The organism is Nocardia sp. NPDC055029, assembly GCF_053608525.1.
Map to the genome: position 1 here is coordinate 1 of NZ_JBSGVQ010000011.1, position 56,405 is coordinate 56,405.

Genomic DNA, 56,405 nt, shown 5'->3' on the forward strand with positions numbered 1-56,405 from the left:
GTGCCGGTGCGTAGGCGACGAAGGAGCAAGCACCGGTGCCTGATCGGCGGGACAGGAGGGGCCGCGACTCGAGCGCGCCAGCGCTCCAATTACTCCGCGCCGATGATGAAGGCTTCGAGCTGGGTGCGGGCGACGTCGTCGGCGATCTGCTCCGGCGGGGACTTCATCAGGTAGGCCGAGGCCGGGATGACGGGTCCGCCGATGCCGCGGTCCTTGGCGATCTTGGCCGCGCGGACGGCGTCGATGATGATGCCCGCCGAGTTCGGCGAGTCCCACACCTCGAGCTTGTACTCCAGGTTCAGCGGGGCGTCACCGAAGGCACGGCCCTCGAGACGGACGTAGGCCCACTTGCGGTCGTCGAGCCACTCCACGTAGTCCGAGGGACCGATGTGGACGTTGCGGTCGTGGACCTTGCCCGCGAGCGAACCGGTGAGGTTCGACGTCACGGCCTGGGTCTTGGAGACCTTCTTCGACTCCAGCCGATCACGCTCGAGCATGTTCTTGAAGTCCATGTTGCCGCCGACATTGAGCTGGTAGGTGCGGTCGAGCACCACGCCGCGGTCCTCGAACAGCTTGGCCATCACGCGGTGGGTGATGGTCGCGCCGACCTGGGACTTGATGTCGTCACCGACGATCGGAACGCCGGCGTCGACGAACTTCTGCGCCCAGACCGGGTCGGAGGCGATGAACACCGGCAGCGCGTTGACGAAGGCGACATTCGCGTCGATGGCGCACTGCGCGTAGAACTTGTCGGCCTCTTCCGAGCCGACGGGCAGGTAGGAGACCAGGACGTCGACCTGGGCGTCCTTGAGCGCCTTCACGACGTCGACCGCCGGGGCCTCGGACTGCTCGATGGTCAGCGCGTAGTACTTGCCGATGCCGTCGAGGGTCGGGCCCCGCTGGACCGTGACGTCGGTGGGCGGCACGTCGGAGATCTTGATCGTGTTGTTCTCGCTGGCGAAGATCGCCTCGGCCAGGTCGAAGCCGACCTTCTTGGCGTCGACGTCGAACGCGGCGACGAACTTCACGTCCTTGACGTGATAGGGACCGAACTTGACGTGCATGAGGCCGGGAACCGTGGAGTTCTCATCGGCATCCTTGTAGTACTGCACGCCCTGCACCAGCGACGATGCGCAGTTGCCCACACCGACGATCGCGACGCGAACCTCGCCGGACCCAACCTTGTTGACATCACTCATGGCCGCTCTTTCCCTCTTTCTGTGGTGCCGCCTTCGTCGATTGCTCCGCCGCAATCAACTCGTTGAGCCAGCGCACTTCGCGCTCGCTTGATTCCAATCCGAGCTGGTGGAGCTGACGGGTGTAGCGATCCAGCGAGCCGCTGGCCTTCTTGATCGCTTCCCGCAGTCCCTCTCGGCGCTCCTCGACCTGACGCCGCCGGCCCTCCAGGATCCGCATCCTCGCCTCGGCGGGGGTGCGGCTGAAGAAGGCCAGGTGAACGCCGAAGCCGTCATCGGTGTAGTTCTGCGGACCGGTGTCGGCGAGGAGTTCGTTGAACCGTTCCCGCCCGACCGGCGTGAGCCGGTAGACGCGGCGCGCACGGCGCGCGATCGCGCCCTCCGGAAGCTCCTCCGCGATCAGCCCGTCGGCCTGCATTCTGCGCAGCGTCGGGTAGAGCGAACCGTAGGAGAAGGCCCGGAACGCTCCGAGCAGGCCCGTCAGCCGCTTACGCAGCTCGTAACCGTGCATGGGCGCGTCGAGGAGCAGGCCGAGAATCGCCAATTCGAGCACTTGCCGACCTCACTCCCTGACTATGTCGGCCTGACAGACCGAACGGACCTAACCGATGGATGCGACTTCCAACTATATCGGAGCGATATAACAAGACATAGTCGAATGACGCACATCACTGCGTTGACGGTGGTGAGAACCCCTGGTCAGCGATATCGAGCAGCCGAGGCTGCCAGGGGAAATGCCGATCTCGGATCAGGCGGGGCTGACGAATATCGGTTCGCCGCCGAGCGTGATCGCGAGGTATCCGCTCTGGTTGGCCTCGTTCTCGACGTGGATGCGGATTTCGGGCTCGGCGTCCTTGCCCCCGGCGGACGGGTATTCGACCAGGACGTGCGAGACCCAGCCGCGGGGAACCCGGGTGGTCTGGGGCGCGCCTGCCAGCAGCTGCGCGTAGCGGGTCAGGTCGATGGCGGCCAGGTCGAACGTGCGGGTGCCGGGTTGGCGCTCGCCCTGGGAACCCCATGGTTCGAAATCGCCACGGTAGATGAGCTCGGACTTCCGGCCCGGCTTCCCCGAATCACGTTCGACCACGGCGTGTTCCGGGTGCAGGCTCACCTCGTCGACGACGGTTGTGCCGAACTCGGCGCGGTAGTCGGCGATGAAATACGCGAGACCGTTGGCGGTGGTGAGGTCGGGAACATCGTCGAGGACGAAGTCGATCACGGTGCGGCCGAGCAGACCGGCACCGACGCCGAGCAGGCCGGCCATGGCTACCGCGCCGAGCGGAATCCACCAGCGTCGCGGCGCGCGGGGGATGCCGCGGGCGATCGGGGTGGCGGCCATGCTCGCCGGGACCTGGAGATCGTCGACGAGGCGGTCGAGTTTCCGGAAGGTTTCGGCGCGCATGGCGGCAGCGGTGCGGGTCTCGTGTTCGGCGGCGGCGAGTTGGCCGTCGGCGAGGGCGGCGTCGAGGAGGGCGCAGACGTCGGCGCGGTCGGTGTCGCGGGCGCGAAGATCGCTCGACTCGGTCTTGGTCTTCATCGCGGTGTCATTTCTGGTTCGGGTGGGTCTGCAGCACTTCGCCCGACAGCGCGAGCACCTGGTACCCCGACTGGGAGACCTCGTTGCCGACATGGATCGTGATCACGGGCCGTCCGGTCGAGCGGTCGTTCGCGATGCTGAAGTGGCTGACCTTTCCGTCCGGTACCCGCAGGGTCGTCGCGGCGTTCGTGAGCGCCGCACCGAGGGCATCGGTGTTCACCTGGGCCAGGTCGATCGCGACGGCATCGCGTTGACGGGTGGTGATCTGACTGTTCGGCCGAGCGAAGCCACCGCGATAGTTGTAGTCAACGGTCCAGTTGGCCTTGCCGGGCGCGACCCGCGTCACCGAGCCGTTGTTCTCGTGCAGAACCAGCTGGTCGACGAGGGTGTCGGCGAATGTGGCGCGGTAGTCGTCGCGGAACTGAAGGAAACCCACAAGGGTGGTCAGCGGCGGGGTGAAGATCACCCGTGGCGAAGCCGCGTCGTAGTTGACGGCGACGACCGGCGGCGGGTCGCCGTCGCGGATCGCCACGGCGAATCCGGCGATCGCCACCGCCAGGGCGACGGCGACGGTCGCGACCAGGAACGTGTTCCGCGCAGGCGGCTCGGTCGGCGGGGCAGGCCGCTGCTGCAGTTCCGCCACCAAGTCGGCGAGGTCACCCAAAGTTCGTGCGGTGTTGGCCAATTCGGACATCACGGCATGTTCTTCGGCGTCGAGCTGGCCGTCCGCGCGCGCCGCGTCGAGCGCCTCCCCCGCGGCGGCGCGATCGATATCGCGCGCCCTGATGCGGGACGGGTACGTGCCGGAAGGCTTGCGCCCGAAGCGTTTGCGCGCGACCGTCGGCGGTCCACCGAAAACAGCGGGTGCCTGCAGGTCGGCGGTCAATCGTGCCAGGTCGCCCAGTGTTCGCGCGGTCCCGGCGCGCGCCGATCGGTCGTGGTACTCGTCGGCGCCGAGCTGGCCCTCGGCATAGGCCGCGTCAAGCATGGTCGACGCCTGTGCGCGATCGATATCACGCGCCCTCGTCACGGAATCGGGGCCGCCACCGGCCCGCTCGGAAACAGCCATTGCCCTGGTACGCCTCACCTGCAAAAACACCCGGGTCAACCCCGATATCGGGAATGTACGGGGAGTGAACGGATCCAGTGGTGCCACCGGCACCGGGATTCAAACCCAGCTACTCTGGTGATCGTGCGAATTCAGCGGCAGGTGGTCGACTATGCGCTCCGGCGCAGGTCGCTGCTGGCTGACGTCTACGCGGGCAGGGTCGGTGTCGCCGAGGTGTGCGACGCGAATCCGTACCTGCTCCGGGCCGCCAAGTTCCATGGCCGGGGCAGCGAAGTCACCTGCCCGATCTGCCGGAAAGAGCAGCTGACCTTGGTTTCGTGGGTGTACGGCGACGGGCTCGGCCAGGTGGCCGGTTCCGCGCGGACACCCGAGGAGCTGGTCAGGATGGCAGAGTCGAACGAGGAATTCTCGGTGCATGTCGTCGAGGTGTGCCGCTCATGCAGCTGGAACCATCTGGTGCAGTCGTATGTGCTCGGCTCCGCCCCTGCGCCGGCCCGCCGCCGGACGAGTTCGCGAGCGGGGCGGCGCTCTGCGGCCGAGTGATGGGGCGGCGCAATGATGGAGCCGCCGAGTGATGGTGGCCACCGCATGACGTGCCGCTGTTCGGGGTGCAAGGTATCCGCGCCGGTTGTCCGGCGCGGATGTCGTGTGCCGGTTGAACCTTACAAGTTATGGAGATCTGGTCAGTGAGTTCGCCCTACGAGTCCTCCCCCTTCGGCGATGATCCGCAGCGCGGCCGTCCGGCTCGGGGTTCACAGCCGGGTCTCCCTCCGCAGCCGGGTGACCGGCCTGCCCCGCCGCCGCGTCGCCCGATGCCGCCCGCAGGCCCCGGCCAGCAGGGCGGACGTGGCCCGGTGCCCGGTGGACGTGGTCCGCAGGGCGGGCCGCCGCCGAATCGGCAGGGTCCGCCGCCGGGCGGCATGCCGCCACGTCGGCAGGGTCCGCCACCCCAGCGACCGGCCGGTCCGCAGGGTGGACCGGGAGCGCCGGGTCAGGGCAGGCCGCCGCAGGGCAGGCAAGCCCAGCCGGGTCGGCCGGTGCCGCCGCCCGCCGCAGGCGCCACCCAGAAACTTCCGCGCCCAGGGCGTGACGAGACCGCGCGGGCGGCTCACCCCGACGCGACCAGACCCGTCCGCGGCGCCGACGACGTGAACCGGCCGCGGACCGGTCCGTCGGCCACGACCGCGCGCCCCGGCGCCGGTCGCCGTCCCGGCGGTCCGGCCACCGGTGAGCGCAGGGCCACCGGCACTGGCGGCACGCCGCCGCCGACCGGACCGCGTAACCGCCGCGACGGTGGCGGTGGCGACGACGGCTCCGGTAAGGGTGGTGCGTTGCGGAAGATGCCGTGGCGGGCCATTCGCCGGACCATGTACGTGCTGATGGCCCTGGCCATCGTTGTGCCGAGCGCGGTGTTCCTCGTCGCCTACACGGCGGTCTCGGTGCCCAAGCCGGGCGACCTGGAGACCAACCAGGTCGCGACGATCTTCGCCAGCGACGGCAGCACCGAGCTCAGCCGGGTGGTCCCGCCGCAGGGCAACCGCACCGAGGTCTCGATCGATCAGATCCCGCCGCACGTGCGCAATGCCGTGATCGCCGCCGAGGACCGCGACTTCTACACCAACCCGGGCTTCTCGGTGTCGGGCTTCGCGCGCGCGGCCCGCGACAACGTCCTCGGCAAGGAAAGCGCCGGTGGTGGCTCCACGATCACCCAGCAGTACGTGAAGAACGCGCTGGTCGGTGACGAGCGCTCGATGCAGCGCAAGATGCACGAGCTGGTGATCTCGGCCAAGATGGCCCGCCAGTGGAGCAAGGAAGACATCCTGGCCGCCTACCTGAACACGATCTACTTCGGTCGTGGCGCGTACGGCATCGATGCCGCCGCCAAGTCGTACTTCGGTAAGCCGGTGCAGGAGCTGACCGTGGCCGAGGGCGCGGTGCTCGCCGCGACCATCCAGCTGCCCTCGCTGCTCGATCCGGAGAAGAACCCCGAGGGCGCCAAGACGCGCTGGGGCTACGTGCTCGACGGCATGGTCGCCGGCGGCAACCTGCAGACGGCCGAGCGGTCGTCGATGCAGTACCCGCAGGTGGTCTCCCTGGCCTCGCTCGGCGAGAACAACGAGGACGAGGGCCCGGGCGGCCTGGTGAAGAACCAGGTGCTCAAGGAGCTGTCCTCGGCGGGCATCAGCGAGCAGCAGCTCAACACCGAGGGCCTGCAGATCACCACGACGATCGATCCGAAGGCGCAGGAGGCCGCGGTCAACGCCGCGCGGTCCAAGCTGGAGGGCGAGCCGGAGAACCTGCGGACCGCGGTGGTCTCGATCGACCCGCGCACCGGCGCGGTGCGCGCCTACTACGGCGGTGAGGACGGCCAGGGCTTCGACTTCGCCAACGCGGGTCTGCCGACGGGCTCCTCCTTCAAGGTGATCGGCCTGGCCGCGAACCTCGAGCTGGGCATCCCGCTCTCACAGCTGTACGACAGCTCGCCGATCACCGTCAACGGCATCAAGATCGGCAATGTCGAGGGCGAGCAATGCGGCATGTGCACCATCGCCGAGGCGCTCAAGCGGTCGCTGAACACCAGCTTCTACCGCATGCAGCTGGACATGCAGAACGGCCCGCAGAAGGTCGCCGACATGGGCCACAAGCTCGGTATCCCCGAGGAACTGCCCGGCATCGGCGCCACCCTGACCGAGCCGAACGGCGCGGGCCCGAACAACGGCGTCATCCTCGGCCAGTACCAGTCGCGTCCGCTGGACATGGCCTCGGCCTACGCCACGCTCGCCGCCTCCGGCATGTACCACGCGCCGCACTTCGTGCAGCGGGTTGTGACCGCCGACGGTCAGGTGCTGCTCGATCGCGGCGAGCCCGCCGGTGAGCAGCGGGTGAGCGCGGCGGTGGCCGACAACGTCACCGCGGCGATGAAGCCGATCGCGGCGTACTCGCGCAACCACAACCTGGCCGGTGGCCGGGAGTCGGCCGCCAAGACCGGTACCCACCAGCTCGGCGACACCGGCAACAACCGCGACGCCTGGATGGTCGGCTACACCCCGTCGCTGTCGACCGCGGTGTGGGTCGGCACCGAGCAGGGTGATCCGCTGCGCAACTACGGCGGCGGCAGCATCTACGGTTCGGGTCTGCCGTCGGACATCTGGAAGGCGACGATGGACGGCGCGCTGTCCGGCACGTCGAACGAGTCGTTCCCCAAGCCCGCCCCGATCAAGGGCCAGGCCGGTGTGCCGGAATGGTCGGCGCCCTACACGGCACCGTCGACCACCGCGCCGACCTTCGCCCCGCCGGTGATCGTGCCCTCGCAGGTCGAGGTCTTCCCCGGCATCCGGATCCCGGTGCCCGGTGTGCAGCAGCCCGCCGGACAGCAGCCGTCGCAGCAGGCGCCGGAGACGACGACCGGCCCGCTGCCGGGTCAGCCGACCGCGCCCGCGGACGGTTCGCCGCCGACCAACGGCAACGGCACCGGTAACGGCGGTGGCACCAGGCCAGGTACGGGCGGTACGAACAACGGCAACGAGAGTGGCGGGGGAACCACACCGACCAGATCCCGGTAGCCACCGGTAGCCTCGGATGTCGTGACCGATCAGCAGCTCGCGGACCAGCCGGCGTCGAGTGGTACCCGGCCGGGCCGCGGAGTGCAGTACGTCGCGCCCGCCCAGCTCGCCCCCGACCTGCGCTCGATCGATGCGCGAGATAAGCCGAGCCGCAACGATTCGCTGACCGCGCAGCTGTCGACGGTGATCGGCGGCCCGGTCGGCGATCACGCGCTGATCGGCCGGGTGCGGTTCTGGACGCCGCTGCGGGTGATGTTCGCCTTCACCGTGGCGTTCCTCGCGCTCGGCTGGTTCGCGAAGGCGGGCTGCATCCAGCAGACCGGCGACGGCGCTGGCGGCCTCATGCTGGACTGGAACAACGGCCGCCAGTACGTGGCCATGTGCTACTCCGACACGGTGCCGCTCTACGGCGCGGAACGGCTCAACGAGGGCGCGTTCCCGTACAAGAAGTCCTGGACCGAGTCGACCCCCGACGGCGGCACCGAGACCAGATACATGGAGTATCCGGTGCTTTCGGGCCTGTACCAGTACGCGGCGATGCAGATCGGCAATGTCTGGGATCACCTGCCGCTGCCCGGCGCGCTGTCGGTGGTCGTGTATTTCAATGTCGTCGCGCTCGGTCTGGCGATGGGCTGGCTGATCACCGTGTGGGCGTCCTCGCGACTAGCCGGGCGGCGCGTCTGGGACGCGGCGCTGATCGCGGTATCGCCCTTGGTGATCGTGCACGCGTTCACCAATTTCGACGCGCTGGCAACGGCTTTCGCGGCCACCGGCCTGCTGGCCTGGGCGCGGCGCAAACCGGTACTCGCCGGTGTGCTGCTCGGTCTCGGCGGCGCGGCGAAGCTGTATCCGCTGCTGCTGCTCGGGCCGATTCTGGTGCTGTGCCTGCGCGCCGATCCGATGCAGCGGCTACCCGCCGCGCGGGCGGGCGTGCGGTTGCGTGACGTCGACAGCCTCCGCACGGCCCGCACCTGGCTGCGCGAAACCCCGGCCAGGACACAGTTCTTCGCGCTGCGCCCGCTCGGCGCGGCCACCCTCACCGTGCTCGCCGCGGCGGGCACCTGGATCGCGGTGAACCTGCCGATCGCCGTGCTGTACCCGGACGGCTGGCGGGAGTTCTTCCGGCTCAATACCACCCGGCACGCCGACCCGGATTCGATCTACAACGTGATCACCTCGTTCACCGGGTGGGGCGGTTTCGACGGGCCGCTCGAACACGGCCAGCCGCCGGCCGTGCTGAACACCGTCTCGCTGCTGCTGTTCCTGACGGCCTGCGCCGGCATCGCCTACCTGGCGCTGACCGCGGCACGGCGCCCGCGGGTCGCGCAGCTGTGCTTCCTGGTCGTCGCCGCGTTCCTGGTGACGAACAAGGTGTGGAGCCCGCAGTACTCGCTGTGGCTGGTGCCGCTGGCGGTGCTCGCTCTGCCGCATCGGCGAATCCTGCTGACCTGGATGACAATCGACGCGCTGGTCTGGGTACCGCGCATGTACTACTACCTCGGCGAGGACGCCAAGGGCCTGCCCGAGCAGTGGTTCACCGGCACCGTCGTGCTGCGCGACCTCGCCGTCCTCGGCCTGTGCGCGCTGATCGTCCACGAGATCCTGCGCCCGCAAGACGACCTGGTGCGCCGCGACTTCGTCGACGACCCGGCGGGCGGAATCCTCGACCGCGCACCCGACCCACTCCTGCCGTGGCTGCCACAATTCCTGCGTCCCAAGCAGGCCTGCACGAGCACGCGGCCCGCGTCGATGGTCGACTGAGCGCTACATCCGCAGGTAGCGGGCCTGGAGTTCGGGTTCGGCCGGGAGCATGTCGAGGTCGAGTTCCCAGGCGTTTCCGGTCCACGGGTCGAACAGCGGGGTGCCGGGCATGGTGGGCAGGTGCCTGCACGACTGGGAGAGCAGCGACAGCGGGCCGTCACCGAAGTCGGCGCCGCCGCTGCCGACGATCACCAGCGACAGCCCGATCAGATCGCCGCGCACCATCAGCTGACCAAGGTGCACCACATCGGTGGCCTGGTAGCCGTGCGGGAAATCGGCGGCGACCAGGATCCGGTGCTCGGACGGCGGCACGGCTTGCCCACTGTTGTAAGCGATGTCGGCGAGCTCGGCCGCGTGCGCCAGTGCGCCGAGGCGCGCCGGGATGTCGGCGTGGTCGACGATGACCGGACCGGCGAGCAGCGGGGCGAGCGGGGCGGCGAGCCCGCGCAGGCCACCGGTGAGATCGATCAGGTCGACCCGGGTCGGCTTGTCCGGCAGGGCAGCGACCAGCCGGGCCACCAGCGCGCCGACCACGCGGGACGCGGCCCCGCTCGACTCGGTGTCGACCCACAGCGGCCGGTTCAGCGGCACCGGAACGCAATACGGCACGCGCAGCTCACCGCGGTCGTGCGCGTACAGCTCGCCGAGCCGGATGCCGTCGCTGCGTGCGGCTTTCGTGGTCCAGGCCGGCGCGAGCCAGGAGGCGAGCGCGGCGGGCATGACGGAGTCGGCCTCGGCGATCTCGCGACCGAGATGGTCGCTGTCGCGCCGATGATCCGAATCGGCGATGCCGACCAGCTCGTCGTGCCTGCGCTGCGCCTCGGCGCGGGCCGCGTCGGCGGCCGGGGTGTTGCGGGTCGCCGGGTTCGAGACCGCGTCGGAGAGCTCCTGATCCAGTCGCTTGGCGGCGTAGTCGCGAGCCGAGACCAGTGCGGCCGCGGAACGGGCCGCGTCCTCGAAGATCATCCACATCCGCTGCAAACCGTGGTCGACCTCGAGCGGGATGCCCGGCGCACCGGCGGGCCGCTCGGCCGTCACGGTCGGCGCGGCGGCCTCCGGTGACGCGGGAGCGGCCACGCCGTGGGCGGGCAGCAGCTGCGCCGCCCCGCCGTCATACCCCTGACCGAGCGCGCGCAGCTTCCAGCCACCACCGCGGCGGTACACCTCGAAGCAGATCAGCGCGCTCTCTCCCGCGGTGGGCGAGATCACGAATTCGGATGTGGGCGTGCCGTTCTCGGCCAGCGTCGCGGTGACGGTGCCGAGCACATGCCCGGCGGTGACGAACAGGAGCACGGCATGCGCGTCCGACCTGACCTGCGGCAGTGCGATCTCCACCGCGCCGCCGGCGAAGGTGACGCCGGGAGCGCCGGGCCGCGACGCGCACACATGATCGTGCTCGTCGCGCACCCGCAGATCCTCGCCGACCACCAGCGCACCGAGATCGACGGTGCCTGCGGTGTGCGCGGTGAAACGCACGGTGTCGGCGGTCAGCGCGGTGTTCTGGCCCGCCTTCAGGTGAATCACGTTGTCAGCCTTGCTCTTGTCCGTACTTGCCTAGTCCCTGCCGAGGAACCGGCCGAGCTGCGGCACGGCCTCACCGGGATGCTTGGCCTGGAAGCCCTCGCCCAGCGCCTGCATCTTCCAGTCGCCGCCGACCCGATACACCTTGGCCATCGCCATCGCCGTGAACGGCATGCCGCCGGCGAGGGTGTAGCGCGCGAGTTCGCCGTTGGTGGTGCCATCGATCAAGCGGCAGAACGCGTTCTGCACCTGCTCGAAGGTGTGCCCCTTGTAGGAGGTGACGATGAACAGCAGCGTGGAGATGTGCGCGGGGATCCTGGTCAGATCCACCAGGATCATCTCGTCGTCGCCCTCGCCCTCGCCGGTCAGGTTGTCGCCCTGGTGGCGCACCGAGCCGTCCTTGGACGACAGCTGACCGTAGTAGGCGACGTCGACGAGATTCTGGTCGGCGAACAGGCAGACCGAGGCGTCCAGGTCGATGTCGACCGTGCGGTTGCCGAACATGCCGCGCGTGCGCACCGGGTCCCAGCCAAGGCCCATCTTGACGAAGGTGAGCGCGGCGCCGCCTTCCTTGCGGAGGGTGACTCGCTGCCCCTTCTGCAGGCTGACCGGGCGATCCTTGCTCAGGCTGACCTCACCGGCCTGCTGCGGCGGGGCGGCCTGCGCGGGCGGCGGGTAACCGGGGCCGGGACCGGGCGGCGGCGGGTAACCGGCAGCGGGCGGCTGCTGCGCCGGGCCGGGCGGCGGCGGGTAGCCACCACCGGGCGGGGCGTAGGCGGGCGCTGGCTGCTGCGGGTAGCTCGGCGCGGACTGCGCCGGGTACGCGGGCGGCGCCTGCTGGGGCGCCGGCTGCGGCGGCGCGGCCTGCGGCGCGGCGGCGGGCGCTGGCGAATCGTCCACCTGCACACCGTGATCGGTGACCAGCGCGGCGAAACCACCGGCGTAGCCCTGGCCGACGGCGCGCACCTTCCAGCTGCCCTGACGGCGGTACAGCTCGAGCGCGATCACGATCGACTCCGCGTTCAGCCCGTCGATCCGGTACTCGAACAGCCGATTACCGGCGGCGTCGGAGACGATCGCGGTCGGCGGGGCGGACCGGCCGAAGTTGCTCGTGGCGTCGTCGAGGGTGATCACCGCGCGGATCTGGTCGATGTCGGCGGGTACCGCGGGCAGCGAAACCGCCAGGGACGCAGGCTGGCCCGCGGGCCCGGGGCGCAGATCGACGCCGGGCCCACTCGGCTGGTTGTAGAAGACGAAATCGGCATCGGTGCGGACCTTGCCCTGCTCGGTCACGAGCAGCGCGGACAGATCGGCCGGTGCCGTGAGCTGAAGCGAGATCACCACGTCACTGACGGCCAGTGGACCGTTCTGGCCCTTGGCGAGTGTTGCAGACAAGTTCGACCCTTCGCTTGTCGGTGCGGTCGCCTGTCACTCTACGAGAAAGCGAGCGCGAGCGTCCGCGCTCCGGAGCCACCGCGCGTGCCCGATCGATCGGTTAGGGTGACCACGCAGTAGGTATCGGGCATTCCACCCGCCTGTCCAGAGGGGACTCCAGGGCCGTCATGGCGCAGCTGTTCGAACAATCGAAGAAGGTGATCGAGGCCCATCTCGCGGGGACGAGTATCCGCGCGATCTCCGGCTCGATGGTCGCCTACGAAGGCAATGTGCAATTCAAATCGGCCGGTTTCGGCGGCGGCGAGGGCGTGCTTTCGGGCCTCAAGCGCCGCGCCACCGGCGAGAAGCTGTCGCTGATGGAATGCAGCGGCAACGGCAGGGTGTTCTTCGCCGTGAACGGCCAGAACGTCACCGTGGTCGACCTGAACAACGAGACGTTGCAGGTCGAGTCGCAGCAGCTGCTCGCCTTCGCGGGCAATCTGCGCACGGATGTGCGGTTCGCCGGTGTCGGCGGGATGTCGGCGGGCAGCGGCCTGTTCACCACCACCGTCAGCGGGCAGGGCCAGGTGGCGCTGCTGTCGGCCGGTGGTCCGCTGATCCATCTCGAGGTCTCGCCGCAGTATCCGCTGATCGTGGATCCGGACGCGTTCGTCGCGGCGCGCGGCAACCTCAACCAGTCCTTCGTCACTGATGTCTCCTGGCGCACGATGGTCGGCCAGGACGCGGGCGAGGCCTTCTCGCTGCGGTGGGACGGCCAGGGTGTCGTGCTGATCCAGCCGGCGGAACGGTAGGAAGCGGCGATGTTCGAGAAGGTCAACGGCAAGGTCGTCAAGGTCGATGTCGGGCAGGCGGGCGGCGTCGTCGCCCGGACCGGCGCGATGCTGTTCTACCAGGGTCAGGTCGCGTTCGCGCCGCACCAGATTCCCGGCGCCGGGCCAGGGATGGGCGGCGGCGGACTGATGCGGATGGCGGGCGCCATGATGGCGGGCGAGCACGAGCGCACCATGCTGGCGCGCGGAAACGGCGTCGTCCATTACGGATTCGCCGGGCTCGAGGTACACGTGGTGCACATGCAGCCCGGAGCGGTGCTGCGCGCCGAGGCCTCGCGACTGCTGGCCAACAGCGCGGGTCTGCAGGCCTCGGTCGTCTCGGTGGCCAGTTCCGGTGGTGGCGGCGGCGGTGGCGGCCTGATGGGCGCGCTGCGCGGCGCGGCCGCCGGTGTCGCGACCGGCCAGGGCATGTTCACCACCCAGCTCAGCGGACAGGGTTCCGCGGTACTGCTTGCCCACGGCGGTTTCCTGGAACTGCAAGTGGGCGGGCCGAATCCGGTGGTCGTCGACCCGCAGGCGTTCGTCGCCGCCTACGGCAATGTGCAGACCGAACTCAAGGCGGCGATGAGCTGGCGCGACGCGGTCGGCCGCGGCGCGGGCGAGGCGATGCAATTGCATTGCCATGGACAGGGTGTCGTGTACGTGCAGGCCTCCGAAGAGAAGTTGTGAGCCGATGAGCCAGATCCATTCCCCGATGACTCTCGGTGCCAGCGACAACATTCCGGGCAACAGCTACGCCTACTGCATCGACCTGACCGGCCCGTGGTTCATGCGCAAGGGCGCGATGATCGCCTACTACGGCCAGATCCAGTTCCAAATGCTCACCCACGGCCTGCAGGGCAACCTCATGCACATGGTGAGCAGCCAGTTCTCGGCGCCGCTGTTCGCCGGTGAGTACGTGGTGGCCGAGGGCCACGGCAAGCTGATCATCGGCGACCGCGGCTACGACATCAATTCCTACGATCTCGAGGACGGCAACCTCACCATCCGCGGCGCCAACCTGCTCGCCTTCGAGCCGGGCCTGGCGCTCAAGCAGTCGATCGTTCCCGGCTTCCTCACCCTGATCGGCACCGGCAAGTTCCTCGCCTCCTCCAACGGCCCGGTCATGTTCGCCGAGCCCCCCTTGCGCGTCGACCCCGAAGCACTCGTCGGCTGGGCCGACTGCCCCTCCCCCAGCCACCACTACGACCAGGGCTGGATCGGCAGCTTCCTGGCGGCCGGTGCGGCCAGGATGGGCGCCAACTCGGGCGAGGAGCGCCAGTTCGACTTCACCGGCGCCGGCACCGTGCTCATCCAGTCCTCGGAAAAGGTGATGAGCGACAACGCGCTGGTCAGGACCATCGAAGGTCAGCTGCAGAGCGGTATCACCGTGGGCGGATTGCAACGGATCCACGGGGTCGTCCAGCAGCAGCTCGCCGGTCAGCAGCAGCACTACTGAGCGAGCCCTTCGGGCGGGCGGGCAAATTCTGAAACGAGTACGCTCCAAAAGCTGACGGTGGGTGCGGGAGTGCCGTTACGGTGGGGGCCGCCGAGAGTATGAGTCGGCGGTTGCTCGATCAGAGGAGGGGGCGCAGTGCAGCGTCGCAGCATTCGACGGGTCGTGGCGGCGGTGCTGTGCGCTGTCGCCGCGTCGATCGTTACCGGTATCCCCGTGTCCGCGGCGCCTGTCGGTGCGCCCGGCGTCACTCTCGGCGCCGTGACCTCGCCGGATGGGTCCTTCATCGAGCGGATGGAGGTCACCGATGCGCGGCATCTGCGGCTGTTCGTGCATTCGGCCGCGATGAATCAGACGTTCCCGGTCGACGTTCAGCGGCCGGCCGATACCGCTACCCCGAAACCGGCGCTGTATCTGCTCAACGGTGCGGGTGGCGGGGTGGACCGTGCCTCGTGGCAGCTGCGGACCGATGCGCTGGACTTCCTGTCCGACAAGGACGTCAACGTCGTGCAGATCATCGGCGGGGCGTGGACGTTCTACACCGACTGGGTCAAGCCCGATCCGGTGCTCGGGGTGAACAAGTGGCAGACCTATATCGCCGAGGAGCTGCCGCCGCTGATCGACGCGGCGCTCGGCACCAATGGGGTCAATGCCATTGCGGGCCTGTCGATGTCGGGTATCCCCGTGCTGAACCTGGCCATCGCCAAGCCGGGGCTGTTCCGCAGTGCGGCGGTCTACAGCGGACTCACCCAGGTGAGTGATCCGGCGGGTCAGCAGGCGGTGAAGCTGACCGTCGAGCTGTACGGCGGCGGTGATGCCGAGAACATGTGGGGGCCGGTCGGTGGGCCGCTGTGGGCGGCCAACGATCCGCTGGTCAATGCCGAGAAGCTGCGCGGTACGCATCTTTTCGTCTCCACCGGCACCGGAATCCCTGGCATTCACGATCAGCCCGGTGGGCCGTTCCGGATGGAGAAGCCCGCCGATACACCCAAGACCGTGGCCCTCGGCGCGCTGATCGAGGGTGCGATCTTCGTGTCCTCACACAATCTGCAGGCGCGGCTGGACCAGCTCGGCATTCCCGGCACCTTCGTCTACCGCGATACCGGTACCCACTCGTGGGGCTACTGGCAGGACGATCTCAAGACGTCGTGGCCGGTGCTGGCGAAGGGACTGTTCCCTCAGCCTTGATTCCGACAACCCCGGGTGCTCCTGCGGCACCCGGGGTTTCGGTTCTCAGGCCGCGTCGCCCACAGTCAGCGCGGCGCGCTCGAGGGCGTCGTGGAACCACTCCAGGATCTCCACCCCCGCGAGGATGCCCGCTGACTCGGTGACGGTGAGGTTCGCGCTGGTGAAGTTCAGCTCCTCCAGTTCACCGTGCCGGGGACGGATCGCCGCGTCGGCCGAGGTCAGCATCGGGGCGTCCAGCGCGCCGTCGCCCGCGGTGAACAGCTCTGCGTCCTCGGACAGTTCACCGGATTCCACCAATCGGCGGCGGACCTCGGCGACGGCAAAGCTCTTGCAGACCGCGTCGGGCATCGTGTAGATCTTGCGACCCTGCTGCGAGGCCGACCAGCCCTGCGTGCGGCACCACGCGTCCCATTCGGCGAGGAAGCCCTCCGGGACCGCGTCGGGCCGGACCACCAGGTAGCAGAACAGGTCGTCGGCCTCCCGGTACTTGGTGACCCAGGAATCATCGATACGGGAACGCCATTCCGCTCCGACCTCGGCGAGGGTGGCACCGGTGGCGCGCACCTGATCGTCGATCGCGGTGCGCCAGGTCGGATCGGGCAGGCCGTCGACCAGGATGTTGCCACCATTGCTGGTGATGGCGTAGCGCCACGGCGCGCCGGGCAGGTCGATCCGCTGGAACTGTTCGATCGTGCGGGTCGTCGTCGGGATCACCGGCGCGAGGGCGGCGAGCGCACCGAGCCGTTCCACGGCGGTGGTGGTCATGTACGACAGCGGCTCGCCCTCGTAGTACTCCACACACTGCTTCGCTACGGCGTCGGCGCCACCGAACCCGTTGCGCGAGAAGATCATCGTGCGATCGAGATCGGTGGCGAACAGCGCGTCGGCGGTCACTGGTCCAGCTCCTTGATCAGGCCCATGCAGGAGTAGGCCAGGTCGGGGACCACCTCCACCGGGACACTGCGCGCCGCGGCGAGCAGGCGGATGTGCGCGTGCTCGGGAGCGTCGGCTTCCCGGACCAGCACCCGCCACGGTACCCGGCGCAGCAGTACGCGGGTGGTCTCGCCGACGCCCGGCTTCACGAAATTCACTGTCGCGACGCCATATTCGGCACGCACCCGCTCCACCGAGGCCCAGCCCGACCAGTCGGGGGTGCGATCGGAGTCCCGGATCGCGGCGACCGCGGCGGGGACCTGATCGCGAATGGTCTCGAAGGCGGCGGTCACGGCGTCGAGCAGCTGGTTGGAGACATCGGCGTCGGCGAGCTCACGATAGAACTTGGCGCCGTGGAACTCACCGGGTCCGATCAGGGTGTCGTTGAGGACGGTGCGCGAGACCAGCCCCGAGACCGTGGAATTCAGGCACGCGGAGGCGATCAGGAAGTCGTCGCGGGTGCCGTAGGTGCGCACGGAGTTGCCGGGATCGGCGAGCACGACCAGCTCGTCGTTGAACCGGGCGCCACCGGCGGCGTGGTAGGCGTCGAGCGCCTCGGTGAGCTCGCGGGTGATGGCGCCCTTGCCGGTCCAGCCGTCGACGAACACGATCGTGGACGGATCGTGGTGATGAGCAAGGTAATCCAAGGCCACGGCATCGATACCGCGATCACGCACGATCGACACCGCGTAGTGCGGCACGGTCAGGCTCGGACGACCCACACCGCTGCGCAGCCAGCGCCGCATGAGCACGCCGACCGGAGTACCCGCCCTGGCCAGCGAGACCAGCACGATGTCCTCACCGCGTTCGGCGACAACGAGCTCGGCCACCGTGGCCACCGCCAGTGCCAGCCGTTCCGCGCTGTCGGCCAGCACGCGGTCGAACAGTTCGCGGTACTCGGCGTCGGGCTGGTACTCGACCGGCAGGGATTCGGCGTAGTGGGCGACACCCGCCTGGATCCGCCGCTCGCGTTCGGCGACATCGGCTTCCAGGTCAGCGCCGGAGAGATCCTTCAGCAGCCACGACACCTCGTCAGCCGCATAGGAACCGAAGTCGGGACCGTGCAACGCCCGGGGATAGGTGCGGCCGGGATCAGCCTCGTCGGCCCGTGAGCCGGACACGGCGACCTCATCGCGAGTCGACCGCCCGGCCGATGCCGCCTCCGTACCGTGCGCTGTCACGTCCGGGCGCGCAGTGTCCGGCCCGGCGACGCCCGCGGTCGACTCGTCGGTGCGATCCGCGTGCAGGGTGCGCGGATCCGCGCCGGGAAGCACCGCGATCAGCACGTCGGCGCCCGAAGCGGTGAGCACGTCGACCAGACCGTCGGGGGAAACGAGTTCGTCGGTGTCGGCGGGCGGGTCGATGACGACCAGCAGCACCGGCGCCGTATCGCCGTCGGTCCACTGCGCGTTGTACAGGTAGCGCTGAGCGGTCGCGTCCGGCTCGGGTGCGTGGAAGCGGAAGCCACGGCGCAGCGGGTAGCCCGGCTCGTCGAGTACGTAAGCCGGTGAGCGCGTGGTTGTCTGGAAGCGGGTGAGCGTCCCCGATTCCGCCAGCTCGGCAGCGAGCCGCAGCGGCAGGTACATCAATTCCTCGTGACCGAGCACGATCACGGGACGACCGGCGAACTCGGCATCGAGGCGCGAGTGCACCTCGTCGGTGGCGGCTTTCAGCGCGATATCGAACGCCGCGACATCGGAGTTCAGAATGCCGTGTCTGCCGCCTTCGGGAACGTCAGCGGGCCAAGTTAATTCGATCCGTCCGAACGAACCACGCTGCGCCGCCATCGGATTGAGCTCCGGTTCCGGCATCGCGGTGACCGTGTCGATCAGGCCATCGGGCAGCTCGGTACGGCCGGAAGCCAGGCACACGGTGTCGATGCGCGCACCGAGTTCGGCGGCGAACGCTTCGAACTTGGCGCGGTCGGCGGCGGTGCGCATGTCGACCAGCGAGGCGAGCACGTAGTGAGAGCGGGGCGCGAACGCGTGCAGCGCGCGGACCGCGTCGATGGCGGTGTCACCGGTGGAGATCTCGTCGTCGACCAGCACCAGTGGCAGATCGTTGACGAAGATGTCGGCGGGCGCGGGTTGCAGCAGGTGCGAGGTGGCGTGTGAATGCCCCTCCTCGAACCCGGTCAGGGTGGTGGCGCTCTCGACCTGGCGGCGCGTCGAGTGCAGGTAGCAGCCCGCACCGATACGCGCGGCTACGCAGTGCCCCAAACCCGTTGCGGTCTCGGCGAATCCGAGCACAACCGGCTCACGCTCACCGAGTTTCTCGCGCACCAGGTCGCCGAGGCGATTGCCCGCGCCGATCACGACGCGCGGATCGGTCGGCAGATGCTTGCCGAGCACGGTCGACACCAGCAGGTGCGCCCGCCGCGGATTACGCCGCAGCCCCGGCTGGACCAGCGCGGCGATCGAGAGCTCACCGGGCAGCGCGTCCTCGGCCGCCGACGCGGTGAACGACTCACCATGCCGCAGTTGAATACCCAGATTTTGCGTCGCCCACGGTATTTCGATGTCGAGTCCGAACACGCTCATTCGGCGATCATCGCTGTCAGCAAATCCACGAAGGACACTCCCTTGTTCGCGACCCCGAACGCACGAGCCCGGACCAGCGTCTGGCGGGCCCAACTGCGGTGCGGGCGCATCTCGTTCATCTTGTTGCGGTATTCCGAGGCCGCGACGCCGCCGACGTCGGCCTCCATGATGTGCAGCGCGTCGGCGTACTCCTCGTGGGTCACCACCGACAGCGCGTGCACGGCGGCCACGTGCGAGGGGTGGATCACCGTCTTGCCCTGGATGCCGTTGGCGCGGTCGAGGGTGATCTCGCGCAGCAGGCCGTCGAGGTCCCGGCTGACCAGGTACTGGCGGAACGGCACCGCGTCGGACTCCTCGAACGGCGCGGTCCGCAGCAGCGGCCGGAACATCCGCTCGTGATCGGCGAAGTACTCCCACACCGGCCCGGTGATGATGAAACCGGTGCCGTCGGCGCGGCCGAGGTAGTTGACGATGTCGGCGATCACGTCGGCGACCACGCGCACGTCGTAGATCGTGAGATCGCGGTCGCGGCGGATGCCGAAGGTCGAGCACATGTCGGTGGCGCCGATCCGGACCGCGAGCAGCTGGTCTCGGTGTTCGCCGAGTAAGTCCGCGATGCGGGAGAGCTGCTCGTCGCGGGTCTGGCGATGCACCAGGCTCGCCGATTCGAGCACCGGCATGCCGTAGACCGGGCGATCCAGCCTGCGCCGCGCGTCGGCGAGCGCGGCCAGGTAGGCGGGCCCGGTGACGGCGTCGAACTTGGGGAAGACGAAGCCGGTGAGCACATCGGCGCCCGGCCCGAGCTGGTCGACCAGCTCGGTGACGGTCTGCGGGTCGCGGACCCGGATGAACAGCATCGGGTTCGGATCCTCGCTGCGGGCGAGCAGATCCAGCGTCGCGACGGCGTGCTCCTTGGCCGCCTCCACCTGATGGTCGGCGACGGCGTCCTCGAGGTCGATCACCATCGAGCACACGCCGCGCGCCGCGCGCCGCGCGATGGTGGCGGCCAGGTCGGGGCGGGTCGCGGGCACATACAGCGTCGCGCCGAGCGCGGTGGCCAGCAGCTCCCGGTCGTCGGCATCGACGATCGGCTCCGGCTCGCGGAGGAACAGCTCACGGGCTCTCGGCCCGTGCAATTGCCGGAAGTGGCGCAGCGGAACCTGCTTACGCAGGCAGATCTCCGGCGCGACCGCGTACCCCGCTGTCATCATGTCCTGTGCATTCCTAAGTCCTGTCGGTTCCTACGTGTTTTCTGATGCGTTCGACCACTCCGGCGATGAACGCCGCGACGGTGTCCAGTTCGGAAACATATGCCCAATAGTCTGGATGACGACCCGTCAGTCCGGAATTGATGCGGTCGAGGCGTTCGGCTTGGGCATCGAGCACCGACCCCCACTCGCCGACCAGGCCTCGGTCGACCGCGAGCATCTGCGCGTCCCGCAGCCGGAATCGTACGGTGCGGGCGTGCGCGTCGGGGTCGGCACGCACCTCGCGCAACAGTTCGAGGCGCCGGGTGACGGCGTCGACCAACTGCTCGGCCTCGGCGAGGTGCTGGCGCGCGGTGGCGGTCAGGTCAAGGGCGGTCTCCGGGTCGTGATCGGCAGCCGCGACACGCGCGCCTACCAGCGCCGCGTCCGCGGCGTCGATGCCGCGCCGGCTTTCCCGCTCATTGTTGGTCAAGTCCGCCGAACTCGCAGCGCTGAACTCGCGCAACAGCGCCGAGTACGCGGGGCCGAGGCCACTCGCGCGGTTGCGGACAGCGGCCAGCCGGGTCGTCACCGACGCGATCGCCTTCGCCGCCGCCGAAGCGCGAGAAGGGGCCTGCGCCAACGCATCCGACAATTCCGCCGTCGCCTGCTGCACCGCCGCCGCGGCCGTGCGCGCGGCGGCGACGGAGGTCTGCGGATCGGCCGAGGACGCTGTGATCAGATCCTCATTCAGCCGCCTTACACCTGCCGCGATCGAGGGGTAGCTCGCATACCCCGACGACGCGGCGGCGGCGAGCACCTGCTCGGCCTCGGCCCGCACGTGCGCCAGCAGCTGTGGCACCGCCGATCGCACCCGCGCCGCTTCCTCCAGGCCGCTGCGATGGGAGTGATAGAACTCGTCGACCCCGCGCGCCGCGTCGGTGAGCTGACGCACCAGCGCATCCGCCCTGGCAGGCCCGTCCGCGACCGGGCTGCCCGTGGCTTCGGCGGTGTCGAGCTCTTCGGTGAGACTCAGATACGCACCGGCGGCGGCGTAGCACCGCGCGCGCACCGGCTCCCAGATCGCGCCGATCCGGCGGTCGGGGAAGACCTGTTCGCTGGCCACCACGCCCGCCTCCGCCGCCGTCTGCCGATGATCCATATCGAGGAAGGCGGACGACGTGGCCGCCCTTGCCCCACTGATCCACTCATGATCGGCCCCCGATCTGAACCATCCGCGTCTGCGAGGTGTCACCGGCACGTCCCCTTTCCGAACCGCGCGGCGACCCGACCACGCACAGTCCCGATGGTAGGAGATTCCCCGCGTTAACCAGGGCTGCTGCTCGTTCCTACGCAAGTTCCGCGAAACCTATTACTGTCGTAGCGGTACCCGGCGATTCGGACATGCTGGGAAACGACACACCGGACTAACCGAAGGGATTCCCGCATGGGTGTCAGTCTGTCCAAGGGCGGCAATGTCTCGCTGACCAAAGAGGCTCCGAACCTGACCGCGGTCGCGGTCGGCCTCGGCTGGGACGTGCGCACCACCACCGGCACCGACTTCGACCTCGACGCCAGCGCGATCGCGACCGGCGCCGACAAGAAGGTTGTCTCGGACAAGCACTTCGTGTTCTTCAACAACCTGAAGTCCCCCGAAGGCGCCATCGAGCACGCCGGCGACAACACCACCGGTGAGGGCGAGGGCGACGACGAGGTCATCAATGTCGACCTGGCCAACACCCCGCCGACCATCGAGAGCATCTTCTTCCCCGTCTCGATCTACGACGCGGAGACCCGCTCGCAGTCGTTCGGCCAGGTGCGCAACGCCTACATCCGCGTCGTCGACCGGGCCAACGGCACCGAGCTCGCCCGCTACGACCTGTCCGAGGACGCCTCGACCGAGACCGCTATGGTCTTCGGCGAGCTGTACCGCAACGGTGCCGAATGGAAGTTCCGTGCCATCGGGCAGGGCTACGCCTCCGGCCTCGCCGGTATCGCACGCGACTACGGCGTCAACGTCTAGTCACCATCGCGAACAGGGGGCTCGACTGACCGGGCCCCCTGTCCGTGTGACACAGAAAGGTCCCTCCGCGTGATTACGCGCATATTCGGCCTGTCCGTCGCCGTCACGGTGTTATCGCTGGTCGTCGCCTTCCTCTACGGAGGTCCGACCGCCCTCGCACTGTGCGCGATCCTCGGCATTCTCGAGGTGTCGCTGTCGTTCGACAACGCCGTCATCAACGCCACCGTCCTGCAGCGGATGAGCGAGTTCTGGCAGCGGATCTTCCTGACCATCGGTGTCGTCATCGCCGTGTTCGGCATGCGCTTGGTGTTCCCGCTGGCCATCGTGTGGATCACCGCCGGGCTCGGTCCGATCGAGGCGTTCGACCTGGCCCTCAACCCGCCCCCCGACGACGCACCGTACTTCCCTGACGGCAGCCCCAGCTACGAAACCTTGCTGACCGACGCGCACCCGCAGATCGCGGCGTTCGGCGGCATGTTCCTCGCGCTGCTGTTCCTGAACTTCATCTTCGAAGAGCGCGAGATCACCTGGCTGAGCTGGCTGGAGAAGCCGCTGGCCAGGGCGGGCAAGCTCGACATGCTGTCGGTGGTCGTGGCAGGCACTGGCCTGATCCTCACCGCCGAGTTCCTGGCCAAGGAAGAGGACCGGTCGACCGTGCTGGTCGCGGGTCTGCTCGGCATGATCGTCTACATCGCGGTCGACGGCCTCGGCTCGATGTTCCACACCGAGGACCTGGAAAACGCCGCTTCGGGCCCGTCCGGTCTGGTGAAGGCGACCGGTAAGGCCGCGTTCTTCCTGTTCCTGTACCTCGAGGTGCTCGACGCGTCGTTCTCCTTCGACGGCGTGATCGGCGCGTTCGCGATCACCTCCGACCCGATCATCATCGCGCTGGGCCTCGGCTTCATCGGCGCGATGTTCGTCCGGTCGATCACGGTGTACCTGGTCCGTCAGGGCACGCTCTCGGAGTACGTGTACCTCGAGCACGGCGCGCACTGGGCGATCGGCGCGCTGGCGGCGATCCTGCTGATCTCGATCGGCGTGCACGTCGACGAGCTGATCACCGGCCTCGTCGGCGTGGCGTTCATCGGCGCGGCGTTCATCTCGAGCATCCTGCGCAACCGCAAGGACGAGCCGGACGCGGTGGACGAGTCCAAGGAAGCCGCACCGGTCAGCTGATCGGCGGCACGAAGAAGCGATAGCCACAGCGGCGGCGGGTCCCGAACCGGGATTCGCCGCCGCTGTCGTTTCTCAAGCGACCGGCTGGAGTTCGCGTCGATCGAAGAGTGCGAAGGCCGATTCGGCCCGGCGCGCACCACGCAGCCCGGCCCGCAGGAACAGGAAGAACAGCGCGATGAGCAGGGCGCTGCGCAGCCACACGCCGAACTGGACGATCCCCTCCATCAGCTCGACGCCCTCGCCGGCGCCCATCGAGTAGAAGTACCGGAAGACGCCGATCCCCACCGCCGCGTCGGCAACCAGATACGCCGCGACCAGCGACCACGGCACCCGAAGCAGCACCAGGAACGGAATTATCCACAGGGTGTACTGGGGTGAGTGGACCTTGTGGAAAAGCATGAATCCGCACAGCATCGCGCCGCTCACGCCCACCCACGGGAAGGGCGAAGTCGGCGTCCAGCGGCGCAGGCCGAGCCACATCGCCAGCACGAACGACGCCAGGATCAGCGCGGGCGAGGCAACGGCGACCATGTCGTGCCAGGTGGTCGTCGTCTCGGCGTCGCGGCCGAAGATCAGCTGATGTCCCCAGTACCAGATCGAGTTCGTGGTGATGTCGGCCTGGCGCATCTGCTGGAAGGTGATCGAGGCCCGCCAGCCCTCGACGCCCGCCACCACGAACGGCAGATTCACCGCGGCCACCGTGCCCATCGCCGCGAGCAGTGCCTGCGCCGCGCCCGCCACGTCCAGATCACGCACGCGCCGCGCGTCGCGCGGCGCGCCCTCGGTGAGGATGTAGACCGCCAGTGGCAGCAGGAAGATGCCCGGATAGAGCTTGAAGCAGAACCCGATGGCGAGCAGCACCGCGGCGAGGATCCCGCGGGTGCGTATCGACAGGCCGGTCAGCATGGACATCACGTAGACCGCCGCCACCGCGGTGCACACGACCGGCAGTTCCCAGTTGTGGAACGCGTACAGCACCAGTGGCGGGCCGATCGCCCACAGCAACGCGGCCGGGCCTGCCAACCGGGCCAGCATCCACGCCGTCAGCAGCGCGAACGGTGTGAGCAGCAGCGCCGAATGCCACAGGAAGTCCGCGTCGTTGGTGACCCCGATCGCGCCCGCCCACATGAGCACACCGCTGAGCACCGGATACTCCACCGCGCCGCCGGTGAGCGCGCCCTCCTCGGTGATCCCGCCGTCGACATACGGGAAAACGTGATTGTCGATATCGCGGCCGATCCAGAGGAACTGGATATCGGAATAGCAGACATCCATATCCTTGCGGACATCGAATACCTGGCTGCGACCGGTTTCATCGATCGCGCCGCCCGCGCACCGCGCCTTGTTGGCATAGGCCATCGCGAGGGTGAGCGCGCACAACAGCACGATCAGGAACGTCAGCGCCGTGGCCCGCGCCGCGCCACGTGCTGCGCGCTGCTGTGGGTCGGCAGTGGTCATATCGACCACATTATGCGGCGCCGCCGCGATCCAGGGGCGCACCCGCGGAGTAGATCGATTTCGCTGCTCAGTGCCCGCTCATGTAGCCTTACCGGGTTGCTGACGCAACGAACCCTCCTGCCATGGAAAGTCCATGGCCGTTTCCTAGTCCACAGGAGGTGATTGGTCCGTGCGTCATTATGAAGTGATGGTCATCCTCGACCCGAGCCTGGACGAGCGCATCGTCGGGCAGTCCCTGGATAACCTGCTCAACGTCGTCAAGACCGAGGGCGGCAAGGTCGACAAGGTCGACATCTGGGGCCGCCGCCGGCTCGCCTACGAGATCGCCAAGCAGGCCGAAGGCATCTACGCGGTCGTCGAACTGACCGCGACCCCGGCCACCGTGAGCGAGCTCGATCGCCAGCTGGGCCTGAACGAGACGGTGCTGCGCACCAAGGTTCTGCGCAACGACAAGTAGTCCGCAGAGCGAACTCTCGTTTTCGTCGGTGCCTATCTTTAGGCTCTAGCGCGACAGCGAGACGCGGACTGCACCCCGAGCAGGAGGAACCCCCATGGCAGGCGACACGGTCATCACCGTCATCGGAAACTTGACGGCAGACCCTGAGCTTCGTTTCACGCCCGCGGGCGCAGCGGTGGCGAATTTCACCGTCGCTTCGACTCCCCGCGTGTTCGATCGCAATTCGAACGAATGGAAAGACGGCGAGGCCCTGTTCCTGCGCTGCAACATCTGGCGTGAAGCAGCGGAGAACGTCGCCGAGAGCCTGACCCGAGGCGCTCGCGTGATCGTGAGCGGACGGCTCAAGCAGCGCTCCTACGAAACCCGCGAGGGTGAGAAGCGCACGGTCGTCGAACTCGAGGTCGACGAGGTCGGCCCCTCGCTGCGCTACGCGACTGCCAAGGTCTCCAAGGCAGGTCGCGGTGGCGGAGGCGGTGGCTTCGGTGGCGGTTCCGGCAATGCCGGTGGTGGTGCAAGCGCAGGCGGCTACAACGCCAACAGTGGCGGCGGACAGTCGGGCGGCGGAAACGCAGGCAACGACGATCCGTGGGGTAGCGCGCCCGCGGCCGGCTCCTTCGGGGGCGGCGGCCGCATGGATGACGAACCGCCGTTCTGAGGAACGGCACTCATAGTACGGAGAGAAGACCATGCCTAAAGCGCCCGCGCGCGAAAAGGTGCTGAAGAAGAAGGCTTGCACTTTCTGCAAGGAGAGCAAGTCCGGAATCGTCAATATCGATTACAAGGACACCACGCTGCTGCGTAAGTACGTCAGCGATCGCGGCAAGATCCGCGCCCGCCGCGTCACCGGCAACTGCGTCCAGCACCAGCGTGATATCGCTGTCGCCGTCAAGAACTCGCGTGAGGTGGCCCTGCTGCCTTACGTGTCGACCGCTCGCTGAGAAAGGGAGTCAGACAGATGAAGCTCATCCTCACCGCTGATGTCGACAACCTCGGTGCCCCGGGCGATCTCGTCGAGGTCAAGGACGGCTACGGCCGCAACTACCTGCTGCCCCGCGGTCTGGCCATCGTGGCCACCCGTGGCGCCCAGAAGCAGGTCGAGGGCATCCGCCGGGCGCAGGACGCCCGCAAGGTGCGCGACCTCGATCACGCCAACGAGCTGAAGCAGGCCATCGAGGGCCTTGACTCGGTCTCGCTGGCCGTGAAGACCGCCGACAGCGGCAAGCTGTTCGGTTCGGTCACCACCGCCGATGTCGCCGCCGCCATCAAGGCTGCCGGTGGCCCCGTGGTGGACAAGCGCAGCATCGAGCTGCCGAAGTCGCACATCAAGGCGACCGGCAAGCACGGCATCGTGGTGCACCTGCACCCCGATGTGGCTGCCAAGTTCAACCTCGAGGTTGCCGCGAACTGAGTTCGCTGAGAACCACCCCCGTGTTCGACATGGGGGTGGTTTCTCGTTGCCTTTTCACGGCTGAAATCGCGATAACTGGACGATAGCCGGAGATTGCTCCCCTGCAGGTCACCCCCGGCGGCCGACGGTCCGCAATTCGCTGACCTCCGGTTATTCAGCCTGTGGATGATTGCCGAAACCGACCGGCAGATTTGTGACTCTCGTCATAGCGTGCACTATCGCTGTTTACCCAACACGCCCGGCCGTTCACCTTGACCGACACGCCGGGACTTCTTTCATCCACAGGTGGAGAGTTGGGTAAAAGGGGGCCTAGCAGGGCGTTCCACCGCACTGACCTGGGTTTTCCCCACGTTTTCCACAGGAGCTGCACAACACTGGGTGAACTACCCCCAAGTTATCCACAGTTGTGTGCACATATGGGGTTGGCGGCGCCCCGAAACGTCGCCTAGGTTCGTCGCATTGCCCTGCGCGCGACCCCGGGAATCACGCAGGCAACCGATTGCTGACATCCGTGTCGGTGCCCGGGAGTACAACGAGTTCATCGATGTGAAACCCCCGGTTCTGCGGGCAGAGAGGACGGTCGATTCTGGTGACCACCACCGGTGACCGCGCGCATACGGACTTCCCGCCCGAACCCCCCGGCGAGGACTTCGGCCGCCAGCCCCCGCACGACATGGCCGCGGAGCAGTCCGTCCTCGGCGGCATGCTGCTGAGCAAGGACGCCATCGCCGACGTGGTCGAGGTGCTGCGCCCCGGCGACTTCTACCGTCCCGCCCACCAGGCCGTCTACGACACCATCCTCGACCTGTACGGCCGCGGCGAACCCGCCGACCCCGTCACCGTCGCCGCCGGTCTCGACCGCCGCGGCGAACTCAAGCGCATCGGCGGCCCGCCCTACCTGGTCACCCTCACCCAGACCGTCCCGACGGCCGCCAACGCCGGTTTCTACGCCGAGATCGTCGCCGAGAAGGCCATCCTGCGACGCCTCGTCGAAGCGGGCACCCGCATCGTCCAGTTCGGCTACGCGGGCGCCGACGGCCAGGACGTCGCCGAGGTGGTCGACCGCGCCCAGGCCGAGATCTACGAGGTCACCGAGCGCCGCACCACCGAGGATTTCACCCCGCTGGAAGAACTCCTCCAGCCCACCATGGACGAAATCGACTCCATCGCCTCCCGCGGCGGCATCTCCCTCGGCGTCCCCACCGGCTTCACCGAACTCGACGAACTCACCAACGGCCTCCACGCGGGCCAGATGATCATCGTCGCGGCCCGACCTGGTGTGGGTAAGGCGCTGGCGCTCGATACGCCGCTGCCCACGCCTCACGGGTGGACCACGATGGGTGAGATTCAGGTCGGCGACGAACTGCTCGACGCCGACGGTCGCCCCACCCGGGTGGTCGCGGCGACCGAGGTCATGACCGACCGGCCCTGCTACGAAGTCGAATTCTCCGATGGGACAGTGCTCGTCGCCGACGAGCAGCACCAGTGGCTCACCGATACCCGTGAGTCCCGGCGTTCCGCACAGGAAGCGGCCGCGGGCCGACCGCGGCGCAATCCGGCTACGGCCGGGGTTCGCACCACCGCCGAGATCGCGAACACCCTGCGCTGCGCCACAGCGGACCGGCGCCTCAACCATTCGGTCACCAACACTCGGCCGCTGCAGCTGCCCGCACGCGATCTGCTGGTACCGCCGTACACCCTCGGCGCCTGGCTGGGCGACGGCACCTCCGCGGCCACGCAGCTCACGTGCTTCGACCCGGAGATCGTGGCACGGATCGAGGGTGAAGGCATCGTCGCTGTGCCCTCGCCGTCTGCCCACGGCCGCTACCAACTGACGCTGCCCGCTCCCGAACCGGTACAGGCCCGTAGCTGCGTGGTGTGCGGCGCCGAATTCGTGCCCTTCACCAGCGAGGTACGCACGTGCGGTCGCTCCTGCGGCGGGAAGGCACGATTCGTTTCCGAGCCCGTCGCGGCGCCGACCTGCGCCCACTGCGGCGGTGCGTCGATCGGCCTGCGGCTGTGCCAGACGTGCCGGAACTCGGTGGGCAGTGTGCAGGCGAGGCTGCGCACCCTCGCGGTACTGGGCGACAAGCACATCCCGACCGAGTACCTGCGCGCCTCCGAAGCGCAGCGGCGCGCGCTGCTGGGCGGACTCCTCGACACCGACGGGACCGTCACCCACGGAGGGTCCGTGCAGTTCGCGGTCACCGACGAACGCCTGTTCCGCGACGTCGAAGAACTCGTCGTCGGCCTCGGCTACCGCTGTGGGGTCACCACGAAGCGGGTGCGCGGCCGGTCCGAGAAGTCGTCGACCTGCTACACCCTCACCTTCGCCACCGATGACGAGGTCTTCGGGCTGTACCGGAAAGCGCTGCTGCACAAGGAGCGTCGCGCCGCAAGCAACACCGCGCGGTCGAATTCCCGCTACATCGTGGATGTCCGGCAGATCGAGTCGGTGCCGGTGCGCTGCGTCGAGGTCGACAACGCCGACCACCTTTATCTGGCCGGCCGCTCCATGGTGCCGACCCACAACTCCACGCTGGGCATGGATTTCATGCGGAGTTGCTCGATCAAGCATGGGATGGCGAGTGTCATCTTCTCGCTCGAGATGAGCCGGACCGAGATCGTGATGCGCCTGCTCTCTGCCGAGGCGAAGATCAAGCTCGGTGATATGCGCTCCGGCCGGATGAGTGATGACGACTGGACCAAGCTGGCTCGGCGGATGAGCGAGATCAGTGAGGCGCCGTTGTTCGTCGACGATTCGCCGAACTTGACCATGATGGAGATTCGGGCGAAGGCGCGGCGGCTCAAGCAGCGCCATGATCTGAAACTCGTTGTGGTGGACTACCTCCAGCTGATGAGCTCGGGTAAGAAGGTCGAATCCCGGCAGCAGGAAGTCTCGGAATTCTCGCGACATCTCAAGCTGCTCGCCAAGGAACTCGAAGTTCCGGTGATCGCGATCTCGCAGCTGAACCGTGGTCCGGAACAGCGAACCGACAAGCGGCCCATGGTGTCCGACCTCCGCGAGTCCGGCTCGCTGGAGCAGGACGCCGACATGGTCATCCTGCTGCACCGCCCCGACGCCTTCGAACGCGACGACCCCCGCGGCGGCGAGGCCGACCTCATCGTCGGCAAGCACCGTAACGGCCCCACCGCCACCATCACCGTCGCCCACCAGCTGCACCTGAGCCGGTTCGTGGACATGGCCAGGGGCTGAGTCGTCGAGAAGGAGCTCACGCGGGACGAACACCACACATTCGGGTGATCGGCGCCGATCAGCTTGTCGAGTTCGGTGCGCGCCCGCTCGGCGGTCATCCGGTCGATCTGCTCGGCCATCTCGACGATCGCCATCGAGTGCGTCGAAATCGATGGTCATCGGCGCATTCTGACACGCCCGCCCGACGAGCTACGTCACCGTGAAGTCGGCCATCATCGCCATGTCCTCGTGTTCGAGATTGTGGCAGTGCAGCATGAACGGGCCGGGGTAGTCGGTGAAGCGGACCGCTACCTCGACGGCTTCGGCGGGGCGGACGTCGACGGTGTCTTTCCAGCCTGCGTCGAAGGGGCCGGGTGGGCGGTTATTCCGGGAGATGACCTGGAACGGGTCGAGGTGGACGTGTACCGGGTGGTGGAAATCGGTGATGAAGCGCCAGATTTCGACGGTGCCCAGGCGTGGGTTCGCCAAGGCACGACCGGGCTCGTAGGGCGTGCCGTTGATCGACCATCCGGCCGGGCCCAACTGGAACAGGAAGGTGCGTTCGGCGACGGCAGCAGCCGGATCCAGGCGCTCCACGGGGGCGAGCTGATCGGGGACGGTGGTGTCATCGCGGCGCAGTGGGCCGGTGACGTCGAAGCGCATGATGTCGGCAGCCGGGCCGGTGTCGAGGGCGTTGCGTAAGCGGACCGATGTGCCGGATGGGTACGCGCTGAAGTCGATGATCACGTCGAAACGTTCAGCGGGGGAGATGTCGATGTGGTTGTGGCGGATCGGCTGGTCGAGCAAGCCCCCGTCACTGCCTATCTGTACGAAACCGATTCCAGGAGTGCCGGGTTCGAGAGTGAGCCGGTAGCGGCGTGCGTTGGAAGCATTGAGCAACCGGAATCGGTAGCGCACCGGCGACACCTCTAGTCGCGGCCACGGTGCGCCGTTGACGAGCACCACATCACCGAGGACCCCGTTCATATAGGGGTCGGTGACACCGGGTGTGTGCATGTCCGGGTCGATCAGCGGGTAGACGAACGAGCCGTCGGCGGCGAAGGAGCGGTCGCTGATGAGCAGGGGAATGTCACGGTCACCGCGCGGTAGCGGCAGGGCGTCTTCGATGTCGTCGCCGATCAGATGGAATCCGGCCAGGCCGCGCCAGACTGCCGGGCCGGTGAAGCTGTGCCGGTGGTCGTGATACCAGAGCGATGCGGCGCGTTGACGGTTCGGATACAGGTAGGTGCGTTCGCCGTAGCCGGGCGCGGCCGTCGTGCCGGTAGCGCCGTGGCCGTGGCTCTGCTGGGGTGCGCTGGTCGTGCCGATCGGCAGGATCAGGTCCATCGGGTAGCCGTCGCTGTCGGCGGGTGTGTGCCCGCCATGCAGGTGCACCACCGTCGGGTGGGGCAGTTCGTTGCGGTGGCGCACCGAGGTTGCCCGTCCGGATCGCGCCCGGATAGTCGGTCCGGGAAAGGTTCCGTGATAGGTCCACGCTTCGGTGCGCAGACCGGGCAGGATGTCGAGCTGCGCTGTGCGCTGGACGATTTCGTAGTAGTCGGTGGTTGCATCGGAGTGGACCGGAGCCAGCTCCGTCGGAACGGGTAGCCGCGCCTCGAACGGCCGGGGGAGCGGTGCGGCGCTGGGCATCAGAAGCCCCGGCTCACCTGGCCGCACGATCCGCGGCACCGCCGCCCAGCCCGCGGCGCCGAGGGCGACAGCACCGACTCCCGCGCGCAGGAATCCTCGCCTGCTGATGCTCATCGCTGCCACCGCCACGCCCAGCTCACCAGGAGTGCCGTGCCGATGGTCAATCCCACCGCGAGCGGAATGTGAATCGCCAGCACACGTTCCGTGCCGAGCGGGATCAGCGCCCCCGCGATCGACAACTGAATGACCGCGGCCCGGGCGGGCCACGCGGGGCCACCGCCCCTGCGCCACAGCAGCACCGCGCACCCGAGCTGAACTCCGAACACCAGTGCCACCAGGCCGCCGTTGCGGCTGTGCATCGCCAAGGCCTCGAAGTGTCCGGCCAGGAAACCGCCGGCCAGGGCGGCCTGGGCGAAGACCAGCACCGCCGCGGTCGTCACGATTGCCCGGAACAGCGGTAGCGGCCACCGGGAGACATTGCCGATGGGGGTACGCATCGGAGCTCCTGTCAGGGATGGAAGGAAAGGATTCGTCCGATGCTCAGTTGGCGACGGAGATGACCTGGCCGATCGAGGCCGGATCGCCGGCGGCGTCGAGCATCGCCGTGGCGAGATTGGCCCGGCCGATCTGGAAGCCACCCAAGACATTGCGGTCCACCGCGCTGCGATAGCGACCCTTGCCCTGCCCGTCGGTCAGCCGGCCGGCGCGCACGACCGTCCAATCCAGGTGCGAATTGCGCAGGTGCAGTTCGGCGTCGGCCATATCGGCAAGCGCGCCTCGCAGCAGCGGGCGCAGGATCAGCGGTTTGACGACGAAGCGGGTGAACGAGTCGTCGCCGGGTCCAGGGGCCATGGCGCTGTTGCTGACCATGACCAACCGGCCGCGGGCGCCGAGTGCGGCGATCAGCGCGCGGATGCTGTCGGCGCAGACGCTGGTCGGTGCACGCATCTCGCGACCACCGATAGCCGTGAGGACGGCATCGCGGCCTGCCACAGCATCGCGAAGGTCGTCGGCGTTCATCGGATCGGCAGTGACAAGGTCGACTCGGGCACGAAGGTCGCCGGGCATTTTCGCGGGGTCTCGAACAACGGCCGTCACGTCATGACCGGCCGCCAGTGCCTGGTGGACGATCTCGGTACCTGTGCCGCCGTTCGCGCCGAGCACGGTGATCTTCATGAGTTTCTCCTCGCTAGGGGTTAGTGAATATTTACTAACCCCTATGATGGTGAGCGTTCACTAACCTGTCAAGAGGAGAAGCTTTGATGAGTGCGCGGGAACGGATCCTCGACGCGGCCGCGGAAGCCATGCGGACGCGAGGTGTGGCAGGAACCACCACCAAGGAGATCGCCAGAGTGGCCGGCTGTTCGGAGCCGTTGATCTACAAGTACTTTCGCGACAAGGACGAGCTGCTCAAGTTTGTTCTGAGCGAGCGCATGCCGGCCTTCTCCGGTGCGCCGACCCCGGGCGAGGCAACGGTGGAAGCCAATCTGATCGACGTCGCGCACGGCGGCCTGCGGTTCTATCAGCGAGGTTTCCCGATGATGGCCTCGATCGCGTCGCAGCCCACACTCATGGCCGCCACCCGTGACGGCATGCGCAAGTACGACGCCGGTCCCCATGCTGTCGTCGAGAACTTGGCGCAGTACCTGCGCGCCGAGCAGGGCCTGGGGCGGGTCGCGGCCGACGCGGACCCCGACGCCGTGGCCGCGCTCCTGATGGGCGCCTGCTTCCAGCAGGGATTCCTGCGCTACGTCGCCGACGACCCCGAAGCTCCCCGGTCCGCCGCCGAGGCCCTGGTGCGCCCACTGCTGGCGCACTTGGATCCGACTCCGAACTGAGCCGAAGCCTCCACGGCCGGGCTGCGCGAAGTCCTCGATTTCACACCTGCGCATTGCGCTGGGGCGGCATTGGACCTGCTCTGCGACATCGGGTCGTGACGCGCTGCCACGTCACGACCCCGGCAATCGGTATCAGTCGACGACGGCGTAGGCCTCCACCTCGACCAGGACGTCGGGTTCGAAGAGGTAGTCGACGCCGATCGCGGACAGGGGTGGGAGCGGGTCGGGCAGGGCGAGTTCTTCGGCGACCTGGTTGATGCCGTCGAGGAAGTCGGCGTATTTGTCGGGGGTCCAGTTGGTGACGAAGAAGCGGAGGCGGACGACGTCGGCGAAGGTGGCGCCCGCGCCGGCCAGGCCGCGGGCGGTGTTGCGGAGGGACTGGGCGAGCTGGCCCGCGAGGTCGCCCTCGGCTACCCGGTTGCCATCGGCGTCGCGAGCGATCTGACCGGCGACGTGGACGTGGCGCGTGCCGGTGCTGATCGAAACATGGTGGTACGGAACGGGGCCGAACATGTTCGGCGGGGTGATGAGCTGCACGGTCATGGGTGGTTCCCTTCACGATCGGACTAGGTATCCGATGTATACGTGGTATTCGAAGGGCACTTCAACGAGACTAGGTGTCATGCAGGAAACCGACGCGGTCCCCCAGCTCACCGCGCAGCACCGTGAGTTGCTCGATCAGATGCTCGACAAGTGGTCGCTGCAGATCATGGAGGCGCTCTGCGATCAGCCGTTGCGTTTCAACGAACTCCGCAGAGCGATACCGGTGGTGACCCAGAAATCGCTCACCGCGGCGCTGCGGCGACTGGAACGCAATGGGATGGTGGAGCGGGTGGTCACCCAGACCCGGCCTGTCGCCGTCGAATACCGCATCTCCCCGATCGGGAAAACCCTGCAGGGGCTCATCGACGCGCTGCTGCTCTGGACCACCGACACCTTGCCCGAGGTGGAGCAGGCTCGCGCCCGGTTCGACGACTTACAGCTGGAAGAGGCCCGATCGCAGTGAGGCTGGTGATCAGCGCGGGGCGAGACGGTGCACGAAACGCGTGCGACAGAGACCCGGTGCCGAACTTGAGAATGTTACGGCCGTCCTCCGCCTTGAGGGCGCGCACCACGTCGACGATATCCCCTGGCAGGGCGCTCCAGCTTCTGAATCGTCTGGCTGATCCGACGTTCCAGCATGCATATCCCATTCGTGCGGCGCTGGCTACGGTCAGGCGGGCCAGGTGAATTCGGGGTCGGTGAGGTAGTCCTGGCGGCGGGCGTCGAGGGCCATGGCGACCATCTGATGCGCGCCGGGTCCGATGATCTTGCGCAGCGGCGGGTTCGGGTCGTCGACGAGGGCGAGCAAGCCGGCGGCGGCGACTTCCGGTGCGGCTTCGACCCATTCGCTTTCGGCCGCTGGTTCGGTCGCTGCTTCCGCAGCGGCCGGGGACAGGGCGGACATGTCCGGGTAGTCCGGCATGCCGAGAATGGATTCGCGGACCGCGGAATAGGCCGGGATGCCGTCGGCGAACTTCATGCTCGACTTGGCCCAGTCGGTGTCGAAGCCGCCCATCTGGGCGAGGGTGACCTTGATGCCGAAGGGGCGCAGTTCGTCGGCGAGGGAGGCGCTGAAGCCCTCGAGGGCCCACTTACCGGCGTTGTACATGCTGAACAGCGGCAGGGAGCCGACCGCGCCGACCGTCGAGATCTGCACGATGTGACCGGACGCCTGCGCGCGCAGGTACGGAAGCGCGGCCTGTGAAACCCACAGGGCACCATAGAAATTGGTGTCCATCTGGTCGCGGATCTGAGTTTCGGTCAGTTCCTCGAGCGCGCCGACGAGTCCGTAGCCGGCATTGTTGACGAGGACGTCGATGCGGCCGGTGACGTCGAATGCCTTGGCCACCGTGGCGAATACCTGATCACGGTCACGCACGTCGAGGGGCAGCACCGTGAGTCGCGCATCGGCGAGGTCGGACATGGTGTGTGGGTCGCGAGCGGTCGCGACGACGGTGTCGCCTGCGGCCAGGGCCGCGACGGTGAACGCGCGGCCGAGACCGCGATTGGCGCCGGTGATGAACCAGGTTCTGGGCATAAGCGCTCCTCCAGCTATGAAACGAGACGTTGCGTCTCGCTTATGGAGAGGACTCTGCACCATGTCGGCGCGATTGTCAATACGAGACGTGTCGTCTTGTTGAAACCAAGGGCGCCATGGTTCTCGACGCATTGCCGGCGAAAGAGCCGAGGGGCCTACGCGGATTCGCCTAGGGATCGCCGACTGCCTGCGGTGTCCTGCGGGCGCCGCGACAGTTCGGCCCGCATCTGCAGGAATCGGAACAGCCCCGGCCTGCCGATGACGGCTTCGTAGCGGTCGACGACCTCGTCCACGAAGTCGGGGACGTCGGCGGCGGGCAAGCGGGCTGTCCAGTCCGCGAACCCGACCGTGCACCACCGGGCGAAGGCCTCGCGGGTGCCGAAGTCCCATTCGCGGTCGGTCACGGATCGCGCGGTGAGTTCGAGGTCTGCGCGCGCCGCGATCGCGGTCAGCGCGCCGGGTTCGATATGCGTGTAGGGGCGCGTGAAATCGGCGAATGCCGCCGACCACCGCGCGTCGCCGGTGACCGCCATCGCGATGTCCTCGACGCTCGGGCGCGGTCCGGCGCAGACATACTGCACGAGCACCCGTCCGCCGGGTGCGAGGGCCGCGGCGATGTGCCGGTAGGCGGTTTCCTGATCGACCACCCAGTGCAGGGCGTTGAACGAAACGACGAGGTCGAACTCGCGGGCGAAGGTCATGGTCGTGACATCGCCGACCTGGAAGTCGACATTCGTGAGCTGGTCGTCGGCCGTGCGGGCGACCTCGATCATCCGCGGTGACGGGTCGACGCCGAGCACGGAACCGCCGGGCACCCGCGCCGCGATCAGGCGCGTCACATAGCCGTCGCCACAACCGACATCGAGCACGCGCTCGGCACCCGCGACCGTGACGGACTCCACCGCGTCCGTCGCCATCGCCCGCTGGAGTGCGCTGATGTCGGCGTAGCCCGCGCCGTCCCAGTCCGCCATCGGCTACGACCCGCCCTGCGGCGGAACATCTTTCTTCACCGGCGGCGCGTCGTTCGGGGCGAGGTACGCGCCGATCTTGCGGAACAGCGCGTCACCGCCGTTCGAGTAGCCGCCCGAGGAGCTGAACGCCTGGGGCAGGAAGGTGACGGCGACCGCGATCGCGATCTTCCGCGACGGCAGGTAGGCGTTGACCGCGGCACCGCCGAAGAACAGTGGGTTCTGGTAGGACCAGTCGCCGGTGAGCCACAGGCCGAGACCATAGGTCTGGAAATCGTCGAGCGGCCTGCAGTTGACGCAACCGGGGACCGTTGTCGTCTTGCCGCGCAGGTCCGTGGTCGTCATCGCCCGGTACGACTCCTCGGACAGCAGTTCGCCGCTGCCGATGGCGACGGCACTGCGCTCCAGGTCGTAGATGTCGCTCGTCTGGATCGCACCATGGCTGATCGTCCACGACGGATTCCAGTAGGTCGATTCCTCGTAGAACGGGACGTCGGGCGCCAATTCGAAGTACTCGCGTCGTTCCGAGGTGAACGAGTGCAGGACCGGGTCGGGGATATAGGGCGTGAGGTTCGGCACGGTGTTCTTCAGGTCGAGCGGGCCGAGGACCCTCTCCTGCAAGGCATCCGCGAGCGATTTGCCCGTGACCTTCTCCAGCGCCAACCCGAGGAGTACGTAGTTGGTGTGCGCGTAGGCCCAGTTGGTTCCCGGCTCGAACCACAGGGGGTCGTTGATCGCGAGCGCGAGTTGCTCCTCGGTGGTCCACGCCTTGTACGGATCCGCGAAAGCGATCTCCGCGAATTTCTCGTTCCCGAGCACGAAATCGTGATAGCCCGAGGTCATCTGGGCCAGCTGGCGCAGGTTCACGCGGTCGGCTTCGGGAGTGCCGGGCAGGTATTTCGAGAGCTTGTCGTCGAGGCTCAGTTTCCGCTCGTCGGCCAGGATCAGCAGCAGGGTCGACACATAGGAGATCGCGACCGCGCCGTTGCGGAAATGCATGTCGGTGGTGGCGGGCACGCCCGCCATGGACTCGCCCCTGGCCGCGGTGACGATCTCTTCGCCGTCGACCGTCACGCGCACGATCACCGACTTCAGGTGCGCTTCCGCCATGTAATCGTCGACGATCCGCATGATGGCCTCGGCTTTCGCCGGGTCATCACTGGAGAACGTCGGGTGCGCGCCCGAGGTCGAGCTCGAATCCTTCGCAGTGTCGTTCGACGAACATGCCGCCGCCAGGAGGCCCAGCGCGCAGACGAACACCAGAACGTTCCGAGAAACGGACATTGGTCACCTTCCTGGTTACCTGGAAAATCCGACTGCCCTGGTGTCCTCCGAAATGTCGATCGAGCGAATGGCCAATCCTATGGCGACCTCGCCGAGTCGTCGGGAAACCGCGCGGCGTGGTGTCAGCGGGTGCGTCAGGTGCGTGTCAGGTCGGTGTCAGGCCGGCTCGTGAAAGTAGTCGCTATCACGAAGGACGAACCGAAGGGGTGATCGCGACATGACCGCGCAGCACACGAACCACACCGAATCCGAGAACACCGCGTGGAGCGGCATGGTGGCCGTCGACGATACGGCGCTGGCCGTCACCGACAGCGGTGGTGACGGGATCCCGGTGGTCTACCTCAACGGGCAGTTCGCCACCCAGGGGTACTGGCGCAAGACCATTGCCGAGCTCGGGCCGGAGTTCCGGCACATCACCTACGACGAGCGGGCGCGTGGCAGGAAGTCGAAGCTGTCCGCCGACTACTCCTTCGAGGCCGCTGTCCGTGATGTCGACGCGGTGCTCGCGGCACGGGGCGTGGACCGGGCGCTGGTGGTCGGCTGGTCCTACGGCGCGGTCGTCGGGGCGCATTGGGCCGAACGGAATCCGGAACGGGCCATCGGTGCGGTTCTCGTCGACGGCGCGTTTCCGTACGACTGGCTCGACGATGCCATGGAGCAGCGGATTCGCACGCTGTTCAAGCGGTTGAGCTGGTTCATGCCGTTGCTGCGTCCGACCGGGTTGGCCCCGCGGATGACCGCGGCGCAGCAGGCCGAGAGCAATATCGAGCTCGGCCAGCTCTCCCGTTCCAGCGAGCTGGGTCCGGTGCTGGACGGGATCACCGTCCCGGTGCGGTATGTGGTCGCCTCGGGCACGTCGTTCGGTAGCAAGCGCGACGAGCAGGAGAAGATCCGCAGCGGCCTCGATGCGGCGACCACCCGCAACCCGAATGTCCGCATCGGCGCTAAGGTGCCCAGCAATCACGGTGCCATCCTGCGCAAGGACTTCCGGGCCATCGCCGACTCGGTGCGCGAAGTCGCGGGACTCGACCAGGCACGGAAGTAAGAAGGATAGGAGGCGAGCATGACTGCGCTGCTGCATGACCGGTTCGACGAGTTGCGGAATACCTTGCCGCACATCCGGCTCGGTTCGGGACCGACCACGGTGCGCGAGCTTTCCGGGCTTTCCGCGGGGTCAACGCAGTTATGGCTCAAGGACGATGGGCTTTTCGGAGACGGAGGGTGGGGTGGAAACAAGGTCCGCAAGCTCGAATGGCTGATCCCCGATGCGCTGCGGCGGGGACGGCGGACGATCTTCACTGTCGGTGGGCTAGGGACGAATTGGGGACTCGCTACCGCGTTGTACGCGAAGGAGTATGGGCTGAAGACGGCGCTGGCGCTCGTCGATCAGCCGGTCGACGAGCATGTCCGTGCTCAGCTCGAGCGGCTCGAGCACAGCGGTGCCACACTGCATTTCACTCATACGAAGGCGCGCACGATCGCGGCTGTCCCCTACCTTCTCGCGAGGCATTCGGCAGGCGGCAAGCTTCCGTATCTGCTGCCCGCGGGCGGGTCGTCGACGGTCGGCGTGCTCGGCTATGTCGAGGCGGCGTTGGAGCTGGCCGATCAGGTCGCCGCGGGTGTGGTGCCGGAGCCGACCCATGTCGTCACCGCGATCGGATCGGGCGGGACCGCGGCCGGGCTGCTGCTCGGACTCGAGCTCGCGGGGTTATCGACCCGGGTGGTCGGGGTGGTCGTCAACGATCAGCTCCGGCTGGATGCCACCACCCTGCTACGGTCCGCGCGACGGACCGAGGCGCTGCTGCGCAAGCGTGGCGCTCCCCTGCCGCGGCTCGAGCTCGCACCCGACCGGCTGGTCCTCGTCGAGGACCAGCTCGGCGCGGGCTACGGTCACCCCACCGAGCAGGGCGAGCGTGCCCGCGCACTCGCCGCCGACGCCGGGCTGATCCTCGAGCCCGTCTATACCGCGAAGGCCATGGCGGCGACCCTCGCCCTCGATGCCGGCGGTGAGCTGGGCACCGGTCCTGTCGTCTTCCTGAACACCAACGGACCCCGTGACGGTTCCGCCTTCACCGGTGGTAGCCAGATACGGCGGTAATACTGTTACGCTGGGAAATTGGCGATAGCCGGGGTCGCGGAGAACGAAGCGGATCGCCAAGGCCGGGCGGTCGAGTTGCCGAGAGGTCGCCACTGTAACCTCCCCGGCTATGACCACGATCACAGCTGCGGTACCTGCAGATGACACTGTGGGACCGGACACGTCGCGCAGGGAGCCGCACTTTATTGGCCGGTTGAGTTCGTTCAGACCCCGGATGGCACACGCATCGTTGATTGTTACCGCAGTGGTGGCGGTCAATTCGTTTCAAATGTCTTTCGCCGCACTACATGATCTATCGATACGAAATCTGGTACCGCCCGAACTCGCGGCGAACGTGCCGATAGCCATAGTCGGGTTGGTCGCCGCTTCCATCATCGCCACCGCCTCGTTCTCGCAGTGGAGCGCGGGCTGGTGGTACGCGACCGTGTTGTTCGCCTTCTCGACCTTGATTTCTGTTTCCGGAAATATCCAGTACGCCAACGAGATCGGTGGCGGTGTCGTGTCGATGTCGATCTACGCCGGCATGCCGTTGACGATGCTGTTCGCCGTGCATCTCACGCTGATGCTCTGGGAACGCGGCCGACAGGTCTCGGCTGAATGTGGCGCCGAGGCCGCGGAACCAGAGCCCCCCGTCGCACCCGTCGAGGTGGAGGTGGAGGTGCCGAAGGTCTACCCGCTCGACAACACCGGGCCACTGTTCACCAGACGGCAGGCCACCGGTGTCGGATCGCCGCACTGGCCGACGTCCGTGGATGTCATCGACGGACCCCAGTTCACTACGACCGGAATACGTTTCTGACGATGCACGCCGCTCGACGTTCGCACTCACCCCACCACCACTCGAGGGAGCAGAAAATGGCGATGACAGTGTGGCAGGACCAAGGTTTGGAGCAGTTTCGGGAACTCGCGATCCGCTTGGCTTCGATCATCCAGAGCAGCCTGGATCGATCGGGTTCTATGACCCAGCTCACCGAAGCGATCGGCAACGCGGAAGCATTCACCGATCTGATGATCGAATACTCCGGACGCTGGTTCATCGAGACCGGTGGTCGCTCGACCCTGATGGGGCCGGAACTGTTCTGGATGCTGTCCGAGCCGGGACCACGACGCGTCGCCGCGGCCGGAGTACGCGGTCAGGAAACATCTGCCGAACCCGAGCTCAGCGGCGGGCAACGTGGTCGTAAATTGTTGTTGATCTGTGTTTTCGAAGCGCTCGCGCACACCCAATGGCTGCCCGAGGGTATGGCGGACCATCCGGTGACGAACGGAAGCGGAATAGGCTGACCTACCACCGAGAATCCGCCCACCCCGGAGACGTTCCGGTAGCCGAATGTTTCCGGGCTGGGAGGTAGGACCGGTCGGCCGGACCCGGCGGCCAGGCCGGGTGCCCCAGGAACCAGGGGCGATAGTTCCTGTTCGCGGCAGTAACGATCTTGCTGGGTGGGACGACAAAGGTCGTGACAAACGGCCCGTCGGGGGGCCTGCCCACCTGTAGGTCATTCGAACGGGATCAGAATATGAAACTGCGCGAGTTCCTTGCGAAACATCGCATCGCTTCGGCTGTCGCCGCACCGGCGGCGCTGGGTGTCGCGGCCATCGTCGCCGCGTCGTTCGCGGTGACGTCGCAGCCCGAGTCGCCCACCTACCAGCTGACCACCTCGGTCACCGAGTGCCGCGAGATGGTCACCATCTCGGTGGCCGGTCGCAACGACACCCCGGTCGAGGGCACCACGGCGATGCTGCTCGACGCCAACGGCAACCCGCTGCCCGCGGCGCTGTCGGGCGATCACAGCAGCGTCTGGGTCGACCCGGTGGTGAACGCGCCGCGCGACGACCTGGCCGAGGGCCAGTACGCGGCGATCTACATCGCCTACCCGGCGGACATGCGGACCTACGAGGACGCGGTCAACCAGGGCGTCGCCAACACCCAGCAGGTGATGCGTGAGATCTCCGCCGCCTGCCCGGACACCAAGTTCTCCATCGTCGGCTACAGCGAGGGCGCCGACGTGGTGCGCCGCGTCGCGGAGGGGATCGGCAACGACAACCCCGCCGACGGCTACTCGGTCGTCGATCCCGACGACGTGCTCGGCGTGGTGATGTTCGCCGACGCCGGTCGCAAGGCGGGCGACGGCACCTTCATCGGCGCCGAGGACCCGTTCGCCAATCCGGACGGCTTCGACCAGAAGTACCAGGACGGCACCAAGCCGATCTCGGGACAGGGCGTGACCACCGGCGGCGGCTTCGGCGCGCTCAACGGCAAGATCGCCTCGTTCTGCTCCGAGGGCGACCTCACCTGCGCGGCGCCGGAGAACATCTCCCTGCTGCAGCTGGCCGCCAATGTCGGCAGGCAGATCAACGTCGACGACCTGCAGCGCGACGGCCTGACCCCGGCCACCGGCCAGGACATGGCCTTCACGCTCGGCCGGATCGCGATGGCGGCCTTCTCCGACATCGCCGCCAATCCGAACTGGATGGCCAGCGACGAGACCTTCCTCGACGTGCTGCTGAAGGTGTCGGATCCGGACTACAAGCCGGGCGAGACCAAGGCGCCCGCCAAGGTCGACACCATCGCCGGTGAGCAGATCTCGCCGCTGGCGTACCTGCCGCAGAAGGTGTTCAACGAGATCGTCGGGCTGATCGTGACGAACCAGAACACCATCCCCGTGGCGATGAGCGATCCGTACCAGCTGACCCTCGGCCCGAACGGTACCGGTCATCACTTCGACTACTGGCGTGACTCCGACACCGCCAACGGCAAGCCGCTGACCTCCGCCGAGTACGCGGCGGCGTGGCTGACCCACCTGGCCAAGCAGGCGCAGGCGGGCGAGAAGGTGGACACCAAGGCGGCGCCCACCGATGACGATGTGACCGCCGCGCTGGCCGCGCCGACGAAGCCGGCCACGACCACCACCGCGGTGGCGCCGAGCACCACGACGGCGAAGTCGACGACAACGGCCAAGACGTCGTCGCCGACCACCACATCGACGACGGGCACGAGCACGACCACCTCGACCACGACGGTCGCCCCGTCCACGACGACGCCGTCGACAACGACGCCCGCTCCGGCTCAGGAACCGGCGACGAACCAGGCCGCGGCGCCCGAGCCGACGACCACGACGGCGGCGCCCGCACCGACCACCACCACGGTGGCGCCGACCACGACCGTCGAGCCGACGACCACCACCCCGGCTCCGACGAACTGATCGAGACCGAACAATCCCCGGTGGGCCATGCTGCCCACCGGGGATTGTCGTTTCTCAGCAGCTGTCGGCGGGTGCGGGCAATCTGTCCTGGACCCGGGTGGCACTCCGGGTACCGATGATCGAACCGATGACGACCAGCGGGAACCCGATCGCCATGCCGATCGTCAGCGGTTCGCCGAGGGCCGCCACGCCGAGGACGATCGCGACCGCCGGATTGACGTAGGTGATGACGGTGGCGCGCGCCGGTCCGACCTCGGCGATGAGCGCGAAGAAGACGAGAAACGCGGTGGCCGTGCAGATCACGGCGAGACCGAGGACCGACCAGGCGGCGTCGGCGGGGATGTGCGCAGGCCAGGACACGGCGGTGAACGGGGTGTAGACCAGCGCGGCCAGCAGCAGCGACGCGGTGACGACGCCGAGTGCGGGCAGGTCGGCGAGGGTGCGATCGTAGATGATCGGGCCGATCGCGTAGCCGACCGTGGTGACCGCGACGGCGGCCAGCGCCGCCGGGTCGGTCAGGTCGAGATCGAGGCCGACAAGTGCTGCGACACCGGCGAAGCCGATCAGCAGGCCGATTGTGCGGCGTCCGTCGAAACGGTCGTGGCCGAGTAACGTCACGATGACGATGGCGATCAGCGGAACCGCGGCGACGAGCAAGCCGACGGTCGAGCTGTGCAGTGTCTGCTCGGCGTAACCGAGCAGCACCCACGGCCCGATGATCTCGATCGCGGTGTAGGCGAGCAACATTCGCCAGCGGGCGGCGACGCCGCGGAAGGCGTTGGTGTACAGGGCGATCGGCAACAGGATCAGGCCGCCGATCGCGGTTCGCCCGAAGGCGACCACCACCGGATCGATGCTCTCGACCGCGATGCGGATCATCGCGTACGGCACGCCCCAGATCACGCCGAGCGCCAGAAACAGCACCCACCCGCGCTTACTCACAGCTCACCACCAATTCGATCCCGCGACGAGATTCGTCCTCGCGCAGTTCATCCTATGATTTGGCAGAGCCCCGGCCGCGAGTGGCGCGAGTGACATCTTTCGTCGATATCCGGCCAAACCAGCAGGACGGCCGACACCTCCCCGCCGACGACACTCCGCGCGACATCGCCAGGCAACGCGCCGATCATGATGACTGTGCGGTGCCTCGGTGCAATGATCGGCGGGTGACTCAGTGGCTCCCACTCCTCGGTTCGCTCGTCGTCGCCGCCGCAGTTCTGGTCGGTGTCATCGCCAACAACCGCACCCACCGCGACGGCATCGCCGCGGCCGACGAGCGCGGCAGGCAGGCACTCGACGCAGCGCAGCGCAATGTCGAGCTGTCGAACATGGTGGGTGACCAGCGCGATCACGAGGCATGGCGCCGGGAGGCCGTGCTCGCCGCGGTCGCCTCGATCCTGGAGACCTCGGCCTCGGTGCGCGCCGATCTGACCAGCTGCGGGGAATGGGATCTCGTCACCGTGGAGGAGATCGACAGCGTCGGCGCGCAGATCCACAAGGTGATCTGGGATCGCCCGAACGGCATGCTGACTCGATTGCGGGTCGTGGCGCACCGCCGGATTCCGAACAAGTGCGAAGACCTACTGCGCACCCTCACCGCCGCCCAGCACATCACCATGCAGCGGCTGAAGCTGCACATCGATGTGGAGGCCACGGTCGAGGAGCTCGAGGAGATGGCCTCGCTGTGGCAGAAGGCGATGCGCCATGCCGCCGAGCAGGAGCGGGCGCTGGTGGAGACGACCCGGATCGAACTCGGCATCGACATCGCCACGAAAGGCCCTGCGGTCCCGCCGGTTCCGGCGCCCGCGCAGCCGGTGGCCGAGCCGGTCGACGAGACCCCTGTCGTCGAAACCCCGGTCGAGGAAGCGGCTTTCGAGCAGGAAGCCGAGGCGCAGACCGCCGAGCTGCGCGCGACCGAGGTCGTCGAGGACGTGGTCGAGGCGCGGCAGGCCGAGCCGGCCAAGGTCTGACCGCAGCCGAACCGCTTCTTTCCGCCGCGCGGCTGAATGGTGTGACCCGTTCAGCTGACGCGACATCGAACGCCCGGGTAACTTGGAGGGCGGCACGCGACGCGTCGCGTTGCCGACCCGACAGCGTGGTCGATTGTCTGAAGACTTGCACCGAACCACTCTCGTCAGGGGGCGATTTGTGATGGAGTTCATCGCGCCGTTGGATGCGCTGTTCCTGCTCGCGGAATCCCGTGAGCACCCGATGCATGTGGGCTCACTGCAATTGTTCGAGCCGCCCGAGGACGCGGGGCCGGACTATCTGCGCGAGTTCCGCGACACCCTGCTCGCCGACAACACCTGCAGGCCGACTTTCCGCAAGCGGCCCGCCACCTGGCTCGGCGCGCCCCAGCTGGCCTGGACCCAGGACCAGGAGGTCGACCTGGACTATCACGTCCAGCGCAGCGCGTTACCAGCGCCGGGCCGGATGGGTCAGCTGCTCGACCACGCCTCGAAGCTGCACAGCGCCCTGCTCGACCGGCATCGCCCGATGTGGGAGGTGCACTTCGTCGAGGGCCTGGCCGACGGCCGGTTCGCGCTGTACTCGAAGATGCACCACTCGCTGATCGACGGCGTCTCCGCGCAGCGGCTGCTGCGGCGCACGCTCACCACCGATCCGTTCGCGACCGAGATCAAGACGCCGTGGAACCTGCCGCGCAAGCAGCGAACGGACCAGCCGCGCGACCACCGATCCCGGCTGGGCGGGCTGCTCGGCAACCTCGGCTCGGCGGGTTCGTCGACCGCCGCGCTGATGCGGGCGACCCGCACCGGCCTGCTGCAGCAGCAGCTGACGCTGCCGTTCGAGGCGCCGCGCACGCTGTTCAACGTGCCGATCGGCGGTGCGCGCAAGTGCGTGGTGCGCAGCTGGTCGATGGACCGGGTCAAGCAGGTGAAGAAGGCGACCGGCACCACCGTCAACGATGTGGTGCTGGCGATGTCGGCGGGCGCGCTGCGCGCCTACCTGCTCGAACGCGACGCCCTGCCGGACAAGCCGATGATCGCGATGGTGCCGATGTCGCTGCGCGACGAGGACGACACCGACACCCAGGGCGTGAAGATCGCGGCGCTGCTGTGCAATCTGGGCACCGATGTCGCCGATCCGCTGGAGCGGCTGCGGGTGGTGAGCGAGTCGACGCGGCGCAACAAGGAGGTCTACCGCTCGCTGACGCCCGCCCAGACGCTCGCGGTCGCCGGGGTGATGCTGAGCCCGATGGCGGCGATGCTGCTGCCCGGTTTCGCCTCGATGGCGACGCCGCCGTTCAACATCGTCATCTCGAACGTGCCGGGCGCGCGGGAGCCGCTGTACTGGAACGGGTCGCGGCTCGACGCGAGCTACCCGCTGTCGATCCCGCTGGACGGCCAGGCCGTCAACATCACCCTCACCTCCAACGGCGACAACCTCGATTTCGGACTGGTCGGCTGCCGCCGCACCCTGCCCGACCTGCATCGACTCCTCGATCACCTGGAGGACTCGCTGGCCGAGCTGGAGGCCGCGGCCGTCTGAAATTTGCCCTTATCGAACAAACTAGAACGTGTTACAGTTCGGTATGCGTACCGAATTCTGCGAACAACTCGGCATCGAGTTCCCCATCTTCGCCTTCACGCACTGCCGCGATGTCGTGGCAGCGGTGAGCAACGCGGGCGGACTCGGCGTGCTCGGCGCCGTCGGCTTCACCGCCGAACAGCTCGAAGTGGAGCTGGCCTGGCTCGACGAGCATGTCAACGGCATCTACGGCGTCGACCTGGTGATCCCGTCGAAGTACGAGGGCAAGGGCGTGGAAGGCCTGAGCCCCGAGCAGCTGGAGAAGCAGCTGGCGCAGATGGTTCCGCAGGGCCATCGCGACTTCGCCCAGAAGATCCTGGCCGACCACGGCGTGCCGGCGCTGCCCGACGGTGAGCACCACAACGAGCTGCTCGGCTGGACCGCGACCACCGCGGGCCCGCAGGTCGACGTGATCCTCGATCACCCGAAGGCGAAGCTGGTCGCGAACGCGCTCGGCACTCCGCCCGAGGACGTCGTCAAGCGCATCCAGGACTCCGGCCGCGTGATCGGCGCCCTCTGTGGTTCGGTCAAGCACGCGATGAACCACAAGGCGGCCGGGCTGGACTTCGTGGTGTGCCAGGGCACCGAGGGCGGCGGGCACTGTGGCGAGGTGTCGTCGCTGGTGCTGTGGCCGCAGGTCATCGATGCCATCGGCGATACGCCGGTGCTGGCCGCCGGCGGTATCGGCAACGGCGCGCAGGTCGCGGCGGCGCTGGCGATGGGCGCGGCGGGCGCGTGGACCGGCTCGCTGTGGCTGACCGTCGAGGAGGCCAATGTGCCGCCTGCCCAGATGGACACCTACCTCGAGGCCACCAGCCACGACACCATCCGCTCGCGCTCCTGGACCGGCAAGCCGTGCCGCATGCTGCGCAACGACTGGACCGACGCGTGGGAGGACACCGAGAACCCCGATCCGCTGCCGATGCCGCTGCAGATGATGGTCGCCCTCGACGGCGTGAAGCGCGGGCATCGCTACCCCGAGGCCGCCAAGGACGTGAACTTCAATCCGGTCGGCCAGGTCGTCGGCATGATGAACAAGATCGAGCGCAGTGCCGATGTGGTCAACCGGTTGGTCGAGGAGTACGTCACCGCGTACGACCGGCTGACCAAGCTCAACGGCTGACCCACCGTAACCGGCCGTCGCGGCCGTCCCCGCCGAAATCCGACCCAGACAGCTGAGCCGGTTCGCTCAGGCGGTGGCGGCCGCGGATTCCACGGGCGTGGCGCCGACGAGTTCGTCGAAGCGGGCGATCACCTTCTCGTGATACAGCGCGAACAGGTCCTCGAACAGGGCGAGCTGGGCCTCGGTCGGCGCCGACTCGGCATCCCACACCGCCAGCAGCGCCCGCCAGACGAGCACGTGCAGATCCGGCGCCACCGCGAAGTAGGCGGCGATCGCCTCCGGCACCTCGACGACCATGTCGGCTACCGAATTCAGCACGGCGCGTTGCATGCTCATCCCGAGGACGCCGAGCAGCTTGCGCACGAGGGCGATCTCGGCGGCGATGATGCGTACGTGATCGGGCACGGACTGGCGGGCCATCGCCTCCAGCTCGTCGACGGCGGCGGCGAGCTCGGCCGGATCGAGCACCTTCTCCGCCTCGGTGTAGCCGAGCAGTGCCTCCAGCACGATGCCGCGTTCCACCTCGACGATGTCGGTGAACATCTCGGCGGCGACGTCGGGCGCGGTGACGGAGAACCGGAACAGATGCCGGTAGACATCCATCCCGCCCTCTTCCCTGACGTCGCGGATCGTGAAGCCCTTGCCACGACGGGCCTCGACGAAGCCGTAGGACTCGAGCCTGCCGAGGGTGAGTTGCGCGGTGGCGCGGTTCATCCCGAACTCGTCGGCGACCTGGCGGACCGACGGCATCAGCTCGCCGGGCCGGTATTCGCCGGTGGCTACCCGGCGTGCCAACTCGTCGGCGACGTCGGCGACCACCGTCCGGGATCCCATCGAAACAACACCTCTCGGTCATCATCCGGCTACGTCCCAGACAGTTTATGCGCAGAATCCCCACCCCGCACCCACCCGCGGTCGCTGTGGGGCGGTTCACGTCGGGCGGCCGATCATCGCGAAGAACCAACCGACCGGCCCGATCGGCAATCCCTCGGCAATCCACCATGGCCTTGCCGCCGACGGCGGAACCGGCGGAAACATGTGTGGCACAGCGCCTGGCGTGGATCAGACAGCATTGCGCGCCACCATGTTTGACTACGCAGGCAACGGGACAGCTAAACAGTGATTCCGGCCGCGCGGCTCAGATCATTTCCTTCTCGCTCATCCAGCGCATGATCGGCCAGCCGAGGGCGACGGGGATCCAGCAGGTCAGGACGCGGTAGAGCAGAACAGCGGGGACCGCGATCTCGGCGGGCACGCCGAAGGCCGCGAGACCACCGATCAGCGCGGCCTCGACCGCGCCGACGCCACCGGGTGTCGGCGCGGCCGAGGCGAGCGTGCCGCCGATCATGGTGACGATGGTGACGGCGACGAAATCCGTACCGCCGCCGAAGGCTTCGATACTCACCCACAGCGCGAACGCCTTACCGAGGGTGATCGCACCGCAGCCGCCGACGATCAGCGAGAACCGGATGGGGTCGCGAGCCAGGTCGGCGAGTTCGCCGAGGACTTCCGTCAACTGCGGGCGCACCGATTGATTCACCCAGCGGCGCAGTGTCGGCACGAACATGAACGCGCCGATCAGCCCGACCCCGACGCCCGCGGCCAGGTACAGCACCGTCGCGTCGGGCACGATATGGGCGAGATTGGTCGAGGTACCCGCCACCACGCTGAACACGACCAGCAGCACGACGTGGGTGATCACCTGCACCGATTGCTGCAGCGCAACCGCGGCCGTGGCGCGCATGGTCGTCATGCCCGCCTGCTGCAGGAACCGCACGCTCAGCGCCAGGCCACCGACGCCTGCGGGGGTGGTCGTGGCGACGAAGGTGTTGGCCAGCTGTTCCAGGAACAGGTAACGCATCTTGACCACCCAGTCCGCGCACGCGCCGAGCGCGACCGCCGCGGCGAGGTAGGTGAGCGCCGTGATCACCAGGCCGAGCAGCGCCCACCACCAGTTCAGCGTGCGCAGCTGACTGAAGAAGGTCGGCACCTGACTGAAGAACGGGTAGGCCACGTAGACCAGCGCGCCCAACAGCACCAGCTGGATGATCTGGTTGCGGGTGAAGCGGGTGAGCTGCGCGGACTGGATGCGGTCGTGCCCGGTCTGCTCGCGGATCTCCTCGCGCGCGGTGGCCATCACCTTGGTCCAGTCGGGCACCGACTTGCGGATGCCGGTCGGCATGGCCGATTTCGTGAGCCGCCTGGCCGCGGTGACGACGGCGCTCTCCCCGAGCACCTCGATCGCCGCCGACACCGCTTCGTGTTTGCCGTACAGCGAGGTCGTGGTGACCAGCAACTGGGCGATGTCGGTCTGCCGTTGCGCCTCGGAGGCGCCGAACTCGGCGGCCGCGAAGCCGCCGAACAGCGTGTCGCCCTGGTGGACTCGCACATAGCCGGCCTGCAGGTCACCGAGGCTGATCTGGTGCTCGTGCAAGCGCAGCAAGGAACGCCACACCCCGGGCAGCACTTGCGCCGACAGCTTCCGGATCGGGGTGCCGTGGGGAAGGGTGTGCGCGTACAGCATCCAGCCGCGGTCAAGGCCCGCCACGGCGACCTGCCTGCAGTCGGCCATGCCGACGTCGCCGATCGCGATGCCGAGCAACGCCCGATGTTCCACCGCCCGGTGCATCGACCCGTGCAGCGGCGCGGTTTCGCTGGACCGGAAGGTGATCCAGCGCCACAACTGCCTGACCGCGCCGAAGCTGCGCTGGTTCTTGCCGTACATCTCGACGACGAGCTCGGACTCCGGGCCGTCGACGTCCGTCGCGAGCAGCAGCGGGCCGCGCCCGGCGGGCCGGTCGACCCGGAAGGCCCGCACGGTGTAGCCGCGCCGGGCCAGCACCCGGACTGCCGCCTCCAGCGGCACCTCGAGCGCGGGCGTGCCGACCAGCCACACGATCACCGCCCCGACCAGCCAGCCGACCACCAGCCCGAGCATCGCCCTGGCAGGCACCACGGAGCTGACCGCCAGGTGGATGGGCGCGAACATCAACAGCAGGAACCACATCCAGCGCCGTGGCCGTACCGGTAGCCACGGGCTGGAGACGGTGAGCATCGCGGCCAGCATCGCGATCCAGCGCGGGTCGTCGAGGAACTGCGCGAGGAAGGTGTCGAATCGGTCCGGCACCGGCAGATGCCATTTCGGCGTCGAGATCCCCGCCCCGGTGATCGAGAGCGCCAGCAGGGCGAACAGACCAGCGGCCGCGTATCCCGCGAGCAGCTTCCACTGCCTGCGCACCACCAGTTCGATCAGGATGGCGAACGGCAGGGCCAGGATGAGCATTCCGTAGACCAGGTAGATCATGGTGGACTGGTCCTGGCTGAGGAAGTCGACGATATTGGACACCGCCCGTTCCAGCGCCAGCCATTCCGGCCTGGTGATCAACGAGCCGGCGACCACCACTCCGACCCCGATAGCCGCAAGCACGACCCGGATGATGTCGCTGGTCCGCCGGGTCAGCGGCTGCAGGAGACTTCCCGTGACCGGGATCTCCCGACCGTCGACTCGCATGAGCCGCACGATACACACCGACACGCCGTCGACCCGCCGTGACATCGCACAAGCTTCCGGCCGCCTCCGCCCTGGTGAGGCCGGTCACAGACCGTCACATCGTCGGGTTGTAGCTCGTCCAGGTAGCAGGGAAACACTCGCTCGCCCGGAAGGAACTCTCATGCAGGTTCTGCTCGCAGGCGCCACCGGCGCCATCGGCCGCCCGCTCATCCGCGCGCTGACCGCGAACGGTCATCAGGTGTCGGCCATCGTGCGTAATCCCGACTCCCATCCGCTCGTGCGCGAACTCGGCGCCGAGCCGATCACCGCCGACGTCCTCGACCGCGACGGGCTGCTCCGCGCGCTCGACGGCGCCTGCGCCGATGCCGTGATCCACGAGGCGACCGCGCTGCGCGACGCGAAGGTGCAGCGCCGGATTCCGGCCGACGATCCGACCGGTCTGCTGCGCACCGTCGGCACCGCCAACCTGCTCGAGGCCGCCGGGCTGGTCGGCGCGGGACGCTTCCTCACCCAGTCGCTGATCCTCGGCTACGGCTATCACGACCACGGCGACCGGCCGGTCACCGAGCGCGATCAGTTCGGCGTGTACAACGGCGGCGTGGCCGACGAGGTCGTGCGCGCGACCGTCGCCGGGGAGGATCTGGTCTTCGCGGCGCCGGTCGACGGAATCGCGTTGCGGTATGGGCTGTTCTACGGTCCCGGCGCGTTCAGCGACCTGTTCGCCGACATGATGCGCAAGCACAGCCCGGTCGGGCCGCTCGGTTCCGGCGGGGTGAACAGCTGGGTTAGCTGGGTCCACGTCGACGATGCCGCGGCCGCGACGGTCGCCGCGCTCGAACGCGGGACGGCGGGGCGGGCGTACAACCTGGCCGACGATACGCCGATCACCTGGCGTGAGTTCTTCGGCGAAGTCGCCCGCAGCCATGACACGCCGCGACCGATCCGGTTGCCCGCGTGGATGATTCGGCTGGCTGTGCCCTATATCGGCGCGCTCATGTCCGATACTTCGATGCGGATCTCGAGCGCGCTGGCGCACGAGGAACTGGGGTGGCGGCCGCGGTACGCGAGCGTTGTAGAAGGGCTCGCAGCGCACTGACGATTCTGCGTCGGGGTCGCGCGGTCGTCACAGCGCGGTGCCGGCGGTTGCTGCGTGGCGCGCGGCGAGTCAGTGCGCGGCGCGTGCGGTGACAGCGGCGCGGTCGTGTCCCGGGATCAGCTCGATGCCCTCGGGCAGCGCGTGCAAGCGGTGGACGGTTTCGAAGGCCGCGTCGCGATCGTCGTCGAACAGGTCGCCCGGCATCGGAGCCTTCTCCCGCAGCAGCTCGACCTGCAGCGTGCTCCACACCGCGTCACCCGCCAGCAGCACCCGCGATCCGTCGTCGACGGCGAGCAGCACACCGACGCTGCCCGGCGTGTGCCCGGCCAGGTCGACCAGCAGCACCGAACCGTCGCCGAACAGGTCGTGGCTGCGGGCGAAGGTGAGCACCGGCGGTCCGTCGAGGTCGTAGAGATCGAAGACGCGGCCGCGCAGCGGACCGCGCGCGACGCCGAGCGGGGCGTGCGATCCGCCCATCGCCCAGCGGTATTCGATGTCGGGCACCCGGATCGGCACCCAGCCGGGCAGCTCGTACAACCCGGCGACGTGGTCCCAGTGCAGGTGGGTCGGCAGGACGAAGTCGATGTCGGCGCCGGTCAGCGCGTTGGCGGCGAGCACCTCGCTCAGGCCGTGCACCGGCTGCTCTGGCGCGACCAGCAGCGAGACGGGGAACGGCAGCTCGGGCAGCACCCGCTCGTGCACGCCGGCGCAGATCGCCGGGTCGACCAGGAAGGTGGCCGACGGGTGCCGGACCAGGAAGGTCGCCATGGTCATCGGTGTCGAGCGCAGTGTCCGCACGCCCTCGGCGACGATCGCCGTCGGCGCGGACAGGTCGGCCTGGATCAGCGCGGTGAGCTCGACGGTGTTGTGCGCCGGGGGAAGCGGGGCCGAGTCGAGCTCGGCGAGGAAAGCGGCATCGGCCTGACGCGGCCACACCAGGCGCGGGACCGTGGCGGCGGCAGCGACACAGCAGGCAAGAAGCGTCGATAACATCGGCCTGCGCTCACCCATAGCTGCCACCGTAGGCGATTGCCCACAACCCGACCACCACGTACTTTTCGGGGAGGCGTGCGCGCATACCGATCACGCAAACAAACGACAACATCCAGCGACTGTCCCGCTAACTCCGGCGACCTCGGCGGATGATGATCCGATGGCAGACCACATCGTCCAGGTGCAATGGAAGGCAACGCCGGAGGAACACGACTATCCGGCCGCCGCCGACTACCTCGAGCTGCTCGGCGACGCGACGGTGGTCGAGGCGATCGTGGCCCAACTTCGCAGCGCACCGGTGGTCGTGAAGAAGGCGAAGGACATTCTGCGCGCCTCCCAGCTCGAAGCGCTCACGCCCGACAACCCGCACGTGCGCAAGGACCTGCTCAAGATCAACGAGGGCAAGCCGCTCTCGCCGATCCTGCTGGTGCGCGGTGACTGCCGCAGGAATGTGCCGATGCTGATCGCCGACGGTTACCACCGGGTGTGCGCGCTCTACTTCGCCGACGAAGACGCGGAGATCCCCGCCAAGATCGCCGCGATGCCGTGACCTTCACGACCCTGGCGCTGGTCGTCGCGCTCGGGGTCGCCGGGCCGCTGCTCGCCCTGCCGAAACGGCTGCATCTGCCGGTCATCCTCGGCGAGATGATCGCCGGGATCATCTTCGGCACCACGGGCTTGCGGATTCTCGACGCCGAGGATCCGATCTTCGTCTTCCTCGCCGATATGGGGTTCGCGCTGGTGATGTTCGCGGCGGGCACCCATGTTCCGGTTCGCGATCCGGCAGTACGCGGGGCGCTCGGCGCCGGGGTGGTGCGGGCCGCGCTGGTCGGCGTCGTCGCGGCGGTCGCGGGCTGGGCGGTGGCGCAGGCCTTCGGCATCGGCCACGGCGCGATCTACGCGGTGCTGATGGCGTCGTCCTCGGCGGCGATGGCGCTGCCGATCATCGACTCGCTGCGGTTGAGCGGACCGCCGGTGCTCGCGCTGACCGCCCAGGTCGCCATCGCCGACACCGCCTGCATCGTGGCGTTGCCACTGGTGATCGACCCGGGCAATGCGGCGCGGGCCGCGCTCGGTGCGGTGGTGGTCGCCGCCTGTGCGGGAGTGATGTTCCTGATCCTGCGGTATCTGCAGCAGACGGGCGCGCAGCGGCAGGTGCACGTGGTGTCCGAGGAGCGCAAGTTGACCCTGGAGCTGCGGGTGAGCCTGGTGCTGGTGTTCGCGCTGTGCGGGGTCGCGAGCGCGATGCACGTGTCGATCATGCTCGGCGGGTTCGCGGCCGGGCTGGCGGTGGCGGGTGTCGGTGAACCGCGCCGGGTGGCCAAGCAGGTGTTCGCGATCAGCGACGGTCTGCTGGCGCCGCTGTTCTTCGTCTGGCTCGGGGCGCGGCTGGATCTGCGTGAGCTCGGGGAGCATCCGCAGTTCATCCTGCTAGGGCTGGCGCTCGGTCTCGGCGCGGTCGCGGTGCACTGCACGACACGAGTCATCGGGCAGCCGCTGACCTACGGTGCGCTGGCGGCGGCACAGATCGGGGTGCCGGTCGCCGCGGTGACGGTGGGGAGTCAGCTGGGGGTGCTGGTGCCGGGTGAGGGTTCGGCGATCATGCTGGCCACCCTGTGCACGATCGCGATCGCGACGATGGCGGCGAGCCGGTTGGCGGCGAAAGCGCCTGTTTAGTCGGAGCGGCCCATCAGCCGATCCGTTTCGCGGCGTTCGCGTTTGGTCGGCCTGCCCGCACCGCGTTCCCGCTGCGGGATGGACGCGAGGACTTCCTTCGGCGGTGGCGGCGGGCTGCGGTCGATCATGCACTGTGCGGCGATCGGTGGTCCGACGCGCTTGTGGATGATCCGCTCCACGACGACGATGCGTTCGATACCCGCGTGCCGGATCCTGACCTCGTCGCCGAGTTTCAGCTGGTGCGCCGGTTTCACGGTCACACCGTTGACACGCACGTGCCCGCCACGACAGGCTTCCGCCGCGGCCGAGCGCGTCTTGAACAATCGCACCGCCCAGATCCACGAATCGACGCGGGCCTGGGTGATGGAGCGTTGTTCGGCGGGGCTCACCCCTTAGACGATACGGCGAGCCGTGACGACGTCGTCGGCGCTGAGGTGGGTGTAGGACACCGGGGTGCCCGACTGCACCGCGTTCAGCAGCTGACCGTTGCCCGCGTAGATGCCGACGTGGCCGCCACCGTTGGTGATGACGATGTCACCGGCCTGCAGGTTGTCGAAGGACACCGGAGCGCCGACGTGCGACTGCTCGAAGCTGGTGCGCGGCAGTTCGATACCGGCCTGACGGTAGGCCCACTGCACGAGGCCGGAGCAGTCGAAGCTCGAGGGGCCTGCGGCACCCCAGCTGTAGACCGCGCCGAGCTTGGTCCGCGCTGCGTCGAGCGCGACGTTGCCCGCCGACTGCTGCTGCTGGAACGGGTTGTCGAAGTTGACACTCGGCAGCTGCGGAGCGGCCTGGCCCTGCGGCGCGACCATCGCCTGGAGCTGCTTCTCCACCTGCTGCGCGGGCTGCTCGAGCTCCGGCGGCAGATCGAAGTTACCGAGGCCGGGAATGTTGATCGTGGCGGCCTGCGAAATCGCGGGCATCGCACCGGTCGTGGCGGCCACCGCACCCAGGACGAGTGCACCCTTGACGGAATTCGGCAGTCGAGAATCCCGCTGCAAGCTGTGTTTACCCACCGAGACGAGTCTCCGATCTTGCTGCTCCACCACCGCGTCGTCGGAATCGCTTGGTGCGACGACTGTTCGGCGGTGACTCAATGGCGCCGTTTCTCTGACGAAGCGACAGACTCCACTAAGTCACGAGAAGATTACGGCCTGTGATGCAGGCTGTCCAGCGAAGCGCGCAAGTTGTTTTCCCTGCATCCGCGAATCCGCAGGACAAGGGGCATTTCCCCGGCGTGTCGCCACGCATAACGGCTCGATCTCCGCAGCGGGCATTCGTTATCAACCGCGGCGGGCGAGCCGTCGCTCCAGTTCCGCGATGCGCGTGCGCGCGTCGGCCAGGTCGACTTCCAGCCTGCCGAGCGCGATCACCAGCGGCCCGATCGCCAGGTCGGCGATCGCCGCCGGATCGTCGTATCCGGCGTCGATGGTGGCGAGCACGCCGCGCCGGATGGTGTCGG

At 68.0% G+C, this 56,405-nt stretch carries 52 protein-coding genes and 1 pseudogene (1 of these 53 running past the window's edge); 27 read left to right on the plus strand and 26 right to left on the minus strand.

All coding sequences use genetic code 11. From position 1 onward, the window contains the following. Positions 1 to 89: 89 nt before the first annotated feature. From ACWF9G_RS12630 to ACWF9G_RS12645, 4 genes are all read right to left on the minus strand, one after another. Complete coding sequence (locus tag ACWF9G_RS12630) at positions 90 to 1,199, minus strand: inositol-3-phosphate synthase (protein WP_379311336.1); 1,110 nt, start codon at positions 1,197 to 1,199, stop codon at positions 90 to 92. Next, positions 1,192 to 1,749 carry a PadR family transcriptional regulator gene (locus ACWF9G_RS12635; protein ID WP_071930941.1) on the minus strand — a complete coding sequence of 186 codons (558 nt, stop codon included), beginning with the start codon at positions 1,747 to 1,749 and terminating at the stop codon, positions 1,192 to 1,194. The genes ACWF9G_RS12630 and ACWF9G_RS12635 overlap by 8 nt, the downstream gene beginning before the upstream one ends. 195 nt (positions 1,750 to 1,944) lie before the next feature. Further along, positions 1,945 to 2,733, minus strand: a complete 789-nt coding sequence (locus tag ACWF9G_RS12640) for a DUF1707 SHOCT-like domain-containing protein (protein ID WP_452515269.1) — start codon at positions 2,731 to 2,733, stop codon at positions 1,945 to 1,947. 7 nt (positions 2,734 to 2,740) lie between these two features. Then, positions 2,741 to 3,802, minus strand: a complete 1,062-nt coding sequence (locus tag ACWF9G_RS12645) for a DUF1707 SHOCT-like domain-containing protein (RefSeq protein ID WP_452515271.1) — start codon at positions 3,800 to 3,802, stop codon at positions 2,741 to 2,743. A 123-nt stretch (positions 3,803 to 3,925) separates the two neighbouring features. On the opposite strand from ACWF9G_RS12645, the gene ACWF9G_RS12650 reads away from it, so the two are divergent. The 3 genes from ACWF9G_RS12650 (at position 3,926) to ACWF9G_RS12660 (ending at position 9,126) form a co-directional block, all read left to right on the plus strand. Continuing rightward, positions 3,926 to 4,345: a DUF5318 domain-containing protein gene (locus ACWF9G_RS12650; protein ID WP_189031475.1), complete on the plus strand. Its 420-nt coding sequence runs from the start codon at positions 3,926 to 3,928 to the stop codon at positions 4,343 to 4,345. A gap of 797 nt (positions 4,346 to 5,142) precedes the next feature. Further along, on the plus strand, positions 5,143 to 7,365 hold the full coding sequence (locus tag ACWF9G_RS12655; protein ID WP_379306842.1) for a transglycosylase domain-containing protein: 2,223 nt from the start codon (positions 5,143 to 5,145) through the stop codon (positions 7,363 to 7,365). Between the two features lie 81 nt (positions 7,366 to 7,446). Then, complete coding sequence (locus ACWF9G_RS12660; protein WP_452515434.1) at positions 7,447 to 9,126, plus strand: glycosyltransferase family 87 protein; 1,680 nt, start codon at positions 7,447 to 7,449, stop codon at positions 9,124 to 9,126. 3 nt (positions 9,127 to 9,129) lie between these two features. Here the strand turns inward: ACWF9G_RS12660 and ACWF9G_RS12665 are convergent, their stop codons facing one another. Then, the gene (locus tag ACWF9G_RS12665) at positions 9,130 to 10,650 is read right to left on the minus strand and encodes a TerD family protein (protein WP_452515273.1); all 1,521 of its coding nucleotides are present in this window, start codon (positions 10,648 to 10,650) and stop codon (positions 9,130 to 9,132) included. Positions 10,651 to 10,680: 30 nt separating this feature from the next. After that, positions 10,681 to 12,042: a TerD family protein gene (locus ACWF9G_RS12670; RefSeq protein ID WP_452515275.1), complete on the minus strand. Its 1,362-nt coding sequence runs from the start codon at positions 12,040 to 12,042 to the stop codon at positions 10,681 to 10,683. A gap of 167 nt (positions 12,043 to 12,209) precedes the next feature. On the opposite strand from ACWF9G_RS12670, the gene ACWF9G_RS12675 reads away from it, so the two are divergent. The 4 genes from ACWF9G_RS12675 (at position 12,210) to ACWF9G_RS12690 (ending at position 15,495) form a co-directional block, all read left to right on the plus strand. Then, positions 12,210 to 12,833 carry an AIM24 family protein gene (locus ACWF9G_RS12675; RefSeq protein WP_379306727.1) on the plus strand — a complete coding sequence of 208 codons (624 nt, stop codon included), beginning with the start codon at positions 12,210 to 12,212 and terminating at the stop codon, positions 12,831 to 12,833. A 9-nt stretch (positions 12,834 to 12,842) separates the two neighbouring features. Then, entirely contained in the window at positions 12,843 to 13,541 is a 699-nt protein-coding gene (locus tag ACWF9G_RS12680) for an AIM24 family protein (protein WP_379306729.1), read from the plus strand. 4 nt (positions 13,542 to 13,545) lie between these two features. After that, positions 13,546 to 14,310 (plus strand): AIM24 family protein, encoded by a 765-nt coding sequence (locus ACWF9G_RS12685; protein ID WP_379306731.1) that lies wholly within the window; start codon positions 13,546 to 13,548, stop codon positions 14,308 to 14,310. 135 nt (positions 14,311 to 14,445) lie between these two features. Next, on the plus strand, positions 14,446 to 15,495 hold the full coding sequence (locus tag ACWF9G_RS12690; RefSeq protein WP_452515278.1) for an alpha/beta hydrolase: 1,050 nt from the start codon (positions 14,446 to 14,448) through the stop codon (positions 15,493 to 15,495). Between the two features lie 45 nt (positions 15,496 to 15,540). Here the strand turns inward: ACWF9G_RS12690 and ACWF9G_RS12695 are convergent, their stop codons facing one another. From ACWF9G_RS12695 to ACWF9G_RS12710, 4 genes are read right to left on the minus strand one after another with little or no spacing between them, the layout of a single operon-like run. Next, positions 15,541 to 16,347 (minus strand): HAD family hydrolase, encoded by an 807-nt coding sequence (locus ACWF9G_RS12695; RefSeq protein WP_452515436.1) that lies wholly within the window; start codon positions 16,345 to 16,347, stop codon positions 15,541 to 15,543. Between the two features lie 38 nt (positions 16,348 to 16,385). Next, positions 16,386 to 18,968 (minus strand): phosphoribosyltransferase, encoded by a 2,583-nt coding sequence (locus ACWF9G_RS12700; RefSeq protein ID WP_452515280.1) that lies wholly within the window; start codon positions 18,966 to 18,968, stop codon positions 16,386 to 16,388. Further along, positions 18,965 to 20,176, minus strand: a complete 1,212-nt coding sequence (locus ACWF9G_RS12705; RefSeq protein WP_379306848.1) for an HpcH/HpaI aldolase/citrate lyase family protein — start codon at positions 20,174 to 20,176, stop codon at positions 18,965 to 18,967. The genes ACWF9G_RS12700 and ACWF9G_RS12705 overlap by 4 nt, the downstream gene beginning before the upstream one ends. Before the next feature lie 16 nt (positions 20,177 to 20,192). Further along, entirely contained in the window at positions 20,193 to 21,317 is a 1,125-nt protein-coding gene (locus tag ACWF9G_RS12710) for a hypothetical protein (RefSeq protein WP_452515281.1), read from the minus strand. 285 nt (positions 21,318 to 21,602) lie between these two features. On the opposite strand from ACWF9G_RS12710, the gene ACWF9G_RS12715 reads away from it, so the two are divergent. Together ACWF9G_RS12715 and ACWF9G_RS12720 are read left to right on the plus strand one after the other, a co-directional pair. Then, positions 21,603 to 22,178 carry a TerD family protein gene (locus tag ACWF9G_RS12715; protein WP_019049996.1) on the plus strand — a complete coding sequence of 192 codons (576 nt, stop codon included), beginning with the start codon at positions 21,603 to 21,605 and terminating at the stop codon, positions 22,176 to 22,178. 69 nt (positions 22,179 to 22,247) lie between these two features. After that, the gene (locus ACWF9G_RS12720) at positions 22,248 to 23,354 is read left to right on the plus strand and encodes a DUF475 domain-containing protein (protein WP_452515283.1); all 1,107 of its coding nucleotides are present in this window, start codon (positions 22,248 to 22,250) and stop codon (positions 23,352 to 23,354) included. Between the two features lie 72 nt (positions 23,355 to 23,426). Here the strand turns inward: ACWF9G_RS12720 and ACWF9G_RS12725 are convergent, their stop codons facing one another. Next, positions 23,427 to 24,812: a glycosyltransferase family 87 protein gene (locus ACWF9G_RS12725; protein ID WP_452515285.1), complete on the minus strand. Its 1,386-nt coding sequence runs from the start codon at positions 24,810 to 24,812 to the stop codon at positions 23,427 to 23,429. A 169-nt stretch (positions 24,813 to 24,981) separates the two neighbouring features. Between ACWF9G_RS12725 and rpsF the strand changes: the two genes are divergently transcribed. The 5 genes from rpsF (at position 24,982) to dnaB (ending at position 29,894) form a co-directional block, all read left to right on the plus strand. Beyond that, positions 24,982 to 25,269: a 30S ribosomal protein S6 gene (gene rpsF / locus ACWF9G_RS12730; RefSeq protein ID WP_022565973.1), complete on the plus strand. Its 288-nt coding sequence runs from the start codon at positions 24,982 to 24,984 to the stop codon at positions 25,267 to 25,269. Between the two features lie 94 nt (positions 25,270 to 25,363). Beyond that, positions 25,364 to 25,924: a single-stranded DNA-binding protein gene (locus ACWF9G_RS12735; protein ID WP_019050000.1), complete on the plus strand. Its 561-nt coding sequence runs from the start codon at positions 25,364 to 25,366 to the stop codon at positions 25,922 to 25,924. Positions 25,925 to 25,955: 31 nt separating this feature from the next. After that, positions 25,956 to 26,207 (plus strand): 30S ribosomal protein S18, encoded by a 252-nt coding sequence (gene rpsR, locus ACWF9G_RS12740; RefSeq protein WP_019050001.1) that lies wholly within the window; start codon positions 25,956 to 25,958, stop codon positions 26,205 to 26,207. A 17-nt stretch (positions 26,208 to 26,224) separates the two neighbouring features. After that, positions 26,225 to 26,677, plus strand: coding sequence for a 50S ribosomal protein L9 (gene rplI, locus ACWF9G_RS12745; protein WP_189031508.1), 453 nt, complete (start codon positions 26,225 to 26,227; stop codon positions 26,675 to 26,677). 589 nt (positions 26,678 to 27,266) lie between these two features. Then, the gene (gene dnaB / locus ACWF9G_RS12750; RefSeq protein WP_452515287.1) at positions 27,267 to 29,894 is read left to right on the plus strand and encodes a replicative DNA helicase; all 2,628 of its coding nucleotides are present in this window, start codon (positions 27,267 to 27,269) and stop codon (positions 29,892 to 29,894) included. A gap of 47 nt (positions 29,895 to 29,941) precedes the next feature. Here the strand turns inward: dnaB and ACWF9G_RS12755 are convergent. The 4 genes and pseudogenes from ACWF9G_RS12755 to ACWF9G_RS12770 form a co-directional block, all read right to left on the minus strand. After that, positions 29,942 to 30,028, minus strand: a pseudogene (locus ACWF9G_RS12755) (hypothetical protein); the annotation flags it as partial. 55 nt (positions 30,029 to 30,083) lie between these two features. After that, a complete protein-coding gene (locus ACWF9G_RS12760; protein WP_452515289.1) occupies positions 30,084 to 31,637 on the minus strand; it encodes a multicopper oxidase family protein in 1,554 nt (517 codons plus the stop codon). Then, positions 31,634 to 32,020 (minus strand): hypothetical protein, encoded by a 387-nt coding sequence (locus ACWF9G_RS12765; protein WP_452515291.1) that lies wholly within the window; start codon positions 32,018 to 32,020, stop codon positions 31,634 to 31,636. Before ACWF9G_RS12765 ends, ACWF9G_RS12760 begins: the two co-directional genes overlap by 4 nt. A 43-nt stretch (positions 32,021 to 32,063) precedes the next feature. Then, positions 32,064 to 32,699 carry an NAD(P)-dependent oxidoreductase gene (locus ACWF9G_RS12770; RefSeq protein WP_452515292.1) on the minus strand — a complete coding sequence of 212 codons (636 nt, stop codon included), beginning with the start codon at positions 32,697 to 32,699 and terminating at the stop codon, positions 32,064 to 32,066. Between the two features lie 86 nt (positions 32,700 to 32,785). Between ACWF9G_RS12770 and ACWF9G_RS12775 the strand changes: the two genes are divergently transcribed. Continuing rightward, positions 32,786 to 33,361, plus strand: a complete 576-nt coding sequence (locus ACWF9G_RS12775) for a TetR/AcrR family transcriptional regulator (protein ID WP_452515294.1) — start codon at positions 32,786 to 32,788, stop codon at positions 33,359 to 33,361. Positions 33,362 to 33,493: 132 nt separating this feature from the next. Here the strand turns inward: ACWF9G_RS12775 and ACWF9G_RS12780 are convergent, their stop codons facing one another. Next, positions 33,494 to 33,904: a RidA family protein gene (locus ACWF9G_RS12780; RefSeq protein WP_379306749.1), complete on the minus strand. Its 411-nt coding sequence runs from the start codon at positions 33,902 to 33,904 to the stop codon at positions 33,494 to 33,496. 79 nt (positions 33,905 to 33,983) lie between these two features. Between ACWF9G_RS12780 and ACWF9G_RS12785 the strand changes: the two genes are divergently transcribed. Next, entirely contained in the window at positions 33,984 to 34,367 is a 384-nt protein-coding gene (locus tag ACWF9G_RS12785) for a winged helix-turn-helix transcriptional regulator (protein WP_452515296.1), read from the plus strand. 207 nt (positions 34,368 to 34,574) lie between these two features. Here ACWF9G_RS12785 and ACWF9G_RS12790 read toward each other — a convergent pair whose 3' ends face one another. The 3 genes from ACWF9G_RS12790 to ACWF9G_RS12800 form a co-directional block, all read right to left on the minus strand. Further along, a complete protein-coding gene (locus ACWF9G_RS12790; RefSeq protein ID WP_452515298.1) occupies positions 34,575 to 35,441 on the minus strand; it encodes an SDR family NAD(P)-dependent oxidoreductase in 867 nt (288 codons plus the stop codon). Between the two features lie 155 nt (positions 35,442 to 35,596). Beyond that, a complete protein-coding gene (locus ACWF9G_RS12795; RefSeq protein ID WP_452515299.1) occupies positions 35,597 to 36,412 on the minus strand; it encodes a class I SAM-dependent methyltransferase in 816 nt (271 codons plus the stop codon). Positions 36,413 to 36,415: 3 nt separating this feature from the next. Continuing rightward, a complete protein-coding gene (locus ACWF9G_RS12800) occupies positions 36,416 to 37,693 on the minus strand; it encodes a serine hydrolase domain-containing protein (RefSeq protein WP_452515301.1) in 1,278 nt (425 codons plus the stop codon). 217 nt (positions 37,694 to 37,910) lie between these two features. Between ACWF9G_RS12800 and ACWF9G_RS12805 the strand changes: the two genes are divergently transcribed. From ACWF9G_RS12805 to ACWF9G_RS12825, 5 genes are all read left to right on the plus strand, one after another. Further along, positions 37,911 to 38,738 (plus strand): alpha/beta fold hydrolase, encoded by an 828-nt coding sequence (locus tag ACWF9G_RS12805; RefSeq protein ID WP_452515303.1) that lies wholly within the window; start codon positions 37,911 to 37,913, stop codon positions 38,736 to 38,738. An 18-nt stretch (positions 38,739 to 38,756) separates the two neighbouring features. Continuing rightward, positions 38,757 to 39,791: a 1-aminocyclopropane-1-carboxylate deaminase/D-cysteine desulfhydrase gene (locus ACWF9G_RS12810; RefSeq protein WP_452515305.1), complete on the plus strand. Its 1,035-nt coding sequence runs from the start codon at positions 38,757 to 38,759 to the stop codon at positions 39,789 to 39,791. A 109-nt stretch (positions 39,792 to 39,900) separates the two neighbouring features. Beyond that, a complete protein-coding gene (locus tag ACWF9G_RS12815; protein ID WP_452515307.1) occupies positions 39,901 to 40,590 on the plus strand; it encodes a DUF2637 domain-containing protein in 690 nt (229 codons plus the stop codon). A gap of 56 nt (positions 40,591 to 40,646) precedes the next feature. Beyond that, positions 40,647 to 41,075 (plus strand): hypothetical protein, encoded by a 429-nt coding sequence (locus ACWF9G_RS12820; RefSeq protein WP_379306769.1) that lies wholly within the window; start codon positions 40,647 to 40,649, stop codon positions 41,073 to 41,075. Positions 41,076 to 41,308: 233 nt separating this feature from the next. After that, positions 41,309 to 42,994, plus strand: a complete 1,686-nt coding sequence (locus ACWF9G_RS12825; RefSeq protein ID WP_452515308.1) for a cutinase family protein — start codon at positions 41,309 to 41,311, stop codon at positions 42,992 to 42,994. A 54-nt stretch (positions 42,995 to 43,048) separates the two neighbouring features. Here ACWF9G_RS12825 and ACWF9G_RS12830 read toward each other — a convergent pair whose 3' ends face one another. Continuing rightward, positions 43,049 to 43,936 (minus strand): DMT family transporter, encoded by an 888-nt coding sequence (locus tag ACWF9G_RS12830; RefSeq protein WP_452515310.1) that lies wholly within the window; start codon positions 43,934 to 43,936, stop codon positions 43,049 to 43,051. A 224-nt stretch (positions 43,937 to 44,160) separates the two neighbouring features. On the opposite strand from ACWF9G_RS12830, the gene ACWF9G_RS12835 reads away from it, so the two are divergent. The 3 genes from ACWF9G_RS12835 to ACWF9G_RS12845 all read left to right on the plus strand — a co-directional run bounded on the left by ACWF9G_RS12835 (position 44,161) and on the right by ACWF9G_RS12845 (position 47,666). Beyond that, positions 44,161 to 44,964: a hypothetical protein gene (locus ACWF9G_RS12835; protein ID WP_379306775.1), complete on the plus strand. Its 804-nt coding sequence runs from the start codon at positions 44,161 to 44,163 to the stop codon at positions 44,962 to 44,964. 181 nt (positions 44,965 to 45,145) lie between these two features. After that, positions 45,146 to 46,504, plus strand: a complete 1,359-nt coding sequence (locus ACWF9G_RS12840) for a WS/DGAT/MGAT family O-acyltransferase (RefSeq protein WP_379306850.1) — start codon at positions 45,146 to 45,148, stop codon at positions 46,502 to 46,504. Between the two features lie 43 nt (positions 46,505 to 46,547). After that, complete coding sequence (locus tag ACWF9G_RS12845; RefSeq protein ID WP_452515312.1) at positions 46,548 to 47,666, plus strand: NAD(P)H-dependent flavin oxidoreductase; 1,119 nt, start codon at positions 46,548 to 46,550, stop codon at positions 47,664 to 47,666. A gap of 66 nt (positions 47,667 to 47,732) precedes the next feature. Here the strand turns inward: ACWF9G_RS12845 and ACWF9G_RS12850 are convergent, their stop codons facing one another. Both ACWF9G_RS12850 and ACWF9G_RS12855 read right to left on the minus strand, forming a co-directional pair. Beyond that, a complete protein-coding gene (locus ACWF9G_RS12850) occupies positions 47,733 to 48,500 on the minus strand; it encodes a GntR family transcriptional regulator (RefSeq protein ID WP_379306779.1) in 768 nt (255 codons plus the stop codon). 304 nt (positions 48,501 to 48,804) lie between these two features. Then, complete coding sequence (locus ACWF9G_RS12855) at positions 48,805 to 51,177, minus strand: lysylphosphatidylglycerol synthase domain-containing protein (RefSeq protein ID WP_379306781.1); 2,373 nt, start codon at positions 51,175 to 51,177, stop codon at positions 48,805 to 48,807. A gap of 160 nt (positions 51,178 to 51,337) precedes the next feature. On the opposite strand from ACWF9G_RS12855, the gene ACWF9G_RS12860 reads away from it, so the two are divergent. Beyond that, entirely contained in the window at positions 51,338 to 52,273 is a 936-nt protein-coding gene (locus tag ACWF9G_RS12860; protein ID WP_452515314.1) for an NAD-dependent epimerase/dehydratase family protein, read from the plus strand. Positions 52,274 to 52,342: 69 nt separating this feature from the next. Here ACWF9G_RS12860 and ACWF9G_RS12865 read toward each other — a convergent pair whose 3' ends face one another. Next, positions 52,343 to 53,266, minus strand: coding sequence for an MBL fold metallo-hydrolase (locus ACWF9G_RS12865; protein ID WP_452515316.1), 924 nt, complete (start codon positions 53,264 to 53,266; stop codon positions 52,343 to 52,345). Positions 53,267 to 53,438: 172 nt separating this feature from the next. Here ACWF9G_RS12865 and ACWF9G_RS12870 point away from each other — a divergent pair, with 172 nt between their 5' ends. After that, positions 53,439 to 53,816 carry a hypothetical protein gene (locus ACWF9G_RS12870; protein WP_452515439.1) on the plus strand — a complete coding sequence of 126 codons (378 nt, stop codon included), beginning with the start codon at positions 53,439 to 53,441 and terminating at the stop codon, positions 53,814 to 53,816. Further along, positions 53,813 to 54,943 carry a cation:proton antiporter gene (locus ACWF9G_RS12875; protein ID WP_452515318.1) on the plus strand — a complete coding sequence of 377 codons (1,131 nt, stop codon included), beginning with the start codon at positions 53,813 to 53,815 and terminating at the stop codon, positions 54,941 to 54,943. Before ACWF9G_RS12870 ends, ACWF9G_RS12875 begins: the two co-directional genes overlap by 4 nt. On the opposite strand, the gene ACWF9G_RS12880 is transcribed toward ACWF9G_RS12875, so the two are convergent. The 3 genes from ACWF9G_RS12880 to ACWF9G_RS12890 all read right to left on the minus strand — a co-directional run. Then, positions 54,940 to 55,332 (minus strand): RNA-binding S4 domain-containing protein, encoded by a 393-nt coding sequence (locus tag ACWF9G_RS12880; protein WP_379306789.1) that lies wholly within the window; start codon positions 55,330 to 55,332, stop codon positions 54,940 to 54,942. The two genes, ACWF9G_RS12875 and ACWF9G_RS12880, sit on opposite strands and share 4 nt — an antisense overlap. 3 nt (positions 55,333 to 55,335) lie before the next feature. Beyond that, entirely contained in the window at positions 55,336 to 55,866 is a 531-nt protein-coding gene (locus ACWF9G_RS12885; RefSeq protein ID WP_379306854.1) for a C40 family peptidase, read from the minus strand. A gap of 360 nt (positions 55,867 to 56,226) precedes the next feature. Next, a protein-coding gene (locus ACWF9G_RS12890; RefSeq protein WP_379306791.1) for a hypothetical protein crosses the window boundary here: on the minus strand, positions 56,227 to 56,405 show its 3' portion. Its footprint extends 103 nt past the window's final position; only the last 179 of its 282 coding nucleotides appear in the window; its start codon lies off the right edge, out of view; its stop codon occupies positions 56,227 to 56,229.

Bases quoted from the DNA above. Each gene is read 5' to 3' on its own strand.
- ACWF9G_RS12630 (WP_379311336.1), bottom strand. From the start codon at position 1,199: ATGAGTGATGTCAACAAGGTTGGGTCCGGCGAGGTTCGCGTCGCGATC.
- ACWF9G_RS12640 (WP_452515269.1), bottom strand. From the start codon at position 2,733: ATGAAGACCAAGACCGAGTCGAGCGATCTTCGCGCCCGCGACACCGAC.
- ACWF9G_RS12645 (WP_452515271.1), bottom strand. From the start codon at position 3,802: ATGGCTGTTTCCGAGCGGGCCGGTGGCGGCCCCGATTCCGTGACGAGG.
- ACWF9G_RS12655 (WP_379306842.1), top strand. From the start codon at position 5,143: ATGCCGTGGCGGGCCATTCGCCGGACCATGTACGTGCTGATGGCCCTG.
- ACWF9G_RS12675 (WP_379306727.1), top strand. From the start codon at position 12,210: ATGGCGCAGCTGTTCGAACAATCGAAGAAGGTGATCGAGGCCCATCTC.
- ACWF9G_RS12680 (WP_379306729.1), top strand. From the start codon at position 12,843: ATGTTCGAGAAGGTCAACGGCAAGGTCGTCAAGGTCGATGTCGGGCAG.
- ACWF9G_RS12685 (WP_379306731.1), top strand. From the start codon at position 13,546: ATGAGCCAGATCCATTCCCCGATGACTCTCGGTGCCAGCGACAACATT.
- ACWF9G_RS12695 (WP_452515436.1), bottom strand. From the start codon at position 16,347: ATGATCTTCTCGCGCAACGGGTTCGGTGGCGCCGACGCCGTAGCGAAG.
- ACWF9G_RS12700 (WP_452515280.1), bottom strand. From the start codon at position 18,968: ATGAGCGTGTTCGGACTCGACATCGAAATACCGTGGGCGACGCAAAAT.
- ACWF9G_RS12705 (WP_379306848.1), bottom strand. From the start codon at position 20,176: ATGACAGCGGGGTACGCGGTCGCGCCGGAGATCTGCCTGCGTAAGCAG.
- ACWF9G_RS12710 (WP_452515281.1), bottom strand. From the start codon at position 21,317: ATGGATCATCGGCAGACGGCGGCGGAGGCGGGCGTGGTGGCCAGCGAA.
- ACWF9G_RS12715 (WP_019049996.1), top strand. From the start codon at position 21,603: ATGGGTGTCAGTCTGTCCAAGGGCGGCAATGTCTCGCTGACCAAAGAG.
- ACWF9G_RS12725 (WP_452515285.1), bottom strand. From the start codon at position 24,812: ATGACCACTGCCGACCCACAGCAGCGCGCAGCACGTGGCGCGGCGCGG.
- ACWF9G_RS12735 (WP_019050000.1), top strand. From the start codon at position 25,364: ATGGCAGGCGACACGGTCATCACCGTCATCGGAAACTTGACGGCAGAC.
- rpsR (WP_019050001.1), top strand. From the start codon at position 25,956: ATGCCTAAAGCGCCCGCGCGCGAAAAGGTGCTGAAGAAGAAGGCTTGC.
- rplI (WP_189031508.1), top strand. From the start codon at position 26,225: ATGAAGCTCATCCTCACCGCTGATGTCGACAACCTCGGTGCCCCGGGC.
- ACWF9G_RS12760 (WP_452515289.1), bottom strand. From the start codon at position 31,637: ATGAGCATCAGCAGGCGAGGATTCCTGCGCGCGGGAGTCGGTGCTGTC.
- ACWF9G_RS12765 (WP_452515291.1), bottom strand. From the start codon at position 32,020: ATGCGTACCCCCATCGGCAATGTCTCCCGGTGGCCGCTACCGCTGTTC.
- ACWF9G_RS12770 (WP_452515292.1), bottom strand. From the start codon at position 32,699: ATGAAGATCACCGTGCTCGGCGCGAACGGCGGCACAGGTACCGAGATC.
- ACWF9G_RS12775 (WP_452515294.1), top strand. From the start codon at position 32,786: ATGAGTGCGCGGGAACGGATCCTCGACGCGGCCGCGGAAGCCATGCGG.
- ACWF9G_RS12780 (WP_379306749.1), bottom strand. From the start codon at position 33,904: ATGACCGTGCAGCTCATCACCCCGCCGAACATGTTCGGCCCCGTTCCG.
- ACWF9G_RS12785 (WP_452515296.1), top strand. From the start codon at position 33,984: ATGCAGGAAACCGACGCGGTCCCCCAGCTCACCGCGCAGCACCGTGAG.
- ACWF9G_RS12790 (WP_452515298.1), bottom strand. From the start codon at position 35,441: ATGCCCAGAACCTGGTTCATCACCGGCGCCAATCGCGGTCTCGGCCGC.
- ACWF9G_RS12795 (WP_452515299.1), bottom strand. From the start codon at position 36,412: ATGGCGGACTGGGACGGCGCGGGCTACGCCGACATCAGCGCACTCCAG.
- ACWF9G_RS12800 (WP_452515301.1), bottom strand. From the start codon at position 37,693: ATGTCCGTTTCTCGGAACGTTCTGGTGTTCGTCTGCGCGCTGGGCCTC.
- ACWF9G_RS12805 (WP_452515303.1), top strand. From the start codon at position 37,911: ATGACCGCGCAGCACACGAACCACACCGAATCCGAGAACACCGCGTGG.
- ACWF9G_RS12810 (WP_452515305.1), top strand. From the start codon at position 38,757: ATGACTGCGCTGCTGCATGACCGGTTCGACGAGTTGCGGAATACCTTG.
- ACWF9G_RS12815 (WP_452515307.1), top strand. From the start codon at position 39,901: ATGACCACGATCACAGCTGCGGTACCTGCAGATGACACTGTGGGACCG.
- ACWF9G_RS12820 (WP_379306769.1), top strand. From the start codon at position 40,647: ATGGCGATGACAGTGTGGCAGGACCAAGGTTTGGAGCAGTTTCGGGAA.
- ACWF9G_RS12825 (WP_452515308.1), top strand. From the start codon at position 41,309: ATGAAACTGCGCGAGTTCCTTGCGAAACATCGCATCGCTTCGGCTGTC.
- ACWF9G_RS12840 (WP_379306850.1), top strand. From the start codon at position 45,146: ATGGAGTTCATCGCGCCGTTGGATGCGCTGTTCCTGCTCGCGGAATCC.
- ACWF9G_RS12845 (WP_452515312.1), top strand. From the start codon at position 46,548: ATGCGTACCGAATTCTGCGAACAACTCGGCATCGAGTTCCCCATCTTC.
- ACWF9G_RS12850 (WP_379306779.1), bottom strand. From the start codon at position 48,500: ATGGGATCCCGGACGGTGGTCGCCGACGTCGCCGACGAGTTGGCACGC.
- ACWF9G_RS12855 (WP_379306781.1), bottom strand. From the start codon at position 51,177: ATGCGAGTCGACGGTCGGGAGATCCCGGTCACGGGAAGTCTCCTGCAG.
- ACWF9G_RS12860 (WP_452515314.1), top strand. From the start codon at position 51,338: ATGCAGGTTCTGCTCGCAGGCGCCACCGGCGCCATCGGCCGCCCGCTC.
- ACWF9G_RS12865 (WP_452515316.1), bottom strand. From the start codon at position 53,266: ATGTTATCGACGCTTCTTGCCTGCTGTGTCGCTGCCGCCGCCACGGTC.
- ACWF9G_RS12885 (WP_379306854.1), bottom strand. From the start codon at position 55,866: ATGCCCGCGATTTCGCAGGCCGCCACGATCAACATTCCCGGCCTCGGT.